Here is a 50,244-nt window from a genome sequence, read left to right as displayed (position 1 = left end):
GACTACCCCGCCTACACGATGGGCCGGGCCGCCGAAATGCTCGGCACCACCCAAGGCTTCCTCCGCGCCATCGGCGAACACCGCCTCATCACCCCACTGCGCTCCGCCGGCGGACACCGCCGCTACTCCCGCTACCAGCTGCGCATCGCCGCCCGCGCCCGGGAACTCGTCGACCAGGGCACCCCCGTCGAGGCCGCCTGCCGCATCATCATCCTGGAAGACCAGCTTGAGGAAGCCCAGCGCCTCAACGCCGAGTACCGCCGCACTGCCGAATCAGTCAATCCGACAGCCCCGGCTTGAGTCGGGGCGCGCTGCGGCAGTCGAGCTCAACATGCTGGCGGGGGAGGCCGGGGTCTGGCAGCGACCGCGCCGCAAGCCCGAATCGGTCTTCGCAGACCGCGACTACCACCACGATGTCCACCGGGACCAGTCCGGGCCCGCCGAATCCTCCCCGTCATCGCCCGACGCGGCACGCCCCACGGGAGCCCACATCCACGAAGCCTTTCTCAGGCACGCCTGCCGCCTGATCACCCACCGCCAGGCGCCGGCCTTGACCTGACCGGCACTCGCCCCCCATGCCGATCGACCAGCCCGGCCACCGCCTCCCCGGCGGCGGCCGGGGAGACTGACGCCGGCGGGGGGTCAGGCGTACGCGTACGAGCTCGACGAGTACTCGGAGTACGAGCCGTTCTTCCTCAGTCGGGGGACATCGTGGCCGCACTGGGCGCAGGCTACCGGGCGGCCGCCGTCGCGGCCGCGGATGGTGATCCATTCGCCGTTCTTGCCCGTCAGTACGTCGCGCAGGGCCTCCTTCGCGTGCATGCCCAGGTCCACCGCGGTCTTCGCGAAGTCGAGGAACGTGATGCGACGCCCGCAGGAGGAACACGTGGCGTCGAACACCTTGAAGGGGCCCTTGAGCGAGCTCGGCGAGGTGTCGAGGTAGTCGGCCAGTTCCTGGATCTCGGACGCGCCCAGGAGCCGCATGTGAGGGTGCTCGGTCAGAGGGAGGGCGGCGATCACCCCCTGCGGGACCTGGTAGGTGCGCGTCGTTTCCGGCCTGTTCTTGATGTATTCGAGGACCTCGTCGAGCGTCAGCTGTGCCTGTTCCACTTCGGGTACCTCTCTCCGCTGTCGTGGGATGGCGCGGCTCCCACGCTTCCAGCCGCGACCGGGGTCCACCACTCCGTTACGCCGACCGGCCCGGCCACCACCCGGTCCAGCTCCTCACGCAGACGGGCGCCGATGCCCGCCCTGCTCCAGTACCAGCGGCACAGCTCCGGCGCCGCGCCCGAACTCGCGTCGTACCAGGTGAACGACGCCCGGTGAGCCGCGTAGGCGTGCGCGCCGAGCGCGTTGAACTCGGAGAACCCGCGCGGCGGGCGGCCCGCCACGTACCGGTCGAGCGGGATCCCGTGGCGGTCCGCGCACAGGGCGCGCAGCTCCCCGTACAGCGCGCGCGGATAGGTGAAGGGAGGGTGCTGCATGAAGTCGAACAACACCTGGTGGCCGAGGAAGTCCTGCGTCGGTGCGAGCCAGGGCCGGTGCCGGCCGAGTTCGTTGACGGGGCGGCGGACGATCCACGGACGCCCGTCCACGAGCAGGTCGGCGGGGGAGACGCGGCGGAAGAAGACCATGTCGGAGTCGACGTGGCAGATGAGGTCGGCATCGGTCAGCTGATCCGCGTACAGCTTGCTGACCTGCTGGCCCAGGTAGTCGTCGCGGTGGTCCGGGCCCAACTCCAAGCGGACCCCGTCGCCGACGCACCGGCGCACCGCGGCCGCCCCGGTCCGCGGGGTGACGACTACCACCTCCGAGAAACCCCGGCACCACGTCCGAATGGCGGCCAGCGCGTAGCGCAACCAGGCGACGTCACCGTGGTAGGTACGGATGAACAGCGCGGTCCGCTCACTACAGTGGGAGCCGTGGTCGAGGCTGTGCCCGCCTTCTGGTGCCGGGCTCCCAGTCAGGGCAATGTCGGCGACAGGCTCACTCCCTGGCTGGTCCGGCGGATCTGCGGCGCCCCGGCCCGGTGGGTCTCGCCGCACGCGCCGGGGCGAAAGCACTTCGTCACCGGCAGCGTGATCTCCCTCGCGGGACCGGGCGCCGTCGTCTGGGGAGCCGGGGTGATGTGCGCCGGTGAGGACATCGACCCGCGGGCCGATCTGGTCGCCGTACGCGGTCCCCTCACCCGGGAGGCGGCCCTGCGCTCCGGCGCGGCCTGTCCGCCGGTCTACGGGGACCCCGCCCTGCTGGTCCCCCGTTTCCTGCCCCGTGGCGGCCGGGGTACGGGGCGGCGTCCCGCCGTCGTGCCGCACTTCGCCGACAAGGCTGGTGCGCGGCTCGGCACTCCGGCCGGCTGGCGGCTCGTCGACGTGCAGCGGCCGGTCGAGGAGGTCGTCGAGCAGCTCGTACGGGCGCCTCTGATCGCCTCGTCGAGCCTGCACGGGATCATCCTCGGCCACGCCTACGGGATCCCCGCCGTCTGGATCCGCTACCGGGACCTGCCCAGCGGTGACGGGAGCAAGTTCCACGACTACTTCCTTTCGGTCGGGGTGCCGGTCCCGCCGCCCGTGTCCGTCGGCCTGACGGGCGCGGGGCTGGATTCGGCGGAGCTCGCCGATTTCGCGACGCTTCCGGCGCGACTCCCGGACCTCGACCTGCTCCTGGAGAGGTGCCCGTTCCGTTGACAGCACACGAAGACGACGTGGACCAGGGCCTGCGCCAGATCCTCCACGGCATCCGGGACGCCAACTACCACCGCCCCGGCATCCGTTGCCTGCGGCTGCTGGAGGCCGGGCCCGACACCGCCGCGAGCCTGGCCGCCGAGGTGGCGCTGCTGCGATCGCGGCAGCGCCCTTCGCTGGCCGGCGCCCCCGGCCACGTGACGGCGTGGACCGGTCCCCGCGGCCGGGTCGAGCAGTTCAGCCTGCTCAACGCCTCCGGCCGCTGCGACGACTTCTCCCGCGACCACGACCTGTCCTGCTTCGGCAAGCGCTTCCACCACGGCGCGCGCCACCCCGCCCTGGCCGCGCTGATCGGGTCCCTGCCGCACCTGGTCAACTTCCGGGTCAACGTGCTGGGGCCGGGCGCTTCGCTGTCCCCCCACGAAGAGCACAGCGTCGTACGGTCGCGTTCGGGCACGGTGGGCATCCGGGCCCGCTTTCACCTGCCCCTGACCACCCATCCCGCGGCGACGCTGACGCTGGACGGGGACGTGCACCACTTGGAGGCCGGATCGGTGTACCTCGTCAACCACGGCTGCGTGCACGCCGCCGAGAACGGCGGGCCCGTCGAACGTGTCCACCTGGTCTGGGACATGCTGCTGACGGCGGACGCGGCGGCTGCCGTGTTCGGGCCAGGCCCGGCGCCGGCGGGCCTCACCCGGACCCGTCAGCGCACCCAGCCGCCCGTCGGACGCCGCGCGGTCGCCGGGTGGGAGCGCATCGCGCCGCAGGTCCGGGAAGCCGAGGCTCGGAGCATCGGCCTGCTCGCGGTGCAATAGCCGTAGCCGTAGCCGTAGCCGGAGCCGTTTCAGTACAGGGTCCTGCGGAACTCGGCGGGAACGTAGTGGAACAGCAGCGAGGTGTGCGTGCTCCCGTCGGGCAGCGGCGGCCGCCCGTGCGGCACCGTGGTCCCCCGGAAGAGGACGGCCTGACCGGGCCGCTGGACGAGGCTGACCTCGCCCTGCGGGGTTCCCAGCTGCAGCGGCCAACCGCCCTCGATGCCCGGGCCCGACTCCCCGAGCAGCAGGGACACGGTGTACTCGCACTGCTCCCGGTCCACGTGACGACCCAGGACCGCGCCGCCGCGGTACGCCGAGACGTAGGAGTACGAGGGGCGTACCGGCCGGCCCGCGATCCGCCCCACCAGGGCGCGGAACTGATGGTGGAAGAAACGGGACAGGGATTCGTTGTACCAGCCGTAGCGGCCGGAGACCTGGGCGTCCCCCAGCGGCCACGAGCCGGTGGCGATGAGCCGCTCGTAGTAGTCGAGCAGGGCCGAGCGGTGCCGGGGGTGGACCATGCGGTCGATCCGGCACACGTCGTTGCGCTCGAAGTCCGCGGCGGCCGCTGCCAGGGCGGTCTCGGCCCTGGTCGCGTCCCGGGCGCGCAGCCCGGCCGAGCCGAGCGCCCCGGCCCGGGCCAGGGCGGCGCGCAGCCGCGCGGGGAGCGCCGGTGAAAGGGGCCGTCCCGGGACCAGGCTGCGCAGCGCCCAGAAGTCTTCCAGGGACACCCAGAACGGGACGAGTGCGCCGGTTGACGGGTCGTCGGTCCACAGGATCGGCCGGTCGGGCAGGAACCGGTCCCGGAACCGAGCCCGGCGCGCGAGCCCCAAGGGGATGGTGACCCCCTCCTGGAGGACCACGGCCGGGTCGAGGAGCGGGTGTTCCGGCTCGGGGCCGGGCGTCGGGGCCGAGGCGTCGTCCACGGAGCCGGCGACGGGGGAGCCGTCCTCCGCGGCGCCGTCGTTGAGCCAGCACACGTAGGAAGGGCGCCGGGGCAGGCCGCGGACGGTTCGGGACATGGGCGGGGTACGTCCGTTCGCCAGGCGCCGGCAAGTGGACGCCACGGTGTCGAGGGCTGACGGGTCGAAGCCGGGAGTACTGCGCCACTTGCCGGGACGCGGAGGTGAGATCGTCGTCGCCGAGAGCGGGAGGTCCCGGCCGGGCGGACCGGCGGGCAGCCCGAGTTCCCGCTCCAGCCACCGGATCGTCCGGGCCGGAGCCGCGCTCAGCTCGGCGTAGTCGAGATCCACCCAGCGGATGTCGGGCGGCCCGGCCGCACGGCTGTCCAGAACCGCTTCCGTGGCAGCCGCCCACTGGCGGGCCGCGATCCGGGACAGGTCGTCGCCGAGCCCTCGCCGCCAGCCCGGCGGCAGCAGCAGGTGCCAGGCCCGGCGGGGCCAGCCCGGCAGGTCCGGGATGTTGACGAACCCCGGATGGGTCCAGGCCCGCACCATGCTGGCCACGGTGTCGCGCGGGTCGCGGTGCAGGTGTACGACGGTGGCGCCCGGGAACAGCCGCAGCAGGAACGGCAGCCGCAGGCAGTTCTCCGGGGTCTTCTCCAACAGCCTCGGCGGCGGATCCGGGGAGCCGCCGTGGTCCGGCCAGTGCCGGCCCCGCGCATCGCGCAGCCCGGCGAGGAAGCCCGCGCGTACGGCCCCGCCGTACCGGTCGGCCTGCGCGGCGTCCAGGGCATGGGACGCGTACCCGCCAGCCGCCGGGTGCAGCCCCGGTACGCCTTCGATGACGCTCTCGCTCTCCCCGCCGACCGTCCACAGGCCGGGGTGCCGGGCGAGGGCTTCGTACAGGGCCGTGCTGCCCGAGCGCGGCGGCGCGATGATGATCACGGGCGCGGTGCCAGTGGTCGGCGCCGCCGCCCCGGAGACCGGCCGTACGGCACCGGTGACGGGCGGGCCCAGACGGCCGAGTGCCGGGTCGTGCGCGGCCCGGAACGCCGCTGCCGCGGGCTCGGACGCGAAGAGGTACCGGACGCGTACGCCGCCTGCGTCGGGCCGCACTGCGCGCGCGAGGAGCCCCGCGACCCGGGGGAAGGGGGCGTGGTGCAGGGCGCGGGCTTCGGGGCGTGCCCGGCCGGCGGGGAGCGCCACGCGGGCGACCACGGCCCAGGCGATGGCGTCGGCACCGGCCCCGGCCCGCCCGGCCTGCTCTTGGGCCCGGGCCCGTGCCGCGGCCCGCGCCGCCCCCGCCCGGCTGGCTCCGGTCTCCCGGTCGCTCACTGCCGGTGGATCCAGCCCGTGACGCTGAAGCGGCCGTCCGCGAACGCCTTGCTCGGCACCCGGATCGGGAGTACCTCGTGGTCGTGCCTGCTCGGGAAGAACATCGCGAGGTTGGCGCGCGGCACGATCGTCTGGCTGCGGTCCGTGGCGACCAACCTCCCGTCCTCCGGCACCGTCTCGAACACCCGCAGCTCCCCGCCCGAGAACCTGCGGGGCTCTCCGGAGAAGAAGTACACGAAGGTCAGCTCGCGGGTGTCCCCGTCGTCGCTGTCGCGGTGCATTCCGAAGTAGTCCCGGTCGCCGTTGGCGGTCACCTGGAGTTCGATGCGGCCCAGCGGGAATGCAGGAAGGTTCAGCCGGCCGCTGATCTGCTGGAGGTGTTCCTTGATGCGCTCCGTGAACAGGGCTTCGTAGGGGCCCAGTTCGTCGAGGACCAGACTGCGGCGCACCCGTTCGTCCACCACCGCCGAACCGCCGGACCCGGACATCCGCACCGTGGCGGGCTTGAAGTCGGGTTCCCGGCCCAGCACGTACGCGCGGAACTCGTCGAGTTCGGATGCGCTGAGGAACTCCCGTACGCCCTGGGCGACCTCGGCGACCGGATCCCGTTCGTAGCGGCCGGTGCCCGTCGGCACCCCGGCGGGCTTGCTGTAGTGGCCGCCGCGGACCAGCCGGGCGATCTCGGACGGGACGGAGGGCCGGTCCACCACCCATTCCGCACGCGAGCCCAGGTAGACCGTGTTGTGGAAGGCGGCGTTCAGGGCGAACACCTCGTCGTCCAGGGCCCCCGCGAGCACGTCCACCGTGTCGGCCTCGGCCAGGCCCAGCCGTTTCAGCAGCTCACCGGCCGGGGCGCGGTACGTGAGGTAGCGCGCGGCCTCGGTGAGGAAGGCGTCCTCCGTCCGCTCGAAGCCGACGCGGCGCAGCGTCAGGTCCGCCAGCCGTGATTCCTCGGCGACGAGGTAGTGCACCTCGGCGTTCGGGTCGACGGCCAGTGTCTCCAGGGCTTCCTTGTACACGGCGGCGCACAGTCCTACGTTCGTCAGGTCCTCGTCGGCGACGTGCACGGGGCTCAGGCCCCAGCATCCGTCGCCTACCAGGTGGGTCTGCACGACGGCGACGATGTTGCGGGCGCCCAGCCCCCACGGTGGCCAAGGCCGGTCCCGGACGGCGGCGAAGACCTGCGAATCGCCTTCGCAGAACAGGGGCAGGACGACCTCGTCCATCAGGTGGGGTGCGCCGAGCCTCCGGAAGAACGTGTACAGGGCCGCCTTGGCGGTCTCGCTCAGTTCGTCGAAGATCTCGATCCGCGTGCCGCCGTTGCCATCCGTGTAGAAGTCGCGTCTGATGGTCGGGATCATGGCCTCTCCTGCCGATTCGAGTGGGGGGACGACGGTTGGACCTTGCTGCGGGTACGGGCCTCGACACTGGCGCGAGCACCGGCGTGGCCGCGGGACCGGGCGGGGGCACGCCCTTCCTGCGGGTGACCGGGCCGGGTGGCGGACACCTGCCGTGGGTCCTGGTCCGTGCGCCCGTCGTGACGCACGCACACCACCTGCGGCTGGCCGAACTGGCCCGCGCCGGCGTCCGGTTCGCCGGAGTCACCAGCTATCTGGGTTTCCCCGGATCGCCTTGGCGGGACGAGCGCGACTACGGGCTGCTGTGCGAGGCGTGGTTGCACTGCTTTCGCGATCCGGAGCACTTCCTGCCGCCGGCCGGCCCCCGGCTGCTGACGAGCGAGTCCGACTTCACGGACCCGCTCCGCGTGGATCCGGCCCGGGTGGCTGCCGGGGCTGGCGGCGCTGGGACGGAGGGAGCGGCAGGCCCCGACATCGTGCACGTGTCCGGCCGGGAGCCGTGGCGGCAGGAGGCCAAGAACTGGCCGCTCGCCGCGCGCTGCCTGCGCAGGCTGGCCCGGGAGACGGGGCTGCGGATCCTGGTGGTCGACGCGCCGCCCGGGGCGGAGCCGATCCGCGGCGTACGCATGGTCGGGCCGCTGCCGTGGCGGCGGCTGCTCGCGGTCATCGCGGGGGCGCGGGCCCTGTTCGTACCGGCCGTGCTCGACGCCTCGCCACGGGTGCTCGCCGAAGCCCTGTGCCTCGACGTGCCGGTCGTCGTCAACCGGGCGATCCTCGGCGGCTGGCAGTACGTCAACCCGTTCACCGGGGTGTTCTTCGACGGGGAGGACGACGCGGTGGCGGCGGTACGGGCCGTGCTCGACGCCGGGCAGCGGCCCCGGGCCTGGTTCGCGGCGCACCACGGGCCGGCCCGGGCCGGGACCCGCGTCCTGCGCCTGTTGAGCACCCTGGACGACTCCTTGCCGGGCTCCCTCACGCACGTGCTGCTCACCCCCGACCAGGGACCGGGGACACGTTGAGCACCAGCCGTGCGTTGCCGCGCATGGGAGAGCGGTGGATCCACACGTCGGTCACCGGATGCGCGGACCAGTGCCGTCGTACGTCCAGGTGCCGGAAGAAGACGGTCGCGTCGGCCGGCACCCGCCGGACGACGGCACCCGGCCGCAGGAACGAGGGGCTCCCGTCCATCGCGCACAGCTCGGCAAGGGCGGTCCCATCGGGTCTGTCGGCCCGTCGCTCGCGCTCCGCCTGCCGCGACAGCCGTTCGCGGCGTGCCAGGTAGGCGTAGAACTCGCCCATGCCGAGGACGTCTTCGCAGGCGACGTACTCGGTGGTCGGGCCGTTGTACACCCGTACGGCCCCGACCGTGGGACTCTGTGGCGGCACCGTGTCCACGTGGAAGCCGCACCGCCGCGTCGGGGCCTCAGTGAACACGCGCACCATCGCCTTGTCCGTCCCCGCCGTCTCCACGACCCGGGCCAGGATCCCAGCCATGGCATCGACCAGGGGAGCCGCAACGGAGGCGGGAGCACCGGCCAGTGCGGTGTGCGCCCAGCCGGTGAACTCGTCGGGCGTGACCGAGGGCAGGTTGGTGCGGGGGATGACCAGCCGTTCCCCGGCCACGAGATCGGCCAGCTCCTGCAGCCACGGCTCGCGGCGGCCGTCGGGGACGATGACCGCGCTCAGCGCGGGGTCAGCCGTGAGACGGGCGGCATCGGCTGCCGTCGCCCCGTGCAGGACACCGGCGACGGCCGTGTTCCGGGAGCTGGAGACCACGAACGGGAGGCTACTCGGTGCCACGGCGGGCGCCCGCCCGACAGGCTGGTCCGGCGGCGGCGGAACCCGTACGGTCGAAGCCACGACGAAGGGCGACGGGACCACGTACGACCACACCCGAGCACGGCCCCCTTCCCGTGAGTGGTGGGGACGCTGACACCTGACCCCGTCACTACGCGAGCAGGGCCTGCGCCATGTAGAGCTCGCTGATCGTGTGGCCTCCGGACGGCAGTTCCCGGGTACTGGCGGCGACGAGTTGCTCGATGAGGGGGACGTCCTCGGGGGCGCTGGCCCGTTCCGGGTAGGAGGCGTTCTCCCACAGCTCCCGTACGTACCGCCACAGGGCGTTCGCCTCGTCGGACTCCTGTTCGCCTTTGTGTACGGCGATATCGGCGATGGCCGAGGAGAGGATGCCCTCGCGGTGGGCGGCGGCGGCCCGCGCCGCCCAGGCCTGTCGCGTCTGCGAGCGGAAGCAAGCGATCGTGCGGTCGCGCATGGCGGTGTAGCGGTCATCGGCGGCGAGAGCGGCGTCGAGGTGTGCCCGCATCTCCTCGCGGCGCGGGCCGTCCTGCCACTGGAGGCTCCACCGGGCACCGCTGTCGTGGGCTATCTCGACCCGGACGGCGGTGAGCTGGGACAGGTGTCGGGCCAGATGGATTGCCTGCCTGCTGCGGTTCATGACGGGTCGTCCTCTTCGCGGTTCGGAGGCGGAGCATTCCCCCACCCTGGATACGGGAGGGTTTCATGCTGCGGTCGATCTGACGCCGACGACTCGGCGGTGCTGGGCGACGCTGGCCTGCACCGGCTGTCATGGTCACGTAAGATCGCTTCGGCTCCGGCATGCACCCGCCGGCATTCCATCCCGACCGGGCCGTAAGTGTGCCGGCCATCGATCGAATGTTCGAAGGCTTCTGATACATATTCAAGCCATGAACATGATCACTCGCCGACGGGCGCTGGGGCTCGGCTCCGCCGTTGCCGCGGCCGCCGGACTGGCCGCCTGCTCCTCCAAGTCGACCCCCGAGGCGCCAGAGGCTGGGGCCTCGGGGGCGGCCGGCCCGTCCGGAGCGCCCGTCTCCCTGCCCACCGGCACCATCGACGAGACCTACGAGGGCCACCGCATCCAGATCACCGTGGGCCCGGGCGGCCACCACGGCATGGTGATGCCCACGGTCAAGGTCGACGGCAACGACCTGCACATCATGCCCAACGCCAATGGCAGCTGGGTCACCGTCGTCAACCACTACGAGACCTTCCCGGACCCGCTCTCGGCCGCCCGGGCCGCCGTCCGCGAGCTCCAGGGCGCCGACCTCGTCCCCTTCGCTGCCAAAGAGGCCAAGCTGTGACCGTCCGCAAGAACCAGGCCACCCTCACGTCGGACGAGAAGAGCGCCTTCGTCAACGCGGTCCTCGAACTCAAGCGGACGGGCATCTACGACCGGTACGTCAACGCCCACAACTGGTACCTGCTGAACGACTCGGACTTCGGCGACCGGATAGGCCACCGCTCACCCTCGTTCCTGCCCTGGCACCGCCGGTTCCTGTTGGACTTCGAGGCGGCGCTCCAGCGCATCGACAAGAACGTCTCCCTTCCCTACTGGGACTGGACGGCCGACCGTACGGCCAACGCCTCACTATGGGCTTCCGACTTCATGGGCGGCACCCGCCGGGCGCGCGACGGCCAAGTACTCGACGGGCCGTTCGCCTTCCAAGGCGGCAAGTGGGCCCTGACGGTGGGCGTGGACCGGCGCACGTACCTGCGACGCGGCCTCGGCTCCGGGACCCCGCAGCTACCGACGCGCGCCGACGTGGACTCCGTGATCGCCCTGCCGGTGTACGACGCAGCCCCCTGGAACAGCGCCTCGGACGGGTTCCGCAACGCCCTGGAGGGCTGGCGGGGCGTCAACCTGCACAACCGGGTGCACGTGTGGGTTGGCGGCCAGATGACCTCCGCCGCCTCTCCCAACGACCCCGTGTTCTGGCTGCACCACGCCTTCATCGACAAGCTGTGGGCCGAGTGGCAGGCGAAGCACCCGAAGTCGGGCTACCTGCCCGCCGTCCGGACGGCGAACGTGGTCGACCTGCGGGCCGTCCTGAGCCCGTGGAACAACGTGACCCCGGCCGACCTGCTCGACCATCACCGCTTCTACACGTTCGACACGGAGAACGGCGGGCAGCGCCCGTAGCCAGTGGTTTCGTTCCTGAAGGCTCCTGTGACCGTTGATCCTGCTGTTTCGTCCGACGAGATCGTCCGGCAAGGGCCAGTGACGACCTCGTCCGGGCTGATGCTGCTGGACTGTGTGCGAGGTACTGCACGCTGGTGTCGGTACAGGACGACGGCGAGCTGATCCGAGTCAGTGTCAGGTGTCGGACGACAAGGGCTCGTTGCCGAGGCTGCGGAAGCTGGCCTGTGCACGGTCCCTACCTGCAGTTTCCTGCTGACTTCCCCGTGACAGGGCGGCGGGTGACGCTGCAGCCCCGTGTCCGGCGATTCACCTGCGGGTACGTTTTCCCGCGAGCGGCAGACGTTTGTCCAACCGGTCGCGGGCCTCACCCGTCGGCACACCCGACGGGATCGAGGTCGTCTGCCGAGACCGTGCTCCGTTCTTCGCCGAAGGCGCCGGCATCGGGGCGCCCCTGCCGTCCAGGCCGCCAACCGGTTCCACCTGGGCGCAACCTCGGCGAAGCGGCCGAGCGGCGCGTATCCCTCCACCGCCCTTGCCTTCGCGCAGACCACCGCCGAGCCGCCCCCAGAGGAGGTCCTGACACCGATGAAACGCCCGGGTGTACTGGGGATGAGGCCGCTCCGCCGCCTTGCTGGGGACCGTGCCTGATGCTGCGCACTGATCCACCGGGATTGCGGGCCGGCCCAGGCCGGAGCGGCTCAGGACCCGCTCCGGCCTGGGCCGCCCACTCGGTGGCGGGGAGGGTTCGCCGGCCGCCGGAGGGCAGGTGGGGTCGGTGTCAGCCTGCCTTGTGAAACGCCGGTGACTCCTACCCTCCCCTCGCGCTGCGACTCGGATGCGCCAGGGGAGTAGTTGAGCGGACCCGTCCCGTGCTGCTTGGCGCACCGTTCCTTCTTGGACCCTGTGACTCCGCCCGTGACGACGCCGGGAGGCAGAGGCCTGGCGGCGCGGGCGTGATCCTCCCGCGTCCCACGGGGCGGCGTACCCGGGTCAGCCGGTGAGGACCATCCGGAAGCGCGCGGCACCCGAGAGCATCTTCTGGTACGCCTCGTCGGTCCGGCTCAGCGGTACCGTCTCGACGATCGGGCGGATTCCGTGCAGCGCGCTGAAGGCCATGGTGTCCTCGACGTCCTGCGAGGTGCCGGACGGGTGGCCGCGCACGACGCGTCCGCTCATGAGCAGCTGCATCGGGCTGATTTCCAGCGGCTCGGGGGCCGCGCCGATCACCACCAACTCGCCGCGGTGCGCCAGGCCGTCCACGGTCGCGGTGATGGCACCGGAGTTGGCGGCGGTGGCCAGCACGACCTTGGCGCTCCCGAGGGACCGCAGTGCGTCCGCCACGCTCGTCCCCGCCGTGCTGTCGACGTAGTGGTGTGCGCCGAGCTGTTCGGCGAATTCCGCCTTGTCGGCGCCGCGGGCGATGGCCACGGTCTCGAAGCCCATCGCCACCGCGTACTGCACGGCGAGATGGCCGAGGCCGCCGATGCCGAGTACGGCGACCAGGTCACCCGGCCGCGCGGAACTGCGCCGCAGCCCGTTGTACGTGGTCACGCCCGCGCAGGCCATGGGTGCCGCATCGGTGGCGGCCAGCGCGTCGGGGATCCGGGCGAGGGCGTCGGACGGCGCGATCACCGCCTCCGCGAACCCCCCGTCGTATGCCCAGCCCGGGACCTTGAGGTTCTCGCAGACGATGAAGTCGCCCTGCCTGCAAGCAGTGCAGTGGCCGCAGCTCCCGCCGAACCAGCCGACGGCGACCCTGTCACCGACCTGCCAGCCCCGGTCCTGTGCCCCTTCGCCCAAGGCCTCGATCCGGCCGGCGACCTCATGGCCGGGGACCAGCGGGAACCGCACCCCCGGCACCTTGGCGCTCACGAAGACGGCATCGCTGTGGCAGATGCCGCAGGCATCGACGGCGATGCGCACGTGGCCGGGCCCCGGCTGCGGCACCTCGCGCTCGACGACCTCGAACCGTCCGTCGGGGGAGGTGACCTGTGCGACTCGATACGTACCCATCCGACCCTCTCTCAGACACCACTCGGCGACCCCGCATTCCAGCAGAACAGCTCCGTCCCGATCGCGCGCGCCGACGGTCACATGCGGGTGGATGCGGAGGCTGTCGTCCGTCACGTGCGGTCACTGTTGTGCGGTCGCTGTTCTGCTGTCGCGCGGCCGTGTCACCGCGCCAAGAGCGCCGACTACACCGAAGGCTGATTCACCCGCAGGTGTGGTGGCCGTGTGGCGCTTGACGGGGGCTTTGGGTCATGGCGGGGCGGGAGGGAGGGACGAGGCGAGTGCGGCGGGCCTGCGGCGTGGTGCGTGACCGTGTGGGCGGGAGCGGTTCGAAGGCGGATTCCGCCAACCCCGGCACACTGGATTGGCCGAGCCCCTGCCTTCGTCACTTACGTGTTCAGGCCCTGTGCGGTGCAGTGCGCCGACGGCCCCTTGACTCGATGTCTACCGCCGCACCTTCGGTCACGCGCCCGGATCCCGCCCCACCGCGTGACGCGAGACCAAGGCTCCTGTTCCTCGCTTGGACACCCCGAACAGCGGCGTCAGTTGGAGGGGGAGCCGGACAGGGAGTGGGGTCAACTCTCGACCAGCCGTGGACGAGGACCCTCGCCCGTGGATTTCGCGTCGGTGGCGTCGGCGGTGTCGATGCCGACCGGGCCTCGGGGAAGCAGCCGGTCCAGCCACGTGGGCAGCCACCAGTTGGCCCGGCCGAGGAGCGTCATGGTCGCCGGTACCAGCACCATACGTACGACCGTGGCGTCGATGAAGATCGCGGTGGCCAGGCCGAGCCCGAACATTTTGGCGGAGGGGTCGTCGGCGACGGCGAAGGACAGGAAGACCGCCACCATGATGAGGGCGGCCGACGTGATGATCCGGGCGGTGCCGGAGACGCCCTCCACGATCGCCGTGCCGTTGTCGCCGGTGCGCACGTACTCCTCACGGACACGCGCGAGGAGGAACACCTCGTAGTCCATCGACAAGCCGAACAGGATGGCGAAGAGGAACATCGGGATGAACGACACGACCGGAACCGTCGCCTCCAGTCCGATGAGCGCGCCTCCCCAGCCCCACTGGAAGACCGCGACCATGATCCCGTAGGCCGCGCCGATGCTCAGCAGGTTCAGCAGCACCGCCTTGAGCGGTACGACGACCGAGCGGAAGACCGGCGTCAAGAAGAGGAACGAGAGCGCCAGCACGGCGGCGATGAACACCGGCAGGCGCTGGCTGGTGCGTTGGCCCACGTCGGACAGGCTCGCGGCGGCGCCGCCGACGTGGGCCCTGGCCGGGCCCTCCCCGATCGCCGTGGGAAGCACCTCGGTGCGCAGCCGGGTGATGGTGTCGGCCGTGGCCTTGTCCTGAGGGCTGGTGGTCGGGAACACCACGAGGGTCGCGATGCCCGTGGCCCGATCGATGTGTGTCGGCGCGACGGATGCGATGCCCGGATCCGCGGCGACCGCCGTGACGAGACGGTCCACCACTCCCCGATCGCCGGAGGGGTCCGCGGCGATGACGAGGGGACCGTTGGTGCCCGGGCCGAACCCCTCGGCGACGAGGTCGTAGGCGCGGCGTTCCGTACGGCTCTGCGGCAGTGAGCCGTCGTCGGGCAGGCCGACGCGCAGGCCGAGCACGGGCAGCGCCGCCGTCAGCAGCAGCGCCGCCGCGCCGACCGCGTACAGCACCGGGTGCCGGCTGACATGGCCGATCCAGCGCCGCCACCCGACGGCGGAGGCGGCGCCCGCCGCCGTGTCCCGCCGTCGGTCGATTCGGCCCGACCGCCTGGCCCGCAGAGCCCGGACGATCCGGCCGGCCTGGCCCAGCCTCGGGCCGGCCGCGCCGAGGAAGGCCGGCAGTAGCGTCACCGACGCGAGCACCATGGTCAGGACGACGATCGAGACTGCCAGACCGCCCACCGTCATGAACGGCACGTTCGCGACCGCCATGCCGAGGATCGATACGACGACGGTGCCGCCGGCGAAGACCACGGGCCGCCCCGCCGTGGCCACCGCCCGTCCGGCTGCCTCGTGCGGGTCGAGCCCGCGCGCGAGGTACTCCCGGTGTCCGGCGAGCACGAACAGCGCGTAGTCGATGCCCACTCCGAGCCCGACCATGCTGCCCAGGACCGGTGCGAAGGCGGGGACGTCCGTCACCCCCGCCAGTACCGTCATCGTGGCAACGCCGACGGTCAGCCCGAAGACCGCCATGCCGATCGGCAGCGCGGCGGCGACGAGCGAACCGAACGCCAGGAACAGGATCGCGGCGGCGGCAAGGATCCCGATCAACTCGCTTGCGCCGCCGTCGGGGTCGGAGAAGGCGTAGAAGAGGCTCCCGCCCATCTCGATCCGCAGGGGCAGCTCGGCGCGCAGCCGGTCGCCGAGATCGACGAGGGCGTCGAGGTCCTCGGCCGACAGTCGGCTCTGGTCGGGGTACTGCACCCGGACGACCGCGATCCGTCCGTCGGCCGAGACGAGTCCGCCGCGCACGGCGGTGTCCCCGCCTGCGTCGAGTGCCCGCGCCGGGTCGCTCGTGCCGAGCACGTGCGGCAGCCGCTTCACCTCGGTCTGCAGCCGCGTGAGAGCGATGCGCGCGCTGTCGCTGTCGCTGCCGAAGAAGGTCGCACCGCCGTCGCGGGGGGTGACGACGACCTGGGCGGTCATCCCCTCCTGACCCGTGCCGGCCCGCTCTATCAGTTGCGCGGCCCGTTGGGAGTCCAGTCCCGGAGCGGTCATCGAGTCGGCGGTCCGCCCGCCGAAGGCGACGGCGGCGAGGACGGCGAGCATGGCGGCGAGCAGCCACGCCGCGATCACCCGCCAGGGATGGATGGCGGCGCTTGTGCCCAGGCGCAACAGGGCTTTCGAGAGCATCGGGTCCTCCAACCACCTCGTCGGCCGTCCTTGTACGGCCGCCGATGCCGAGGCTCCTCGCCACGGCGCTCTGCGGCATCGGCTCGCGGGCCGCGGATCCGTCGGCCTCAAGTCGGAGTGACGCCCCGTCCTTTCGGCCGATGCGCGGCACTGCGCGGCCCCTAGGCTGGGAACCGTGCTCCGAGACGACCTGCGAACCCTGTGGACCGAGCCCCGGCCGCCCGGCACACCCGCCCGGGTGCGGAGGGACTGGGTGCTGCTCGCCGCGGGCCTGGGCGCTGTGGTGCTGGAGGCCACCTTGCGCGAGGACGTCGTGTGGCGGCCGGTGGCGGTGGTGTTCGCCGTATGGCTGTGCCTGCTGCCCCTGTGGCGCCGGACCCGCCCGCTGGCGATGGTCACGCTGGGGTTCGGCTCGGTGATCCTGCTCCAGGTGGCTTCGCTCGTCGCCGCGCCGCGCGAGCCCGTCGGCCTGCACACCGGCGCCGTCGTGCTCGTGCTGGTGTACGCGCTGCCCCGGTGGGGATCGGGACGGGAGATCGTACTGGGCAGCGCGGTGATCTTCGCGGCCTTCGCGCTGTGTGCCGTCACGGACGAGACTCCGGCCGTCGAACAGTTCGCGGGCCTTGTCTTCCTGCTGCTGCCCGGATTGATCGGGGCTGCCGTGCGGTTCCGGGTGGCCGCTCGCGAGCGGGAGTGGGAGCAGGTACGCTCCCGCGAGCGTGAGCGGCTCGCCCGGGAACTGCACGACACGGTGGCCCACCACGTCTCGGCCATAGTGATCCGCGCCCAGGCGGGCCGGGTGCTCGCGGGCACCGACCCCTCCGCCGCCGTCGAGGCGCTGGAGGGAGTCGAGGAGGAAGGGGCGCGCACGCTGGAGGAGATGCGAGCCATGGTCGCCGCGCTGCGCGACCGCGGGGTCGGCGCCGAACTGGCGCCACCTGCCGGCGTGGCGGACCTGGAGCGCCTGGTGCGCGCGCCGGGTGGTCGTCTCAGGGTCGACCTGGGGCTCGACGGCGAGCTGGACGCGCTGCCCCCGGCCGTGGACGCGGCCGTCTACCGCATCGTGCAGGAGTCGGTGACCAACGCGATGCGCCATGCGGTCAGTGCGACCGAGGTCGTCGTCCGGGTGACCGCGGAACGGCGTACGGTACGGGTGAGTGTGCGCGACAACGGTCAACGCACCGGCCGGGGTCGCGACGGATACGGACTTGCCGGACTGCGCGAGCGCGCGGCTCTGCTCGGCGGCGTACTACAAGCCGGCCCAGGCACCGACGAGGGCTGGCATGTCGAAGCCGAGCTGCCGAGGGCGAGGAGGGAGAGCGATGGCCATTCGCGTCCGCGTCCTCGTCGCTGACGACCAGACCATCATCCGCACCGGGCTGCGCATCATGCTGAACGCCCAGCCCGGCATCGAGGTGGTCGGCGAGGCCGCCGACGGACAGCAGGCGGTACGCCTGGCACGCGAACTCCGTCCGGACGTCTGCCTGTTCGACATCCGCATGCCCGTACTCGACGGGCTTGAGGCCACCCGGCTGATCGCCGGCCCGGGCGTCGCCGACCCGCTGGCCGTGGTCGTCATCACCACGTTCGACCTCGACGAGTACGTGTACGGCTCACTGCGTGCCGGCGCCCGAGGATTCCTCCTCAAGGACACGGGACCGGACCTTCTGGCGCAGGCCGTACGGTCGGCGTCCGACGGTGAGGCGCTCATCGCGCCCAGCGTCACCGTCCGTCTGCTCCAGGCCTTCTCGGACCTGCCCGCCGGCCGGCCCGCGGCCCAGCCGGTCTCCCCGGTCACCGCCCGCGAGGAGCAGGTGCTCCTCGCCGTCGCTCGCGGGCTGACCAACACCGAGATCGCCGATGCGCTGCACATCAGCCTCAGCACGGTGAAGACGCATCTGGCCAGCCTGATGGCGAAACTCGGCGCCCGCAATCGGGTCGAGATCGCGATGTGGGCCTACGAGACCCGCCGCATCCTCCCCGGAACCTGAGCCGGGGCGCCGGGCGCCTGGCCATGAGCCCTCTCCCGGACTACGCAGCGCGGCGGTCACGCGGCCGTCACCGGCCGCGGCTGCCGAGAACGCGCGTCCAGCCGACCGGACACACGGAGGCTCACGGCAAGGCGAGGACCTCGGCCCCGGATCCGGCCGGCCTGGCTGAGGCGGTGGACGTCGGCGAGGTCGGCCAGTGGGCATGTTTTGCCGAGGTCGGGGGGTGAGCACGTCGGCGTCGACGAGTTCGGACGAGCGCCCGCAGGTCCGCGACGTCGCAGCTTTACCCGCGGACGCCGACTGATCACGTTCTGAACGCGGGCCAGAGTCCAGGGTTCGTCTTCGAAGCCGTGCGCCGACGGCCCCTTGCCGAGCTCTTCCTCCAGCACGGCGAACTGGGCATCGGTGACGGTCGGGGAGTTCGCCGGGCCCGTCGAGCGCAAGGCCTCCATGCCGCCCTCGCGCCGCCAGGCGCGGCGCCGGCGCTCCACCGACCGCACGCTCACCCGCTGCTCTTTCGCGGCCACTACGGTCTTCCCACCCGCCGCGCACCTCTCGCCAGCCAGAAGCCGGATCCCCTCACGAAACGCCCGACCGCTCAGCGGTCAGGCCCCCCTCCGGATACCTCACCCACCGGCATACCGCAGGGATCATCAACCGCCACTACCCGACGGCTACCCGAAAACCCTCGGTAGGTTGCCGCAGTCGTTCCGCCTCCTTGCCCATGCGTCTCCTCTGTGCAGCGCGGCGAACAGCGTCGGAGATGGTCAGCATCAGCCGGAAAGCCGCCGCAGAGAGCCGGGCGGCCTCACCCCCGACTCTGCGAGCGGATCAAGAGCGAGCACGGCAGCGGGATCGGGAGCGGGCGCGGATGGAACATCGGCGTGCACCGTCCGCAGGAAACCGTCACGCGTTCATACCCGCGGGCCGGCCCCGCCAGCTCTCCGAAGGAGCGCACCTGTTTGGGAAGCCGTCCAGCGGTCATACGGGCGTTGTAAGGCGTTCCGTCGAAGAGGGAGTGATCAGCTGTGTCTGGTGAGCAGAAGGCCGAGGCGAAGGGCGAGCAGGCCAAGGGCAAGCTCAAGGAGACCGCCGGCCGCCTGACGGGCAATGAGCGGCTGACCGCCGAGGGCCGTGCGGAGCAGGCCAAGGGCGATGCCCGGGAGGCCAAGGAGAAGGTCAAGGACACCTTCAAGCACTGAGACTCCCGCCTCACGCGACGGGGCCGGGACTGCAGAAGCGGTCCCGGCCCCTTTCCCGTGCCCCGTTCCCTCGGTGGCCTCCGCGCCCCCCACATCACCGGATGGACGGCGCTCGCCCGCCATCCGCTCCCGCTGTGGGCCTGGACACCGGCTGCCTGCCCCACCAGGCGGCCGTAGCCGGGAGTGGCCACGGTCGGATCATCTGCACCGTTCGTCAGCCGACCCGCGAGTCTCCGGTCGGTACCGGTGACGGCGGCGTGCGGAGAGCCGCTACCGGGGGGAAGGGGGTGCGGTCGGACCTCCCTCTTTGAACGCCTTCCAGACCGTAAGCAGCGCTACGATCTGAGCCAGGCAGAACGCCACGGAGGCGAAGCGCATCTGGTAGACGTACAGGACGAGGCCGGCGTTGGACGGCCAGTAGCGTCGTTCGCTCTGGAACGTCTGGAGGTCCATGACCAGGCCGGTGCAGGTCATCACCGAGGCGAAGGCGGCGATGGCTGCGATCGTGCCCTGCATGGCGTCGCCAGTGATCTGGGCGATGAGCTGGTGGAATCCGACCGGGACGGCGAGGGCGACGGACACGTAGACGGCCTTCGTCGGCCCGTGTCGGCCGGGAAGATCACGCCACAACCCGCCCAGGAAGAAGCCTCCGCCCACCCATGTCACGTGCCAGTAGATGACGTCAAGGACCGCCTGGAGGAACCCTGTGGGGTTCTCCGCCATCACGCGCCACGAATCGCCGCGGACGAAGTCGATCCAGTACATCAGCCCGGTGGCGGGGAGGCCGATGATGCAGGCGATGAGCGCGCACCGGCAGGCGTTGCCCCACCACGTGGCCATGGGGCCGATAGCGAACGGCAGGTCGATGGGCCTGACCCCTTCCGGCAGGCACTGGTCCAGCTGGTCGATCTCCCGTTCGACGGCTTGCTGTGAAGCGGACTGTTCGGCCGCTGATCCGGAACCGGGTTGCTGCAGCCGGGCCTGCAACTCCCGGTAGTGCCGTGCCAGGCGCATCCATTGCGACCGGTCGGTCCGTGAAATGACCTCGCCCAGCGGGGAATTGCCTTCGGTTGGCTGTTCCAGCACGGACTTCGACAGCCCCATGGCCAGCAGGGCCCACGCCGCGGCGATGGCTAGGATCAGCGTCGTAATGTAACCGGAGAATCCAAAATACCATGCGAAATTGGGCACCACGACGATGGCGAAGAAGATCACGAACACGGATTTCTCCGCCGCGTTGGGCGTGAAGGAATCGGCCTGGTGCTGTTCGGCCCTGCACACCCGCAGGGCTCCCACCAGAGCCAACGGCGTCAGGAAGAGGGCGATGTCCACCAGCGTCGACAGCGCGTTCGCCGAGAACCACCACCACCACGCGTCGTAGGCCGTGACCCACGGCGAGCCGAAGGAGGCTGGTGCGGCGTCGTTGAGCCAGGACCTGCGCTCCCAGCTGCGGTCCAGGGAGACGAACGCCCAGAGCATGGCCATGGCCGTCGTACCGGCCGCGACCCACACCTGCGCCCATTGCGACAGGCCTCTGCCGCCCAGGATCAGGAGTCGCTGACCGCTGGCGACCATGCCCAGGCACCACAGAAAGACCGGCAGGGAGTCGAGCAGCACCGCCAGCCCGAGACCGGTACCGCGGATCTCGACGTCACTGGTGAGAAGCAGCCCGGAACGGGACATCTCGGCGGCTACGCACAGGGAGGCCGTGCAGGCGGCGAGTGCGCACACGACGACGAGCAGCCATCTCTTCAGCCGCCCGAAGAAGCACAGGACGAGTCCGATGAACAGTGCCGAAAACAGGTCGACCGTCGGCTCGTAATCGCCCTTCCACCCGATCTGGCCGTGAAGGAGCCGGTAGAGGTCGTCGCCCATGTACGCAACCAGAGTGATCAGCGCCAGGATCAGGGACCATGCGTACAGCCCCCTCAGCGCCTCGTTCTCCGCCGGAAGGGGACGGCGCCCCATGCCCCGACGCAACCGCCTGCCGGCGACGAAGGCGAGCACGGCGGTCGCGACCCCCGAGAACGCCCCTGATGCGCCGAAGATGCCCAGGGCTTGCCAGGCATCCCCGTCTGTCTGGGTCAACGCCGCCCATTGTTGCGCCGCAGGTGGTCTGAAGGCGACGTCGGGGACGCCGGGGACGGCGATCTGGGTCCTGTTGTGCCAGGTCAGTTCCGTGCGGTCCCCACCGAACGTCGGCGGCGGCCACGCTGACATGGCGGCGGGCCCGCCCAGCCGTACGCGTACGTTCTCCCACGTCGCCTTGGCCAGACTCGGGGGAGCTCTCAGCCGGATCTCCCACTCGTCCTTGCCTGCCGTCAGGGTCCACAGGCCCACTTCGTAGGTGTCGAGTCCCTGGACCCAGTTGACAGCCTCGTAGTGGATGGCGACCCATGCGCCGGAGAGCTTCACCGAAAGCGGTTTCAACCGCCATTCGCTGTCCTCGTACGGCTTCCCGCGCAGGTACGCCTGGACGGTGGCCCCCTTTCCCAAAAGGCAGCGCAGCGCGTCGCGGTAGAGGGGGGCGTGTGTGTCGAGGAGCAGGTCAGGGGTCCGCTCCCAGCCTGCCGGAATCTTGATGTCCGCGACGCTGGTGAGCACGCTGTTGTCCTGGCCGCGGTGGACGAATTCCGCCGACGTGGTGACCTCCGCGCCGGCGAGCCGGTCAGGATCGCAGGAGTGGCCCCGAGGGGGATCAGCGGCGTACACGGGGCTCAGCGTGAGCAGGGACAGGAGCACCACGAGCGCGAAGAGCAGCATGTGAGGCCTGAGGTGGAGCACCGCTCCAGGATCGTCCCCGGTGAGCCCGCGTCGCTCCCGGCAGCGCGGCTACGCGCGCCCAGGTTCACCTTCTCGGGCGAGTGCGGGGCGGCCGCGGTGCGAAACCGGTTCAGGCAGTCGAGCTGCACTGTCAGCGGGCTCCCGACTGGTCGGTCACCACTGACCCTCCGGTTCCGCAACGGCCAACGATGGATGGCCGCAGCGCATCCGGCGCCGGCGGCAGCCCCTCGGCCGGATCCTGATCCGCCTTGCGCCGGTTCCAGCGGGCGGTGACCGCGACCGGGCAGCACCGCGGACCCTGGTCGTTGGCGTACGCCAGGCGGCGGTAGCCGATGAGGGCTGCCGCGATGCCGACGAAGGCGAGGAAGTGCTCGGCCGTGCGCTCGTATCGCCGCTTCAGACGCCGGCATCCGGCGAGCCAGGACACGTGCGTTCGACGACCCAGCGGTGGCGGCCAAGACGCTGCAAGGTCTCGACGCCCTTGCGGGCGATGCGGTGCCGGATCCTCCGACCGCTGAGCCACCGCCGCAGGTGGTCGTGGTCGTAGCCCTTGTCCGCGTGGAGCTTGTCCGGGTGTCGGCGTCGTGGACCTCGGCGGGAGCGTATCGGCGGGATGCCGCGGACAAGTGGCTGCAGGCCAAAGCGGGCGTATGACCTCAGTCGGCGGCTCCACCCGCCGAAACGGTTCCCACAACCCGTCCGGGACCAGCCGCTCCACCAGATCCGTCATGAACTGCTCAGCGACCCCCAAAGCCAAAGTAAGCGAGGTCTCAGGGGCGTCTGGCGATAAGCGTCCCGCGACGCCCGGACAAGCTGGCGGTGGGCAATTCATGTGCACCCGATGATCAAGTTGGGGGACACTGTGCCGATGAGCCCCTCAGCTTCTCAGACATCGCAGGAACGGGCCCTTCGACATGTCGCAGAATTGGCGTCGGGGCCTCCGTTGGACTCGGCGCTGCGGGTGACCTTGAACTTCCACCCGGACCGCCTCTTGCACGCCAAGCCGATCCTGGACGTCATGGCCGAAGACGGCACCTACCGCTCGCAGTTCGTCACGGGGACCAGCAACGGTGGACTGACCGCGCATCCAGGTGGCGATCGGTGGCGCTGGGAGAGCCGAATCTTCGGCGGGGCCTATGACGAAGGGACCGCGGATGAACGGCCTGTCTACGGCGCGTTGAACTTCCGTCGCAAACCGGTCGGCGCGGCGCCGCGGTTCGGCTCCGCCCACTTCCGGCTGACTGCCGAGACGCTCGCGCGGACCACGTTCTGCTATCCGGATAGTTTCCTCGAACCGTCAGATTTCGGTGTTGCGGCCCGCATGGGGCTCATTGAGCTTGCCCTGGCCGACAGTCAGGACGAGCTCGACGACTACATCGAGGCGCAGGTGCACGGGCCAGTCCGGCTGCGCGACCATGTGGAGGCGCTGGTCCTGGACCCCTGCTACCGAGATACGACCGTTGAGGCCGCGGCTGTGCGTACTGGCTGCCCAGTGGAGTGGCACCCGGGCTTCCGACTCATGATTGAGGAACTCCGCCGTCATCCCGACTACCGCGGTCAGGAGTACGTCGACTTGGCCACGCAGATCGCGGTCGACGGCGTGCTCGATCCTCGGATCGTCGGAAATGCTGCACGCGCCGGCCGCTACGACCCCCAGGCGGTCAAGAAGGTGTGGCACTACCTGGCGCGATTCGGGGCACCCCCGAAGGCCACTGGCAGGCAGGCGACTCCGGAAGCGACGGGGGGAGTTGTACTCGACAGCCTTCGTTGAGGCGGTCAACGGTACGGCCGACCGCTTGACCGTGGCCGCGGCCAAGGCGAGCAGCACCAGCCTGCTCCTCGTTCGGGGCGGTCCAGCGAGTCCTGCGGGTGGTGCGCCAGTCGTCGTGGCGGCCGCAGACGGCAAGGCCGAAGGCGAGTCCGGTGGGCACCCAGCCGGAGTGGATCAGTCGGGCGAAGTCCTGGCCGCCGAGGTGGGAGGTGAACGGCAGGCCGGGCCGGATCCGTGAGCGGGCGCGGACGGCGGTGCCCCGTACGGTGCACTCCAGGTCCCCGAGCCGCGCGTGGTCGAAGTCCAGGCTCACCCCGACGATCCCGTCCCCGCCGAGCGCGCGGCATTCGTCCACCGCACGGACCAGCGCCCGTTTGCGGGCGGTGTACAGCGCCTGGGGCAGGGGCTCGTAGGTGGAGGCCCAGCGGGAGGGCTTCGGGTGACCGTCGGCGGACGGGGCCGGCCACGCACCGGGGCAGCCCCAGGCGCCCGTGTAGCCGATGGTGAAGACGGTGGTGCCGAGGACGTGCCCGAGCGGGTCGAACCCGGCGGAGGTGACGGCGGCGAGCTCCGGGGCCGACAGGAAGGAGTTCCAGGTACCGGCATCGGTCTGTGCCGGACCGGCGTCGTGCGGGTGTGTCATCGGCCCCTGCGCCATCGCCCTTCCGGCTCTCGGCGCCCGGCTGTGCGGCGGACGCGTGTGCGTGCGTGTCGTCTTGCACGGCACGGCACGGCACGGCACGCGAACTGCGGCGCACCGACGGGCAGTTTATCGGCGCGACCATCCGAAAGAGTGAAGATCGCGAACTTCGACACGCGAGCGCGGCGGCCCCCCGTCCGGGGCGGGACGGGGGGCCGGGTCATGCGCGGGCGATGGCTCAGCGTTCCTGGACGAACGTGCCGCCCGTGCGGGACCCCTCGGAGCAGGAACGCTTCTCCGCGGCGGTCATCTTCCGGCTCTTCACCACGACCGCATTGCTCTTGCCATCGGTGCCGTTCTGGACCGGGCCGGTGATGGTGTCCTGGAAGTACCAGTAGTAGTGCCCCCACTTGGGGCTGTCGTAGTGGGTCTGCCAGGTGCCGGAGACCTTCTGCATCACCTGGGCGCGCGAGATCCAGCCCACCTCGCCGGGCTTGACCGTCATGTTGAGGGAGCTGCTCTCCGAGTGGGAGCTCGACCAACTGTGACTGTAACTGGCGGTTATGCTCAGGTCCACGATCCCCGCGATCTTGCCTCCGGCGGTGACGGAGACGCCCAGGGAGTCGGTGGATCCCACCGTGTCGTCCCACGTCATCGCCTGAGTGGCGTCGGACGTGCTGCAGTTGAAGAGGGAGTTCGACACCTGCCGGAACTCGCCCAGGTACGCCTCCTCGAACCGGGGCGAGTTGAACGTGCACTTGCCCTCGCCCGAGGCGCAGTCCGCCATGAGCAGCTGCCGTGTGGGCTGGTCGGCGGCAGACGCCGGAAGGGTGGCCGCCGCCGCGACGGCGCAGGCCGCGATCGTCGTGGTCAGCGTGCGGGCTGCGTAGCGCCGGACGCGGTTCGTTGTCATCGTGGAGCCTCTCGCCGTACTGGGGGGGCCGGTGAACCGCCGTACGGCGGCGGCGCATCCCACCACCACCGACCGCACGTTCCCTCACCGCCTGTTGCTCCTGAGATTCTCCGGGTCGGTACGAGGCCGACGGCGTAAATCAGTCACGCCGAAGACCGCGTGGTCGTCACCGGGGACGGCGCGGGCGGGGGAGCCCGCGGCGGGTCTGCGGCGTCCAAGTGGCCACGATCAACCACGGCGTCGTGAGGAGGCAGGCGGATCGGTGCGTGGAAGACGAGTGCGGCCGTGCCGGCCGGCATGGCGCTGGTGGCGGCCGCCGGCTGCGGCGGCTCGGGCTCCCGGGCCACCGGCGGGGGTCGTACGGGCACCGGAGATGCGGTCGCCGCGGCGGTGGTCGTCACTGACGCGGACAACGGGTGCCGGATGTGTCTGCCGCTGCACGGCAGCGTACGGGTCCCCCTGCCCGGGGCGGCCGCGGGCGGGCAGGCCGCCACCGAGCAGCACGCCGGCCACAAGCGAGAGATGACGCTCATTCGGCGCACCTCGTGAACGTTCGGCAGTACGCGGACTGAGCGCATCGCAGCCCCCCTTCGGCGCCATGCGCCGTACTCGGTCACAGCGACGGGGCGGGCCGGTACGGTGGTGCCGACGGAAGGAGCACGACGTGAGCGCCATAACGGAAGACCGCCACGAGCCCGGTGTCCCGCGCACCGCGAACGCCATCGCTGCCGCTCTTGCCCCGGGGCGCAAGGGGGTGTTCCTGGAGGAGCTGCTCGCGGCCCAGGCCGGCGACGGCCAGCTCGCGGTGATGGAGCGCTGGCACATGCGAGCCACGGCCGACTCCACCCGGACCGACGCGGACCGCAGCGAGGTTGCGGCCCTGCGCGCGGGCGGCCGCTCCGGCGTCCGCGACCTGGACCAGGTCCTGGCGGCCCTGGCGCACCACCGGTGAGCCACGGTCTGACCGATCAGGCCGCCGCCGTACTCGGGGCCATGGCCGACAAGGCGCCGGAGGTGTTCGCGGCGGTGGTGCGGTTCCTGCCGGTGATCACGGGGGCGCACGAGGCCGGACAGCTCCCCGAAGGCGCGAGCCCCGCAGACTCGTGGGGAGACCTTTACGACCTGCCGGTACCCGGGGCCCCGGTGCTCGTGGAGTTCTTCACGGGCGACCCCGAGGCGCTGACCATCACCCGCATCACGTGGATGGCCTAGCCGGGCACACTGCCGGCCCCCCAGCTGCTCACACAGCCACCGGCCGCTTCTTGCGGCAGGGACCGCGCGCTGGGCGCGACGAGACCCTGCGCGACCTACGTCGCCGGTCGTGATCGCCTGGGCTGCGATGCGGACGCGTCGGTGGAGGCCGGGGTGGCGCCTGTGGAGCCGGGGCCGGCTGGCTCGGGCACCGGTCGTTCCCGTGCGGGCTTACGCCGTCCGGGGCCCGGTACTGCGCCGTGCCTGCCGGATGGGGGACCTCAGATGGACGTTGTTGGTCACTCTGCCCTGGGAGCGTCCCAAGACCTCACATCCATCGTCATCCACACGAGCGCCTGGGCTGTCCCGCAGTTGGTCTTGCAGCCCGTTGGGTGTGCTGAATCGGCCAGTCGGCGGTCTGACTACGCAACCTGAAGAAGGTTGTGAAGGCGGGCGATTCCTAGAATGGCGTGGTGTACGTCGCCCTTGAGGCGGCAGTCCCGCAGGTTCTTCCTGGTCTTCATCCGGGCGAAGACGTGCGCGGCGCGGGGCCGGACCTGCTTGTGTGAGCGGTTGTGCTCCTGCTTCCACTCGTAGAGCTCGCCGCCGGCGGGGCGGCGGTTTGCGATGACGAGTCCGGTGCCCGGGCAACCGTCGTCGGCGATTGTCGTGGCCTTCCCACGGCTGCCTTCGCCCGGGATTCGGCCCATGCTTTGCAGTCGTTGCGTTTTCCTGGCACCGGCCGTCCGACCGCGACGACCCAGCGGGTGTCGGCATCGATGACGACTTGGTGGTTCGTCGAGCAGCGGTAGTTGACCGCTCGGCAACGGTGTGATCCCGGGTGGGGACGAGGGGGGTGCCGTCGACGATGAGCAGGGTGTCATGGCGGAAGCGCTGCCGCTGCTTGAGGGCAAGCTGCGGCCCGTTGGGGTCGATGATCCGGTCGGCGCTGGACTTGGAGAGTGTCGGGGTCACGGTCTGCCCCGGTGCGCACCCCGCCGGTCCGCCCCACCTCCGCGCGGCAATCGAACCCCGCGGGAGTCCCGGACCGGCCTCACAGCCGCTCTGCCGCGCCACCACCGGACGTACGGCAGTCCGGACCCGACCATTACGAGAGAGAAAACGATGATCCCTCAGGGACGCCCCACGATGACCGCGTGCGACGGTGCGACATCCCGTGAGTTCCCGTGGCTCTTGCTGGTGTCCTGATCCCTGGCGTGGGGTTCCCTCTCGTTCGCGTGCTCGGCCAGTTACTGACGTCACTTCGGAATCCCTGAAGCTTTCTCATCCGATCTGATCAATCTGCGGCCTGATCGAAGGTGAGGAGGCGCAGTTGTCTGCTCTGGCGGTGGTGAGGGAACTCAGCAGAGCTCCGGAGAACTTATGGAATGTCGCACTGAGGCGCTTGAGTCTCCAGCGGCTGGAAGATCCAGGATCTCACCCATGGACGACGAACGCCCCGACGTGCTCACCATTGGCCAGCTCGCGCATCGCACCGGACTTCCGGTGCGTACCCTGCGCTTCTGGTCGGACGAGGGAGCGGTGCCGCCCGTGGCCCGCTCCGCGAGCGGTTACCGGCTGTACGACGCAGAGTCCGTGGCCCGCGTCGAGCTGGTCCGCACCCTGCGGGAGCTGGGCCTCGGGCTCGACGACGTGTGCCGGGTGCTGAGCGGTCGGACCACGGTCGCCGAGGTCGCCAACGCGCACGTGGCCGCGCTCGACGCGCAGATCCGCTCGCTCAAGGTGAGCCGGGCCGTCCTGTCCACCGTGGCCACACGTGGTTCCACCGCTGAGGAGACAGCACTGATGAACCGGTTGGCGCGGCTTTCCGCCGCCGAACGCAAACAGATCATCGACGAGTTCAAGAAGGAGGTGTTCGGCGGTCTCGACCTCGAGCCGCGCCTGCGCGACCGCATACACGCCTTCAGCATCGAATTGCCCGACGATCCCACACCCGAGCAGGTCGACGCCTGGATCGAACTGGCCGAACTGGTGCGGGACCCCGGCTTTCGCGCCCGGTTGCGCACATGGATGGAGCTCAACACGCCCGTACCGGGGCAGGGTCGTCCCCCCGGGGCGCCCATCTGGTGGGCAAGGCAGGTGGTGCAAACCGTCGCGGAGGTCATAAAACGCGGGGTTTCCCCGGAAGGGCCGGAGGCGGCCGAGGTGCTGTCCGAGCTGTTCGGCGACGCCGATCGGACCGCCGTGATGCGCAGCCTGGAGGCCGGGATCGAGGCAGGGGCGGAGCGCTACCGCAGGCTCGTCGCCCGCGTGCGCGGACAGTATTCGGCGCCCGACGCGACTGCGGAGCTGGAGTGGCTGGCACGCGCCCTGCTGGCGCAGCCCGCCGAGGTCGACCCTGCGGGTTGAGCGCGAACCCACGGGTCCATCCCCCTAAATCGGGGCAAAACCCTGCTGCTGCAGCGCCGCCGGCCCGGGACGTCCTGGCCTCGCGCATGGGCAGCTCCGGCGAACCGCGGGACGCGTCCCGCGCCCGCTCCTGCCCCGGCTCAGGGCCCTGCACTCCCTCCCGCCTGCTGCTGCGCGGGTGCGGAGGCCGCCAGCCCGTGGGCGCCACCCGCCAGCGTGGACGCGAAGCGCTCCTGGGGCCCTCTGACCGTGGGGTTGAGCGTGCCCCGGGACCTCGACGGCGGCGACCGCCCGAAGGCGCTGGAGCAGCTCGGCGTGGGCCGGCCCGCGCACGCCGCGATCGTCGGCGTCGTCAAGGACGTCCTGACCGAGACTCAGGTGAATATCCTGGCCGGCTCCCGGCCAGTGGCCCCTGCGGGCCCATCGCGTGACCGGATCCGCGACCAGGGCGGCACCGGCCTCCTCGCCGCGCACCTGGCCCGTCTCCAGGCCGACACCTCCTGGAAGGGACGGCTCACCTCCACCATGGTCGGGCGGCTCGTGGATGCGACCCTGCCTCCCTCACCCCGGCCGAGCCCGCGTGAGGGTCCCCCTGGCGGCGGCCCGCTCCCGCGCCACCACCGCACCCGCCGCCGCGGCCCCAGACAGCCGGCCCACAGGATCTGCGGCAGAGCCGTTCAACGAGTACGCCGACAGGGGTGTCGTGGTGGCGTCGATGCCGGGTTGCCGAACGGGGTCAGGTCGTAGACGAGATTGAGTTCGGCACCTTTGGTGGTGGAGCCTTGGGCTCCGTTCGTGTGTGGTCGTGTCGTCATGCGCGGGAGCCGGTCGTGGGGCGATCGCGCCAGGCCGGGGCGAGGGCGGTGAGCATGAGCGCGGCGGTGAGGGTGAAGGCCAGTGCGTAGCCCGTCCGGCCGGCGAGCACCCCGAACCCGACGGCGCCGACGCCCATGCCCGCGTCGTAGGCGAAGTTCCACAGGGCGCTGACGGTGCCGTATCCGGATGCGGGGACACGCGCGTACATCAGCGTCAGCGTGGCGTTCTGGGTGAGTCCGAAGCCGACCCCGAACAGGGCCACGCCGACGACAACGGCGACCGGGCTGTGGGTCAGGGAGGTGAGCAGCGTTCCTGCGGCCGAGACGGCCAGGCCGGGCAGGACGAGTGAGGCCGGTCCGTGCCGGTCGCCGTATCGGCCCGCGCCCCAGCGGGCGACGGTTGACGCAGCGGACTGGACGAACAGGGCCCCGGCTACGACTCCGGGGGAAGCCGACGGTACGGCAAGGGGGAGGAAGGTGACGATGATTCCGGCAGCGAGCGTAGTGGCCGAGAAGATGACAGCGGGCCGCAGAAGAGCGGCTGTTCGCAACCCGGCCAGCACCCCGATAGAGCGTCCCGAGGTCGGCTCGCGGTCCGGCAGGCCCGGCACCGAGGCGATCGCGGCCAGCGCAGCCACGGCGCCGGCGATGCCGATCGGTCCGTACCCCACGTGCGCGACCAGCCACACACCCAGTGGCAGGGCCACCAGCGACGGTACCCCCGACACGATACCGACCAGTGCCAGCCCCTCACCGCGGCGCTCGGGCGGGATCAGCGAGGCCGTCATGGCGCCACCCGCGACGACCGTGAGCGCGAAGCCCAGACCGCGCAGGACACAGACCGCCGTGATCGACGCCGTGCTCCCGGAAGCGGTCAGCGCGAGCGCGGGCGCACCCAGGAGGACGAGCCCGGCGACCAGCGCCAGGCGGTAGCCGAAGCGGGCAGCGAACCAGGGAGTGGCCAGCTCACCTCCGACAGTGGCCAGCATCAGCGTGCCCGTGGCGAGTCCTGCGGCGTTGCCGTGGCCTCCACTGGACGCCTGGGCATAGAGGGGGACGACCGACAACAGCAGGTAGAAGCTCGTCGAGGCACCGATGATCGAGACGAAACGCAGCAGCAGGGGCCGCGTCACCAGGGGCGGTCGCGAACCGGCGCTCTGAGTCTGAGAGTTGATCATCCTTGTCATACGGCAAAGCTAGAGACCGAGTGGGTCACCAGTAAGATCCAATTTCATGCCTCTGGAGTGGTCCGGTCTGTCACCTGATCTGCTGCTGGTCATCGACCGGGACAGCGGCGAGCCGCTGCGATCCCAGCTGGAACTGCGGCTGCGGGAGGCGATCCGGACCGGTCGGCTGCAGGTCGGCGAGCGGCTGCCGTCCTCCCGTGAACTCGCCCGGATACTCGGGCTGTCGCGCGGGCTGGTGCAGGAGTGCTACGCCCAGCTCCAAGCCGAGGGGTACCTCGTGACACGCGTCGGCTCAGCCACCCGGGTCGCCGCCGGCGCAGGCATACCCTCAGCACCCACGCGCCCGCCCTCGGCACCTCCACACCTGGTGGCCGACTTCAAGTGGGGCGTCCCGGACCTCAGCAGCTTCCCGCTCACCGACTGGCTGTGGGCCACTCGCGAAGCGGCACGCACCATGCCGAGAGCGGCCCTCGACTACGGAGACCCGCGCGGCAGTGCGGTGCTGCGCCAGGTCATGGCCGGATATCTGCGGCGGGTGCGCGCCGCCGCAGCGGATCCGGAACGCATCGTGATCTGCTCCGGCTACGCGCAGGGCATGGCTCTGGCCCTGTCCGCCTTGGCCAGGACAGGTATCCGTACGGTGGCGTACGAGGACCCGGGCTCACCGGCCACGGTCTCCTCCGCCGCGTCCTGGGCCGGCGTGTCGGCGATCCCGGTGCCGGTCGACGAACGCGGGATCGACGTGCACGCACTCGCCGCGACCGACGCCCGCGCCGTCGTCCTGACCCCTGCTCACCAGTGGCCCACCGGTGTCGCTCTGGCACCCGAGCGGCGGCTCGCATTGATCGAGTGGGCCAGGAGCCGGGACGCCGTCGTCATCGAGGACGACTACGACGCCGAATTCCGATACGACCGGGAGCCGGTGGGTGCACTGCAGGGACTCGCCGCCGACCGCGTAATATCCATAGGCACCGTCAGCAAATCCCTCGCGCCCGCGCTGCGCATCGGGTGGGTGCTCTGCCCGCCCGCGCTCACCGAGCTGATCACCGAGCACAAGCAGCTGAGCGACCGCGGGTCGCCCACGCTCGATCAGCTCGCCCTCGCGAGAATGATCGAGTCCGGCCGCTTCGACCGGCACCTGCGCCGCATGCGCACGACCTACACGGCACGGCGCACGACCCTGCTGGCGGCGATCGCCGAACACGCCCCCAAGGTCAGGGTGACCGGCCTCGCGGCAGGCTTCCACGCGGTCGCGCACCTCGACGGACCGGCCGACGAGCAGGCCCTCATCGCCGCAGCATACGACCGGTCCGTCCGTCTCTACGGGATGAGCACGTGCCGCTCCTCGCATGCGACCCAGCCGGTACAGCTGGTCCTGGGGTTCGGCAATGTCGGTGAACGCGCCATCACTGCCGGCATCACGGCGGTCGGCGGCCTGCTCAGGGGCCGGTAGCCCGCGTCACAAGTCCCTCCGAAGCTCGGTGACACGTGGCCCGATGGCCTGGGCCGCGCATCGAGCTGCCCGTCGCCGGCCCCACCGGGGGCGACAGCCCGCGAACGGCTCCCGCGGCCGCCGGGCTGCTCCAGCCGTCCGTGTCTGCGCGGGTGTCGAAGCAGGGGGGCCGACGAAGGTCACCGTGCCGGTGTCGACTCGATCGGCGTGTGGCTCCATTGCGCGGCCGCCCGGCTCTCGCAGGGGTCGCGAGTTCTTCCGGCAGACCCGGCAGGCGGCAGGAGTATCGGCCCAGCATGTTGACGTGGTGGCGTCGCACGATGGTTTCTTGAAGATCGGCAGCCTTACCCGAACGGGTGGAAGATCACGGAGCCTGCGACAGAAATTGGATGTGTTCCTCGCCGTCGACGACATCGCCTGGCCCGACCGGGGAACCCCCGCCCGGGCCCGTCCGCTCACCCGCTGACCACACCTCACGGCAGGTGCACTCTTCGGCTGTCCGTCATTCCCGCGCGACCGGCGCCGCCACTTCTCGGGGGATGTCGGCGTAGCGGCGGAAGAGCACCGGGCGGTCCTCGCCGCCTGAATCGGGGTGAGCGGCTCGTCCGGCCGCCGGATGCGGACCGTCGGTGGCGGGGAGGCCGCCGGCCTCCTGGAGGTCGGCGAAGTCGGCGTGGGCGGCCGCGACGGCTTGGGGGTATGTCTCCGAACGCCGAGAAGCCGATTGCCTGCCCCTGCTGCCGTACCTGGCGCCGGATCATGGGCGACAGCGTCCTCGAGATCCGCGAGCACTGCAACTCAGACAAGGTCGCCGAGGGCGAGAAGCACCCCCTGTGCCCAGGCAGCGGTCAGCTCGTGGTCACCGATATCGATGTCTGCCGCTCGCAGGCCCGGCAGAACCGCTTGATGCGCGACGCGATGCCGTAGGAGAACCGGCGCTCCGCCCAGCGGTTCTACGAGCCGATTGCAGCCCTGGCCGCGCCGTTCCCCCGGATCAGGCCGAGAGCAGCTGGAGACGGCCCGCCAGTTCCACCTCGTCCACCACCGGGGGTGCATGCTCTGAGTCAAGGCCGGCACTGCACGGACGGCGGCCTCCTGGCCCTCCGATACGTCCTCGCGCCCAATCAGGGGCCCGCCACGAGGCCCGCGAGGAGCAGGAGCCCCGGGAGCGCCGCTGCCGCACCGTGCGGACGCAGACGGCCCCGGCTGCCCACAGGGCGCAGTGGGCCAAGCACGGTGGCGAGGAGGTCGGGACGGCAACGGCTGTGCGGAGCGCATCGCGGTCGCTCGCCGGGTTGCGCGCCCGCAGCTCCCGCCGGCACCAGAGGACCCCGAGGGGCACGACCGGCGCCAGACCGAGCCGGGCAAGCAGTACGCGCGGAAGACAGCCCCGGGGTGATCGGAGACCCTCCGGGACTCCAGGACCCACGTGGAGGACCTGACGCCCACCACCGTCATGCCAACCGGTGGTGATTCCGACCCGATCATGGACGAGACCCTGCGCTTCCGCGCTCCTACAGATCGAGGAGGCCGAGTCTGTCTGCCCTCTTCTCAGGGGGCGACCGTGTGGCTCGAGGCGATTGGAGCACTTTGTGCAGCTCAGCGTCAGTGTGAGCGACGCAACCGTGTGCATCACCTGTGGCGCTACTTGATGGCGCTCGTTCTGGGAACCTCTGCCTCCGGTCGCAGTAGGGTCTTCCCCACCCTGTTCCGGGGGCTTGTCGGAGTGCCTGGGTCCGGCGCCGCGTGATCGGCTGACCACACGATATTCGCGTGGCGGAAGGTGGACAGGTGAGAGTCCGGATCGGGTACTCGGCATGGATCGTGGGCGTGGTGCAGTTCTTCATCATCCATCGGATCGCCGAGTCGGCTTGGGCCACACCGTACAGCTGGGCGGGGAACAACATCAGCGACTTGGGCAACGCGCACTGTGCTCTGCAGCCAGACCCTGCGCCGCGGTACATCTGTTCCCCCGACCACGGTCTGATGAATGTTTCGTTCGTTGCTCTGGGGATGCTGTTGGTTGTCGGTGTCGCCCTGACCGGTGGTGCCCTTTTGCGCAGGGGACGGGTAGCCTCTGTGGCCCGTCTGCTGCTGGCCGGCGCCGGTGTGGGATTCGTCTTGGCTGGGCTGGCTCCAGCGGACGTCAACGAGAACCAGCATGTCTTGGGTGCCCTCTTCATCATGGCAGCGGGCAACATAGGTCTCATCGTGGCGGGGTTCGGCATGGCAGAACACGTACCGACCCCCCTGCGGTGGGGCACCATCCTGCTGGGAGCCGTAGCGATCACCGCCTTCGGGCTGTTTCTCTCCGACCACTACCTCGGCCTCGGCATGGGAGGTATGGAACGAGTCGCCGCTCTTCCACTTCTGTTCTGGGCGCTGACCGTCGGCGTTCGTGGCCTTCTTCTTCGGGCCGGTCGTACGCAAGAAGCGTTGCCGGCAGCGCGTCTCAGCCGCACTGACTGAGAGCTCTGATCAGAGCCCGGTGGCCGCTCGGGCGACTTCGAGATCAGCCCGGGCTACGTCAGGCGGGCCAGCCAGCTCGAGGTTCTGCCGCTCCAACCGGGTTATTCGGCGCCCGCCGCGGCTGGGGCCACCCGGGAGAAAGGGGCTGTCCATGAGGCGGAACCGGTCTGACGGGGGGCGTGCTGACGGCCATCTGCCTGCTGGGTGGGCCGGGAATCACCGACCAGGTCACCCACGGCCATGACCCGGACCGCCTCGTACAACTGGGCTCCCTCAGCCGCATCATGACGGGAACCGTCATGATGCGGCTGACGGACCAGGGGGTGACCGACTCGACGCCCCTCTGGAGGAGAGTCTCGCTGAGGCACCCCGAGGCTCTGTTAGGGCCTCTTACGCTGGTGCCAAGCTGGGATACGCAAAGACGCAATCGTGTGGCTGCGCGAGCAGGAGAGGTGTTCGCCAACCTCCGCGGCGGCCGGGACATCGGAGTGGGCGTGCAATACCGGCCCAACCACAGCCCGGACGTCGACGGTGCAGTCGCGCGATGCCACTGTGAGCCGCGCCCGGCCGGGGGATACCGAAGCTTTCGACCATGGCGTTTCTCCTTCCCGCTCGTAGGGCAGGCGCCGACAACGATGCCGTCGCTGCGCGGTTGTGTTGCGTTCGGGTCAGAGCATCTCGAAGTCGTCGTAGTCGAACCCGGGGGCGACGATGCATGTCACCAGGACGGGTTCGTGTCCGGCCGGGGCGGCGGTCTGCCAGACACCGGCCGGTACCAGGAACTGGGGCTGCTGCCCGTTCCTGACATCGGGACCCAGCACCGCGGTGTCTGCCTCCTCGGGTGCGGTGGCGTTGCCGCCAAGCCGGAGGGTGAGGGCCGCGCCGTGGTGCCACAGCCACATCTCGTCGGACCGTACGCGGTGCCAGCGGGAGACTTCTCCGGGGTGCAGGAGGTAGTAGATGCCGGTAGCGCACGGTCGGCTCCCGTCGCGGGTGCCGCGGGCGGCTTGCGGGCCGGTCTGCCAAGTACGCCGGAACCAACCGCCCTCGGGGTGCGGTTCGAGTGCCAGCGATGCCACCAGGGGAGAGATCGAGTCCATCCGTTCATGCTGCCCCACCCCCATGCGCCGTGCGCGCGGCGCCCCGGGATTTTGCATGGGACCCGTGCGGCGCCGATGCGCTGGCACCGCGGTCGGGTGAACGTGCGGGGGAGCGCGCTATGGGGGCGGCGCTCGGCGTCGGCTTGCTGGATTTCGGTTCTGCTGCGGCGCATTGCGGTCGGCGGGGCGGGGGGTCCCGTGGCGACCGGCCGATGGTGGCTGCTCAGCTGATGGTCGAAGTGCCCGCCACCCGGTCGGTGTTGGCCCCCACGGTGGGCCAGTGTGTGCGAATTGCGGTAGTGCGTAAGAAGAATTGCGCAGGCGACTGTGATGGATATGTCGGGTCGAGAGTGTGGTCCTCGGCTCCACCGGGCCGACACCGAGAAGCGCCTCTACCGGCCTGTTTCGGCTGGTGGGGCACTGTTCTTGAGGCGCCGGTTGGCGGGTAGGGCGGTCGGAGGGCTCGCGGTATAGGCGGTGCTGACCTTGGTCTCCGTGTAGGCGCCGGACCGGTCGGACACGGCGCAGGTCGCGATCGAGGCCGTGCGGGTTGTCGTACGGCTCCGCCGGGGCCGGGGCGGGCGTCCGCGCGGCTAGCCGTGCCTGCGTGCTCCCGGGCCGGCTGGACCGCCCGGGAGCCGGGGGCGTCGAGCGGTGACCTGCCGGCACTTCCACACGCCCCGCAAGACGGGCCCCACCGCGTCCTGGAGCAAGAAGTCGACCACCCCGCGACCCCGTCGCGGCGTTAAAGAGCAAGGCAGAGGCTGTCGCAGCCCTTGGGCCTGAACCCCCGCCCTGCCCTTCGGGGGTGCGCCCGGGCCCCGGTCCGGGCGCACCCGCTCATGCATGTCCTGGCCCGTGTCGCCCGACTATGCCGAGGCCTCGGCCCCTGCACTGGGCGCGAACCCGCTCCCCTGCTCGGCGAACACCCTGATCGCGGCGCCCATGAACTCCACCATCCCGGGGTGGTAGGAATCGTGGAACGCCCTCATGGCCTCGTCCTCGGCGTAGAAGAGCGACATGCCGACGTAAGCGTCCCTGGAGGGGGTGTAGAACCGGCAGACGATGTCGAAGTGCCTGCGGACGAGCTCCTGGATCTGCTGGTCTGCGGGCAGGGAGCCACCATTCAGGAAAGCCGTGATCTCCCGGTACAAGACGTCCCAGTCCTGGTGGACCCGCTCCCTGTCCACATGTGCCCAGTTGTTGGTCTCGGCAAGGCTCTTCGCCTGCTCCTCGGCCAACGACCGGCGACACTCGTCCTCGTAACTGTTCCCCACGGCACCGCTTCCCATCGTTTCGTCACCTCTCCGGTGGATCCCCAAGAGGCCGCCGACATGTCGACATCGACCGGCCGCCGATGATCAACTGTCGGTCTCGGCCGAACGGTGACACACAGCCACCGGGTCGGCAAACCATTTCTTGGACCCTCCGGCGCTCCGTCCCGGTCAGCCTGCGGCGGAAGGACGCAGCTCGAACGGCGAGCGAACAGTTCCGGCCCCACCCGCTGCCCTCCCAGGCCACCGCCCTCCCGTAAACGGTCGTCGGAACCGCCTGGGAGACCAGCGGACCGCGTGCCGACACCGCCCTCCTGGCCACCCTCGCCGTCGCCTGCCGCGACCACGAGGTCCTCACGTTCGACTACACCACTCGCGCGGGCACCACCGCTCCACGCCGGGTCGAACCGCAGCACCTCCCTGCCTCCGGCGATCTGTGGTACCTGCTGGCCCACGACACCGGCAGGGACGACTGGCGCGTCCGCAGCCATACCCAAGGGGTCCCCGGGCGGCGGTGAGGATGCCGCGGACGCTTAACCGATACGACCGCGCCCCCCTACTAGCCGAAGTGCTCGGGACCGGACATCCGGTTCCGCAACGTGCTCGCCGCGCGGGAACGGGCCGGGGAGGCGAAGGACTGATGGACAAGAAGAAGCGTGTGCGGCCGGACGTGGACCATGCGGCGTTGGAGTCCGGGCGGCGGAGGGAGCTGGCGGCGCCGCAGTTGGGTGACCTGCGGGTCGTGCAGGAGATGTTGCGGCGGCGTGAGCGGTTTACGGCGATGGGGTACGAGGCGCTGCTCCAGCTCCATGCGCGGGCAGTGGACGGCCGGGCGGATGCGGAGGCGGCGGGGGATGAGGCGTGGGTACAGCGGGTCGGCCCGCGTATCGCCGACATGGAGTTCGTCCTGGCCGTCAAGGGGCAAGCGGTGTGGCGCGGAGTCGGGGCGGGCGCAAGAGGAGGAGAGGCGGAGGCGGAGCGGCGGGCGCGTTGAGCGCGGCCGGTGCCCCGCTGCGCACCTTCGACCGTCCGTCGTGGTGCGACGGGGGAGGGCGGCGACCGCTGACCCACGACGCACTCGCCGCTGCCGGCGCGGCCGCACCACCCCCCCGGGGCGACGTTGGGGCCGAGGTCAGCAGTGGCCAAGCCGGTTTCTCCGTCAACGAGTTGGAGGGCGACCTCGGTGCGGGCGGCAAGGTGGCCTCTCTCCGCTCAAGGACCGTCACGCAAACGGGAAGGCAGAGAACCTCAACCAGGGCCGTGCCGTCCACAAGCGGTGCTGCCCCGCCGATGCCTCAGTGGGGTCGGCGGGGCAGCGGAAGGGCCGGGCCGGTCCGTCGCCGGCTTCGCTCCGGTGACATTCACTGATGCGATTGCGCGCAAAGCCGGATCTTGCCGCGGTCTTACTTCAGCTCGTCCGGTGCACGGTGGCGTGTTGCTTGTGGCTCGGTCTTCAGCTGCGGGCGGTCTCGGGGCCGGATGCGGCGGAGAGGGTGAAAGAGAGCAGTGCGGTGGCGGTGAAGTCGTCTGCGGATTCGACTGTCTGCCAGGCGCCTACGTGGTCCATAAAGCCGCCGCCGCGGCCGTCGAACACGGCGAAGGGGTTGCCGTCGTTGGTCGGGCACTTGCGCATGCCGGGGAAGGAGTTGAGGTCCTTGAGCTTGTCTGCCGCGTTGGGGCCGTTGACGACGCCGCCGCGGAGGATGTCGCCTTCGCCGTTGAGGTCACCAGCGAGGTTGGCGGGCTGGTGTTCGGGGCAGCGCGGGAAGGTGCTGCCGGCTCCGATGACGAAGGAGGAGCCCCAGGCGTTGGCGCCCAGCGTCCAGTTGCGCTGCTGGGTGGCGAACGCGTCGTAGTGGGAGTCGCCGGTCACACGCCGGTACAGCTGGGCGGTGGCGGCCAGGCCGAAGGCGTGAGGCACGGAGTCGAAGTCGGTGTAGACGGCGCCGGCCCGGAAGGGGTCCTTGGCCGCGCGGGAGCTGCCGTCGTCGAGCTGGCGCTTGAGGTCGGCGACGAGGCCGCCGCGGGTGGCCTCGGTGCTCTGGGCGCCGGAGTCGACGAGTTTGGCGAGGTCGGCGTGCGCGAGTGCGCTGACGTCGCCGAGTCCGAGGGTGCCGAGGGTGTCGGAGGCGAGGTACTGCTTGGCCCAGTGGCCGGCCTGCTTGGCCCAGTCGGCCGCCCGGCCGTCGTTGAGGGCCGTGGCGGCGAGGGCCATCTCGGTGGCACCGAATTCCATGTCGTCCTGCCAGGACGCCTCGGGGTAGAAGCCGTGCGGGAAGGCGGTGACGAGCTGGTCGCCGGGAGTGGTGTCGGCGAGTGCGTAGATGTGCGCGGCCTTCTCCAGCTCTGCGCGTGCCCGGGCGGGGTTGTCGGCGGCGTCCAGCTGTGCGGCCAGGGCGAAGGTCGCGGCCACGCGTCCGGCGAGGTTGGGGCTGATGGGCTTGCCGGGGGGTGCCGCGCGGAAGACCGGGCGGTGCTTGATCATGTAGTTCGGGTCGCCGGGCGTGACCTGCAGGGCGTCGTCGGCCTCGGGCAGGCGCCAGTCGTCGTGGTCGGAGCGGATCTTGCCGGAGCCGTCGTCCGTGTCGCCCTTGCCCAGGCCGACCTGGACGTAGAGGGTGCGGGACTTGTCGTCCCACATCTTGTCGAGCCAGTCGAGCCCGTGGCGGGCCTCGGCGGCCAGCTCGTTCCCGCCGACGGGCGTGGTCCGCTGCGCGAGCAGGAGACTGGCGGTGGAGTAAGAGGCGGTATGAGTGAACTTGAGGAAGTCGCCGGCGTCGTGCCAGCCGCCGGAGGCGTCGACGGGGCCGCCGACCGGCTTGAGGGGCGCGGTCAGCACGTTCCCGCCGTCGTCGTAGGCGGGGGTGTCGTAGACGGTGGCCTGGCGGTCCGCGAGGTGGGAGGGCTGGCGCCGCAGCCTGGTGGGCACGATGTCGGCTCCGTCGCGCTGGGCCTGGAAGAAGCCGACGTTGTCCTGGACGAGCTTGCCGAACAGGTCGCCGGCGGGTGCGACGTGGAACTGCGGGGAGACCGCGTTGACGGGCCCGGACACCTCCACCCGGTAGTCACCGGGCTCGGTCAGGCCGGACAGGTCCAACGTGTGAACCGCCCGGTAGGTGTTGTTCCACCGGCCCGTGGAGGCCCCGACCCTGCCGCTCAGCACCTCGTTCCCGTCCACGTCACGCACCCGGAAGGACGCCGTGGACGCCGGGACGGAGGTCATGAGATAGGCCTGCTTGGTCTCACCGGGCGTGTAGCCGACCTGGTCCACGCGGACTTCGGCACGCGGCGTTCCCGCCAGGGCGCCCGTTCCCTGGGCGGACTGGACGCAGAACACCGCGGCGACCGTAGCGGCCAGGCCGGCGGCGGTAACGCCGATTACACGAGTACGAATCTTTGCCATGCCCGCACACTCTCAGCCGGCTCATGAGGCCAACATGAGGAAGCCCGGCCCGGCCGCAGAGTCCCAGTTTCCCCGGCCCTCGACGACACAGGCACCCCGCCCCCGGCACGCGGAACTCCGTCCGGCGGCGGTTCAACGGCATCGCGCCCTCGGACACCGGCCGGACATGACGGTTAAGCACCGCTACAGCGTCGTTCATGCCCTTCTCGGCCCAGTAGGCTCGCCCGTCATGCGCGTACTTGTCCTCGAGGACGACCCCGAACTCGGCCCCGTGATCATCAGAGGCCTGCGCGAAGCCGGCTTCGCCGTCGACTTCGCCGGCGATCTCGCCGATGCCGACTTCAAGCTCGCGGTCAACACCTACGACTGCCTCATCGCGGACCGCACCCTGCCCGACGGCGACGCGCTCACCCTCCTCGCCGCCCAGCGCAGGCGGGGCTCCACCCTGCCCGTCCTCTTGCTCACCGCCCTCGATGCGGTCACCGACCGCGTCGCCGGCTTCGAGCACGGCGCCGACGACTACCTCGTCAAGCCCTTCGCCTTCGCCGAACTCAGCGCCCGCGTCCGCACCCTGTGCCGCCGCGGCCAGCCCGCACGGCTGCCCGAGCTGCGCGTCGGCGACCTGGAACTCGACCTGCCGCGCCTCCGGGTACGGCGAGCGGGCGTGCTCCTGACCCTCACCCCGAAGGAGTTCTCGGTCCTGGAGGTCCTGATGCTGCGGGCCGGCGAGGTCGTCACCCGCACCGACCTCATCGAACGCTGCTGGGACGAGCAGACCGAACCGCTCTCCAACGTCGTCGACGTCCTCATAGGCCAACTGCGCCGCAAACTGGGCCCGCCCGAGCTCATACGGACGGTGCGCGGTGTCGGCTACCGCATCGATGATTCGGCTACGGGCCTGTGACGCCGCGCACCCCCGCCGTCACGCGCGTGCACCGCGCCCGCTGGGCGATGACCGTGCTGTTCGCCGCGACCACCGCCGCCTGCCTGCTGGTGCTCGCCGTCCTTGCTGCGCGCACCGACGGCCGGTCCCGGACGGAAGAGCTCGACAACGGCGTCAGCCACCGGGCGGACGGGCTCGCCCGCACGACGTACTTCGACCGCGGCGTCCTGCACCTCGACGCCCTGTCGGACGACGACCTGGCCCGCAGCGCCGAGATGCTCGGCGTCCTCCAGGCGCCCGAACACGCCCGGCCGCAGATCCGCTACGCGCGCGATTCCCGGGCCGCGCTGCCGGACCAGGCTGCGCTGGACGAGATCTGGCAGCAGGTCCAGCACGACCAGGAGACCGTCCTGGTCAGCGCCGACGTCGACGGCCGGGAATACCGGTGGGCCGCGGCCCCCGTCTGGGACGACGACAGGATCGGCGCCGCTGTCCTGGTCGGAGCCGACCCCGCCGGCAGCCTGGCCGCCCACACCCACCTGCTGCACTGGCTGGCAGCGGGCTGCGCGGCCCTGGTGCTGGCCGCCGCCGCGGTCGGCCACCTCCTGTCCGGGCGGGCCATGCGACCTGCCCTGCGCGGACTCGAACAGCAGGAACAGTTCCTCGCCGAGGCAGCCCACGAACTGCGCACCCCGCTGGCCACCCTGCGGCTGGTGGTCGAAGGCGGCAGTACCTCGCCGGCCCGGGCTCCGGAGGCCCTGGACGAGGCCGTGAAACTGATCGACCGCCTGGGCCGCCTGGTCACCGGCTTGCTGGCCCGCGCCCGCGTCGAAGCCGGCACCCATGACATCGAGCTGACCCCGCTACGGCTCGACCAGCTTGTCGAACAGACCGTCGAGGAAATGCCCGACTACACCGGTGTCACGCTCATCACCGAGGCCGCCATCGTCGACGGCGACCCCGAACTGCTCGCCCAGGCCGTCCGCAACCTCGTGGAGAACGCCCTTCGACACGGCGGCGGAACCCCGGTCGACGTGAGTGTCACCCCGGGCCGCGTCGCTATACGGGACCACGGCCCCGGCGTCCCGGCCAAGGACCGCACCCGGGTCTTCGAGCGCCGCGCCACCGGGCCGGCGAGCACCGGCACCGGCACCGGCCTTGCCATCGTCCGCTGGGTGGCCGAACTCCACGGCGGCACCGCCCAGCTCTCCTTGGCGCCCGGCGGTGGGACGCTGGCCGAGCTGCTGCTGCCCCAGCCGACCGGCACCTGAGCCCGGGGCCGACCGTGGCCTACGCCCAGGAGCTCGGCTACGACATGGCGCCGATCGCGGCGTGGGTGCGGAACGAGAACGGCCGCTACCTGGACAACAGATACGGCCGGCTGCGCGACGCCTACCTGGCGACGACGGCCGGCCTGGGTGTCGCCGCCGACCTATCTCCGCCGGAGTTCGTCGAGGCGATGGGCGGCTACCGCCAGCGCGAACCGCAGATGGCGATCGTGGTGTCCGCGGTCAAGGCCACCGTCAAGGACGGCATCGGCAAGCTGTGCGAGCGGCCCCGCGGGGCGACGGCTGGCGCCCCGGCGAGCCGTGGCGGGCCCTGTCCCGTCCCACCTGGCGCCCGGACATCCGTTCCGCCGTGATTTCCCGGGCCCGGATCAACCTGCGCCGCAAGCTCGTCAAGCACGCCGCCGTCACCGGCCAGTACCCGGTCGCGATCCTCTCCGACTGCGCCGTCTACGCCGCCGACAGCCCGTCCCCGCTGGACTTCCTGCCCTACCGTGACGGCAAGACGCTGCCCGGCGGCTGGAAGCTCGGCGTGAATCCTGGGTTCGTTGAGTGGGAGGGGACGCAGACCGTGCTGTGGGGCGAGGGCGTACGCGAGGAGCAGGGCGACGACCTCAACCTCGCCCGGTACATCAAGGACGGCAACAGCACCCACACCGACGACGGGGAGCCGGGGCGAACGCAGCAGCTGCGTGACATCGCCGCCGAGGGCCTCCAGGAGGTCTACTTCAAGGAACGCAGGCGCCGAGCCGACGGCCTCCTAGCGGAGTTCACCAACGTGGAACACATCGCGTTCGACCTGTAGGTACCCGGACAGCAGAGCGAGGCTGAGCCCACTGTGACTGAGCGCTCCGGTCGGCGGGTGAGCGCTTCAGGTGGCGAGTCGGTTCGCGGAGACCAGCCACCGCCAGCGGCGGCGCTCCGTGACGAGGGTTGCGGCGGCCAGCAGGGTCACGGGGGTGGCCGCCCAAGCGGGCCAGGCCAGCCAAGAGGAGACCACGGCCGCGGCGAGCTGGAGCAGCACCAGCAGGATCGTGGCCCATCCGGGCACCGCGACGATCACGTTGGCCTTGTCCCCCGGGGTGGAGAACAACGTCGGAAGGCCGATCAGGGCCACCACGGACAGGGCGGCAAGCAGCCACGAGTGGCTGGCCAGGGCCCAGGGGGTGGCCACCCACGCGACGAGTTCCGTCGCGAAGCGCAGGGCGGACGCCGCGCGGTCGTCCGGCCGTCTCAAGGTCATAGCCCCATCGGCAGCGTCGGTCACCTGCGGACGATCTCACGGCGCGCGGCTGAGTGCTAGGGGTGTCCGCAATGCCATGTGGGGAGCCATAGCCGCGGCAGGCGAGGGTGACCAGGGCTTGGTGGTGGCGGGCTGCGGGCTCGTTTGTGGTAGCGGGTGGCGAGGGCCTTGTTCTGCTTGAGTTTGCTGAAGCAGCGTTCGACGACGTTGCGTCGCCGGTAGGCGGGGCGGTGGGGGAGGCGCGGGCGTTTCGGGACGAGTAGCCCTTGTCGCCGGCCACCCGGGCCGGACGGGTCCGTGGCCGGGCCGGCCCGGCCCGGCCCGCCCTGCTTGACGCGGATGCGGGCCATACCAGCTCGAACTGCGTGCAGTCGTTGACGTTCCCGCCCGTGATCGTGAACGTGAGGGGCAGGCCGCGGCATCGCGGGCGAGGTGGATTTCGGTGGTCAGTCCGCTGCGGGACCGGCCGGTCGCCTCGCCAGTCCACGGCCCATACCGCTCGGGCAGGTCCCTCCAGGCCGCCCCCGTGGACAGCTTCCACACAATCCCGTTGAGGACCTGCCGCCGGTCCCGCACCGGACGCCCCATCCGGGGCGGAGCCAGTAAAGGCCCGATGACTTCCCAAGCCTGATCAGTCAGTTCATGACGACGCCCCAAGAGCGGAGCAACGACCAACCGACTTTGCGGACACGCCCTGTCCCTGTGAAGCGAGTGCGCGGACCTGGGCGTCGAGGTCGGCCGTGCATTCCACCAGTCCACGACCGCGACGTCGAGTCGGTCAGGCCGGTGACGAAGTCGCCCCTCGGCGCCGGGGGAGTCCTCGGTTCACCGAGTGGTCGCGCGGGTCCCGCCGCAGCGAATCCGTATTTGGTATGGACCTGACAAACAGGGGAGGCTAGCGTAGCGCCCGACACTCTGTGAGAGCGCTCTCAAGCGTTCGATCCCCCACGCCAGGAGGTCTCGTGAAACACGCCCGCCCCTTACGCGCCACCGTCGCCGCCCTGCTCCTGACCGTCGGCCTGGGCGCCGCCCGCGCCGGTGTGGCGAGCGCCGTCCCGCTTCCGGAGCCCGCCGCGGCATCGTCCGCCACAGCGCCGTCCGCCTCGGCCGGACTGCTCGACGCGATGCGCCGGGACCTCGGGCTCACCGCTACCCAGGCCGCGGAGCGGCTGAGCGCGGAAAAGGCCGCCGCGGCCGTCGAGAAGACCGCACGGCAGGCCGCGGGTGATGCGTACGGCGGTTCGTGGTACGAGCCGTCCACGGGCCGGCTCGTCGTCGCGGTGACCGACCGCGCGGAGGAGTCCGAAGTGCGGGCCCTGGGTGCCGACACCCGCCTCGTCCGGCACAGCGCCGCCGCGCTGGACCGCGCTAAAGCGCGCCTGGATGCGCTGCGCGCCCCCACCGGGGTGGCCGGCTGGCACGTCGACCCGCGGACCAACAGCGTCGTCGTCACGGTCGTACGTACCGAGCGGGACGCCCCCGCCGTACGGGCGTTCGTCGACCGGGCCCGGGCCGGCGGTCCCGTCACCGTCGCCGAGACGGCGCAGGCGCCCCGCACGTACGCCGCGGGCACCGTCGGCGGCGACCCGTACTACACCGGCAACGTCCGCTGTTCGATCGGCTTCTCCGTGTACGGCGGCTTCGTGACGGCTGGGCACTGTGGGCAGGCGGGGGCCGCCGTGCGGGGCTGGGACGGGTCCGCGATGGGCACCTTCCAGGGATCCTCGTTCCCCGGCAACGACTACGCGTACATCGGCATCCACAGCGGCTGGTGGACCGTACCGGTGGTGCTCGGCTGGGGCACCATCCCGGACCAGCTGGTACGCGGCTCCGCCGAGGCACCCGTGGGCGCCTCGATCTGCCGGTCGGGGTCCACGACGCACTGGCACTGCGGCACCGTCCTCGCCAAGAACGAGACCGTCAACTACAGCCAGGGTGCCGTCTACCAGATGACGAAGACCAGCGTCTGCGCCGAAGGAGGCGACTCCGGCGGCTCGTTCCTCAGCGGGGACCAAGCCCAGGGCGTCACCTCCGGCGGCTGGGGCAACTGCTCGTCCGGCGGCCAGACGTGGTTCCAGCCGATCAACGAGATCCTCGGCCGCTACGGCCTGACTCTGCACACCGCCTGACGCTGGACACCGCCTGACCCTGCACACGCCTGAGGCCGGCGCGGCACCAGGTCCTTCCGGGCACGAGCACCCGGAAGGACCTGTCGCCCGGCTTCCCGTACGGAGCCGGCGGCGCTGCTCGTCGAGGTGTCTGGCGCCGGACCAACCCCGGTACACCGATCGACGGGCTGCGCGAGCCGGACACCTGCCCATGAACGAGGAACCGTCGGCTGGGGCTGGGTTCGTGGCCGGGAGCAGGCGGTCCGTACGCCCGCGCGCGGATTACCCGCAGCGGCGGTCCGGCCGACGATCACGTGAGGCTCCGATTCACATCTCCCTGCATCAAGCCAGCCTTAAGAGAGCGTTAAGTCGAAGGCCACAAGAGAAAACCGCAGCTCAGAGGCGTGCGAGGAGTGACGTCTGACGTTGCCATGACGGTTACCCCTCCGTAATACTCACTGCCTCGGGTGAGATTGCGTCGCGATTGAGAGCGCTCTCGTACCCCTTCTGTCACCCTTCACGGCTCGCCCGGCCTGGCCCCCTCCTCCCCCCACCCAGACAAGGAACCGTGCCCATGGCTGCTGCTCATCGCGCACGTCGCCGCTCTCTCGGCGGAGTGGTGCTCCTCGTGACCACCGCCCTGGTCGCGGCCGTGCTCATGTCCTTAACCCGTTCGGTCGCCCCGCACGCCGGTGCCGCCGTCGCATCGCAGACCTGGTCCGACGAGTTCGACGGCGCGGCCGGTCGCGCTCCTGACGCCACCAAGTGGACGCTGGAGACCGGCGGTTCGGGCTTCGGCAACCACGAGCTGCAGTACTACACCAGCAGCACCTCGAACGCCGCGCTCGACGGCCGGGGCAACCTCGTCATCACCGCGCGGAAGAACACCGACGCCCGCCTCGCCTGCTGGTACGGGCAGTGCCAGTACACTTCGGCCCGGCTGAACACCGCCAAAACCTTCACCCAGGCGTACGGCCGCTTCGAGGCCCGCATCAAAATCCCGCGCGGCCAGGGCGTCTGGCCCGCCTTCTGGATGCTCGGCAACGACCTCGGCAGCGTGGGCTGGCCCAACAGCGGCGAGATCGACATCATGGAGAACGTCGGCCGCGAACCCAACACCGTGCACGGTACGGTGCACGGCCCCGGGTACTCCGGAGCGGGCGGCCTCGGCGCCGCGTACAACCTGCCGGGCGGCCGCGCCTTCGCCGACGACTTCCACGTGTTCGCCGTCGACTGGAGCCCGAACTCCCTGGTCTGGTCGGTGGACGGCACCACGTACAAGACCCTCACGCCGGCCGACACCGGCGGCAACAAGTGGGTCTTCGACCACCCGTTCTTCGTCATCCTCAACCTGGCGGTCGGTGGGGACTGGCCCGGCAGCCCGGACGCCTCCACGTCCTTCCCGCAGACGATGACCGTCGACTATGTCCGCGCCTCCTCCTCCGGCGCCCCCGCCGCACGCCCGGTCCGCGGCATCGGCGGCATGTGCGTCGACGTCGCCGGCGGCTCCGACGCCGACCGCACCCCCGTCCAGCTGCACGACTGCACCGGCAGCGCGGCCCAGCAGTGGACCATCGGGGGCGACGGCACCGTCCGCGCCCTCGGCAAGTGCCTGGACGTCGCGGGCGGCTCCACCGCCGACGGCGCCGCCGTCCAGCTCTACACCTGCAACGGCACCAACGCCCAGAAGTGGACGTACACCGCCGCCCGTGACCTCATCAACGCCGGTGCGGGCAAGTGCCTGGATGCCAAGGGCAACTCGTCTGCCGACGGCACCCGGTTGCAGACCTGGTCCTGCACCGGTGCCACCAACCAGAAGTGGACGGTCGGCTGACCCGCCAGCCCCGCCGCCCACCCTTCCCCCCGTCCCTGCGTCCGACCGCTCCCCGCCCGACCTCATGAAGAACGGACCCCCCCCGTGACGGCTCGCCACCAGCGAACGATGCCCCGTAGAAAACTCCTCGCCGTGACAGCGGGCCTGGCCCTGGCCGTGCCCGCCGCGGCTGCCTGGCTTGAGGTGAGCGCCGACGCGTCCACCACCCCCACGCTCCCCCTGGACCTGGTGAACACCACCGGCAACAGCACGGTGTACGCCTATGTGCTCGGCCGTGACCCCGCGGCCGGCGGCACCTGGGCCTTCATCCAGGCCAACGGCTCCGGCCTGTACCACCCGCCGGCCCCGGCCAACGATCAGACCCCGCTCGGGGTCGACTGTGCCATCCCGCTCAACGCGCCCGGCGCCGGGGCGCGGAGGGTGACGCTGCCGCGCCTGGACAGCGGCCGTATCTACTTCTCCGTCGGCATGAAGCTCACCTTCCTGGTGAACCGCGGCGGCGGCCTGGCCCTGCCGTCGGTGAGCAATCCGACCGACCCCAACGCGAACGTCCCTCACGACTTCTGCGAATTCACCTTCAACAGCGACCAGTTGTACGCCAACATCACGTTCGTCGACATGGTCTCGCTGCCGATCGCCTTCCAACTGGAGACCGGGCAGGGCACCCAGACCGTGCGCGGGCTACCCGCCGACGGACTGTCCCGGGTCGCCGCCGCGCTGCGGGCCCAGTCCGCCGCCGACGGCAGCGACTGGAGCCGGCTGATCGTCACCGCGGGCGGCCGCGACTTGCGCGTACTCAGCCCCAATCTGGCGATCCGCGGCAACAGCGCCTTGTTCCGCGGCTACTTCGACGGCTACGTCGACGAGGTATGGAACAAGTACCGCTCCACCGACCTGCGCATCGACACGCAGTTCACCTGGGGAACCGTCACCGGCCGGGTGAACGGCGACGTCCTCGCCTTCCCCGGAGTCGGCACCTTCGCCAAGCCGTCCACCCTTTCGATCTTTTCCTGCAGCGACGCGCCCTTCACCACGGGCAACGACCTGATGGGCAATCTCAGCGCACGGCTCGCCGCCGCCTTCAACCGCACCACCCTGCTGGACAACCCCCACCAGCCGACCGCCGAGAACCCCGCCGCCTTCTACACCCGGCCGCGCACCAACCACTACGCCCGCATCCTGCACAACGCCACCCCCGACCATCTCGGGTACGCCTTCCCGTACGACGACGTGCACCCGGCCGGAGTCGACTTCGAGGGCAAGGTGCAGTCCGGCAGCCCCGGCCGCTGGACGATCACGGTCGGTGGTGTGGCCGGCGGCGGCACACCGACTCCGACGCCGACCGCCACTGCCCCGGGCGGCGGGGTCAGCGCCTTCACCACCATCCAGGCCGAGACATTCAACGCCCAGTCCGGAGCACAGGTCGAGGCCTGCTCCGACGGCGGCGGCGGATCCGACGTCGGCCATCTGTCCAACGGCGACTGGCTCAAGTTCTCGGCCGTCGCCTTCGGCGCCACCGGCGCCACCCGCTTCGACGCCCGCGTCGCTTCGGGGGCCGCCGGGGGAGTGAGCGGCCTGGTGCAGGTCCGCCTCGACAGCCCCACGGCCACCCCGGTCGGCGGCTTCGCCGTCGCCAACACCGGCGGCTGGCAGGCATGGCGCACCATCCCCGCCGACATCGGCCGCACCACCGGAACCCATGACGTCTATCTGACCTTCGACAGCGGCCAGGCCGCCGATTTCGTCAACGTCAACTGGTTCTCCTTCGCCCCGTAGTGCTTTGCTAGCTGGTCTTGTCACGTCGGGTGTGCGGTAGTTCGCTGGTTGTATGAGGGCTGGCGAACGTGCCGCGGTGCGGGGCCGGTTGGAGGAGTTCGCCTCGGAGGTGTTCGCGCCGCTTGTAGATACTCGAACTGGCCGGGGTCGGGCTGCGGCCCGCGGTGCTGGTCGCGGACACCGGCTACGGCGCGAACGCGGACTTCCGCCACGGTCGCGAAGACCGGCGCCGGGCCTGCGTCCGCAGGCCGTCGACCCGCTCCAGCCCGCCTACGGCGGACTCGGCCCCCCGGCTGCCCTGTTACCGCACCCGGCCCGTGTCATTACGCGAGCATGTGCTGGCTGCCGGACGGCAGAAGGGGGGCCTGACCTGGTGCAAGGTTCGAAAGCGGCGATGAGCTCGCACTTCGTTCTCCTGCGCGTCCGCCAGGCAGGTCGGCGTCCGAAGCCTGCCGCCGACGGCACGATCCCGATCGCCTGGCTGATCGCGCAGTGGCGCGTACTGCCACCGTTTCTGACTCAGGTCACTAGTGATCTGAGTCAGAGATTCGTCGGCAGTAGGCGGCGACCTTGTCGAGGATCTCGTCGGCCGTCTTTGTCCAGACGAAGGGTCTGGGGTGTT

41 protein-coding genes and 4 pseudogenes are annotated in these 50,244 nt (G+C 71.0%); 25 read left to right on the top strand and 20 right to left on the bottom strand.

The features are described 5' to 3' along the window. Positions 1-300 (top strand): MerR family transcriptional regulator (locus tag ACIBAD_RS35385; RefSeq protein ID WP_398911002.1); only part of this gene is annotated, 300 nt, incomplete at its 5' end. 342 nt (positions 301-642) lie between these two features. Here ACIBAD_RS35385 and ACIBAD_RS35380 read toward each other — a convergent pair. Beyond that, positions 643-1,110, bottom strand: coding sequence for a hypothetical protein (locus ACIBAD_RS35380; RefSeq protein ID WP_398911001.1), 468 nt, complete (start codon positions 1,108-1,110; stop codon positions 643-645). Then, positions 1,092-1,808, bottom strand: a complete 717-nt coding sequence (locus ACIBAD_RS35375; RefSeq protein ID WP_398910999.1) for a hypothetical protein — start codon at positions 1,806-1,808, stop codon at positions 1,092-1,094. The genes ACIBAD_RS35380 and ACIBAD_RS35375 overlap by 19 nt, the downstream gene beginning before the upstream one ends. Positions 1,809-1,922: 114 nt before the next feature. On the opposite strand from ACIBAD_RS35375, the gene ACIBAD_RS35370 reads away from it, so the two are divergent. Together ACIBAD_RS35370 and ACIBAD_RS35365 are read left to right on the top strand one after the other, a co-directional pair. After that, complete coding sequence (locus ACIBAD_RS35370) at positions 1,923-2,687, top strand: polysaccharide pyruvyl transferase family protein (protein WP_398910997.1); 765 nt, start codon at positions 1,923-1,925, stop codon at positions 2,685-2,687. Beyond that, the gene (locus ACIBAD_RS35365; RefSeq protein WP_166681971.1) at positions 2,684-3,502 is read left to right on the top strand and encodes an aspartyl/asparaginyl beta-hydroxylase domain-containing protein; all 819 of its coding nucleotides are present in this window, start codon (positions 2,684-2,686) and stop codon (positions 3,500-3,502) included. Before ACIBAD_RS35370 ends, ACIBAD_RS35365 begins: the two co-directional genes overlap by 4 nt. Before the next feature lie 29 nt (positions 3,503-3,531). On the opposite strand, the gene ACIBAD_RS35360 is transcribed toward ACIBAD_RS35365, so the two are convergent. Both ACIBAD_RS35360 and ACIBAD_RS35355 read right to left on the bottom strand, forming a co-directional pair. Then, positions 3,532-5,739: a sulfotransferase gene (locus tag ACIBAD_RS35360; RefSeq protein ID WP_398910994.1), complete on the bottom strand. Its 2,208-nt coding sequence runs from the start codon at positions 5,737-5,739 to the stop codon at positions 3,532-3,534. After that, complete coding sequence (locus ACIBAD_RS35355; RefSeq protein ID WP_134068621.1) at positions 5,736-7,100, bottom strand: 2OG-Fe(II) oxygenase; 1,365 nt, start codon at positions 7,098-7,100, stop codon at positions 5,736-5,738. The genes ACIBAD_RS35360 and ACIBAD_RS35355 overlap by 4 nt, the downstream gene beginning before the upstream one ends. A gap of 35 nt (positions 7,101-7,135) precedes the next feature. On the opposite strand from ACIBAD_RS35355, the gene ACIBAD_RS35350 reads away from it, so the two are divergent. Further along, the gene (locus tag ACIBAD_RS35350; RefSeq protein WP_398910992.1) at positions 7,136-8,116 is read left to right on the top strand and encodes a hypothetical protein; all 981 of its coding nucleotides are present in this window, start codon (positions 7,136-7,138) and stop codon (positions 8,114-8,116) included. Here the strand turns inward: ACIBAD_RS35350 and ACIBAD_RS35345 are convergent. Both ACIBAD_RS35345 and ACIBAD_RS35340 read right to left on the bottom strand, forming a co-directional pair. Continuing rightward, positions 8,085-8,873 carry a hypothetical protein gene (locus ACIBAD_RS35345; protein WP_398910990.1) on the bottom strand — a complete coding sequence of 263 codons (789 nt, stop codon included), beginning with the start codon at positions 8,871-8,873 and terminating at the stop codon, positions 8,085-8,087. The two genes, ACIBAD_RS35350 and ACIBAD_RS35345, sit on opposite strands and share 32 nt — an antisense overlap. A gap of 172 nt (positions 8,874-9,045) precedes the next feature. Next, positions 9,046-9,552 carry a hypothetical protein gene (locus ACIBAD_RS35340; RefSeq protein ID WP_398910988.1) on the bottom strand — a complete coding sequence of 169 codons (507 nt, stop codon included), beginning with the start codon at positions 9,550-9,552 and terminating at the stop codon, positions 9,046-9,048. Positions 9,553-9,802: 250 nt separating this feature from the next. Here ACIBAD_RS35340 and ACIBAD_RS35335 point away from each other — a divergent pair, with 250 nt between their 5' ends. Together ACIBAD_RS35335 and ACIBAD_RS35330 are read left to right on the top strand one after the other, a co-directional pair. Continuing rightward, the gene (locus ACIBAD_RS35335; RefSeq protein WP_398910986.1) at positions 9,803-10,219 is read left to right on the top strand and encodes a tyrosinase family oxidase copper chaperone; all 417 of its coding nucleotides are present in this window, start codon (positions 9,803-9,805) and stop codon (positions 10,217-10,219) included. After that, the gene (locus ACIBAD_RS35330; RefSeq protein WP_134068617.1) at positions 10,216-11,058 is read left to right on the top strand and encodes a tyrosinase family protein; all 843 of its coding nucleotides are present in this window, start codon (positions 10,216-10,218) and stop codon (positions 11,056-11,058) included. Before ACIBAD_RS35335 ends, ACIBAD_RS35330 begins: the two co-directional genes overlap by 4 nt. Before the next feature lie 990 nt (positions 11,059-12,048). On the opposite strand, the gene ACIBAD_RS35325 is transcribed toward ACIBAD_RS35330, so the two are convergent. Both ACIBAD_RS35325 and ACIBAD_RS35320 read right to left on the bottom strand, forming a co-directional pair. Further along, positions 12,049-13,071 (bottom strand): alcohol dehydrogenase, encoded by a 1,023-nt coding sequence (locus tag ACIBAD_RS35325; protein ID WP_134068616.1) that lies wholly within the window; start codon positions 13,069-13,071, stop codon positions 12,049-12,051. Positions 13,072-13,643: 572 nt separating this feature from the next. Beyond that, positions 13,644-15,929, bottom strand: a complete 2,286-nt coding sequence (locus ACIBAD_RS35320) for an MMPL family transporter (RefSeq protein WP_398910983.1) — start codon at positions 15,927-15,929, stop codon at positions 13,644-13,646. Positions 15,930-16,104: 175 nt separating this feature from the next. Here ACIBAD_RS35320 and ACIBAD_RS35315 point away from each other — a divergent pair, with 175 nt between their 5' ends. Beyond that, positions 16,105-17,283: a sensor histidine kinase gene (locus ACIBAD_RS35315; RefSeq protein WP_398910981.1), complete on the top strand. Its 1,179-nt coding sequence runs from the start codon at positions 16,105-16,107 to the stop codon at positions 17,281-17,283. Continuing rightward, entirely contained in the window at positions 17,258-17,920 is a 663-nt protein-coding gene (locus ACIBAD_RS35310) for a response regulator (RefSeq protein WP_398911006.1), read from the top strand. The genes ACIBAD_RS35315 and ACIBAD_RS35310 overlap by 26 nt, the downstream gene beginning before the upstream one ends. A 56-nt stretch (positions 17,921-17,976) precedes the next feature. On the opposite strand, the gene ACIBAD_RS35305 is transcribed toward ACIBAD_RS35310, so the two are convergent. Continuing rightward, on the bottom strand, positions 17,977-18,447 hold the full coding sequence (locus ACIBAD_RS35305) for a hypothetical protein (protein WP_398910979.1): 471 nt from the start codon (positions 18,445-18,447) through the stop codon (positions 17,977-17,979). Positions 18,448-18,948: 501 nt separating this feature from the next. Between ACIBAD_RS35305 and ACIBAD_RS35300 the strand changes: the two genes are divergently transcribed. Continuing rightward, a complete protein-coding gene (locus tag ACIBAD_RS35300; RefSeq protein ID WP_078626466.1) occupies positions 18,949-19,122 on the top strand; it encodes a CsbD family protein in 174 nt (57 codons plus the stop codon). A gap of 270 nt (positions 19,123-19,392) precedes the next feature. On the opposite strand, the gene ACIBAD_RS35295 is transcribed toward ACIBAD_RS35300, so the two are convergent. Both ACIBAD_RS35295 and ACIBAD_RS35290 read right to left on the bottom strand, forming a co-directional pair. Beyond that, positions 19,393-21,885 carry a DUF6185 family protein gene (locus ACIBAD_RS35295; protein ID WP_398910976.1) on the bottom strand — a complete coding sequence of 831 codons (2,493 nt, stop codon included), beginning with the start codon at positions 21,883-21,885 and terminating at the stop codon, positions 19,393-19,395. A gap of 337 nt (positions 21,886-22,222) precedes the next feature. Then, a pseudogene (locus ACIBAD_RS35290) lies at positions 22,223-22,542 on the bottom strand (transposase); the annotation flags it as partial. 232 nt (positions 22,543-22,774) lie between these two features. On the opposite strand from ACIBAD_RS35290, the gene ACIBAD_RS35285 reads away from it, so the two are divergent. Further along, positions 22,775-23,677 carry a DUF3626 domain-containing protein gene (locus ACIBAD_RS35285; RefSeq protein WP_134068611.1) on the top strand — a complete coding sequence of 301 codons (903 nt, stop codon included), beginning with the start codon at positions 22,775-22,777 and terminating at the stop codon, positions 23,675-23,677. On the opposite strand, the gene ACIBAD_RS35280 is transcribed toward ACIBAD_RS35285, so the two are convergent. Then, positions 23,568-24,320: a heavy metal-binding domain-containing protein gene (locus tag ACIBAD_RS35280; protein WP_398910975.1), complete on the bottom strand. Its 753-nt coding sequence runs from the start codon at positions 24,318-24,320 to the stop codon at positions 23,568-23,570. The genes ACIBAD_RS35285 and ACIBAD_RS35280 overlap by 110 nt on opposite strands. Positions 24,321-24,555: 235 nt before the next feature. After that, entirely contained in the window at positions 24,556-25,230 is a 675-nt protein-coding gene (locus ACIBAD_RS35275) for a hypothetical protein (RefSeq protein ID WP_398910973.1), read from the bottom strand. Between the two features lie 285 nt (positions 25,231-25,515). Here ACIBAD_RS35275 and ACIBAD_RS35270 point away from each other — a divergent pair, with 285 nt between their 5' ends. The 3 genes from ACIBAD_RS35270 to ACIBAD_RS35260 all read left to right on the top strand — a co-directional run bounded on the left by ACIBAD_RS35270 (position 25,516) and on the right by ACIBAD_RS35260 (position 26,442). Beyond that, complete coding sequence (locus tag ACIBAD_RS35270; protein ID WP_398910971.1) at positions 25,516-25,779, top strand: hypothetical protein; 264 nt, start codon at positions 25,516-25,518, stop codon at positions 25,777-25,779. A 115-nt stretch (positions 25,780-25,894) separates the two neighbouring features. Beyond that, positions 25,895-26,182: a hypothetical protein gene (locus ACIBAD_RS35265; protein WP_134068607.1), complete on the top strand. Its 288-nt coding sequence runs from the start codon at positions 25,895-25,897 to the stop codon at positions 26,180-26,182. Then, the gene (locus ACIBAD_RS35260; protein WP_398910969.1) at positions 26,179-26,442 is read left to right on the top strand and encodes a hypothetical protein; all 264 of its coding nucleotides are present in this window, start codon (positions 26,179-26,181) and stop codon (positions 26,440-26,442) included. The genes ACIBAD_RS35265 and ACIBAD_RS35260 overlap by 4 nt, the downstream gene beginning before the upstream one ends. 401 nt (positions 26,443-26,843) lie before the next feature. On the opposite strand, the pseudogene ACIBAD_RS35255 reads toward ACIBAD_RS35260, so the two are convergent. Further along, positions 26,844-27,384, bottom strand: a pseudogene (locus ACIBAD_RS35255) (transposase family protein); the annotation flags it as partial. A 480-nt stretch (positions 27,385-27,864) separates the two neighbouring features. Between ACIBAD_RS35255 and ACIBAD_RS35250 the strand changes: the two are divergent. Beyond that, the gene (locus ACIBAD_RS35250) at positions 27,865-28,791 is read left to right on the top strand and encodes a MerR family transcriptional regulator (RefSeq protein WP_398910967.1); all 927 of its coding nucleotides are present in this window, start codon (positions 27,865-27,867) and stop codon (positions 28,789-28,791) included. A gap of 811 nt (positions 28,792-29,602) precedes the next feature. Here ACIBAD_RS35250 and ACIBAD_RS35245 read toward each other — a convergent pair. Further along, a complete protein-coding gene (locus ACIBAD_RS35245; protein ID WP_398910966.1) occupies positions 29,603-30,793 on the bottom strand; it encodes an MFS transporter in 1,191 nt (396 codons plus the stop codon). Between the two features lie 46 nt (positions 30,794-30,839). Here ACIBAD_RS35245 and ACIBAD_RS35240 point away from each other — a divergent pair, with 46 nt between their 5' ends. The 3 genes from ACIBAD_RS35240 (at position 30,840) to ACIBAD_RS35230 (ending at position 34,715) form a co-directional block, all read left to right on the top strand. Beyond that, positions 30,840-32,246 (top strand): PLP-dependent aminotransferase family protein, encoded by a 1,407-nt coding sequence (locus ACIBAD_RS35240; protein ID WP_398910963.1) that lies wholly within the window; start codon positions 30,840-30,842, stop codon positions 32,244-32,246. A 699-nt stretch (positions 32,247-32,945) separates the two neighbouring features. Next, entirely contained in the window at positions 32,946-33,173 is a 228-nt protein-coding gene (locus tag ACIBAD_RS35235; protein ID WP_398910961.1) for a hypothetical protein, read from the top strand. A 903-nt stretch (positions 33,174-34,076) separates the two neighbouring features. Next, entirely contained in the window at positions 34,077-34,715 is a 639-nt protein-coding gene (locus ACIBAD_RS35230; RefSeq protein WP_398910959.1) for a DUF998 domain-containing protein, read from the top strand. Between the two features lie 668 nt (positions 34,716-35,383). Here ACIBAD_RS35230 and ACIBAD_RS35225 read toward each other — a convergent pair. Together ACIBAD_RS35225 and ACIBAD_RS35220 are read right to left on the bottom strand one after the other, a co-directional pair. Then, positions 35,384-35,815: a cupin domain-containing protein gene (locus tag ACIBAD_RS35225; RefSeq protein ID WP_134068601.1), complete on the bottom strand. Its 432-nt coding sequence runs from the start codon at positions 35,813-35,815 to the stop codon at positions 35,384-35,386. Positions 35,816-36,684: 869 nt separating this feature from the next. Then, the gene (locus tag ACIBAD_RS35220; RefSeq protein WP_208328915.1) at positions 36,685-37,092 is read right to left on the bottom strand and encodes a TipAS antibiotic-recognition domain-containing protein; all 408 of its coding nucleotides are present in this window, start codon (positions 37,090-37,092) and stop codon (positions 36,685-36,687) included. A gap of 311 nt (positions 37,093-37,403) precedes the next feature. On the opposite strand from ACIBAD_RS35220, the gene ACIBAD_RS35215 reads away from it, so the two are divergent. Beyond that, a complete protein-coding gene (locus tag ACIBAD_RS35215) occupies positions 37,404-37,607 on the top strand; it encodes a WYL domain-containing protein (protein ID WP_398911004.1) in 204 nt (67 codons plus the stop codon). Positions 37,608-37,729: 122 nt separating this feature from the next. Continuing rightward, on the top strand, positions 37,730-38,083 hold the full coding sequence (locus ACIBAD_RS35210; protein ID WP_398910956.1) for a hypothetical protein: 354 nt from the start codon (positions 37,730-37,732) through the stop codon (positions 38,081-38,083). A gap of 459 nt (positions 38,084-38,542) precedes the next feature. Here ACIBAD_RS35210 and ACIBAD_RS35205 read toward each other — a convergent pair whose 3' ends face one another. After that, a complete protein-coding gene (locus tag ACIBAD_RS35205) occupies positions 38,543-40,492 on the bottom strand; it encodes a glycoside hydrolase family 9 protein (protein WP_398910954.1) in 1,950 nt (649 codons plus the stop codon). Positions 40,493-40,721: 229 nt separating this feature from the next. Here ACIBAD_RS35205 and ACIBAD_RS35200 point away from each other — a divergent pair, with 229 nt between their 5' ends. The 3 genes and pseudogenes from ACIBAD_RS35200 to ACIBAD_RS35190 all read left to right on the top strand — a co-directional run. Next, the gene (locus tag ACIBAD_RS35200; protein WP_398910953.1) at positions 40,722-41,396 is read left to right on the top strand and encodes a winged helix-turn-helix domain-containing protein; all 675 of its coding nucleotides are present in this window, start codon (positions 40,722-40,724) and stop codon (positions 41,394-41,396) included. Then, positions 41,393-42,646 carry a sensor histidine kinase gene (locus ACIBAD_RS35195; protein ID WP_398910951.1) on the top strand — a complete coding sequence of 418 codons (1,254 nt, stop codon included), beginning with the start codon at positions 41,393-41,395 and terminating at the stop codon, positions 42,644-42,646. The genes ACIBAD_RS35200 and ACIBAD_RS35195 overlap by 4 nt, the downstream gene beginning before the upstream one ends. 8 nt (positions 42,647-42,654) lie before the next feature. Next, positions 42,655-43,331: pseudogene (locus tag ACIBAD_RS35190) on the top strand (transcriptional regulator); the annotation flags it as partial. A 201-nt stretch (positions 43,332-43,532) separates the two neighbouring features. On the opposite strand, the gene ACIBAD_RS35185 reads toward ACIBAD_RS35190, so the two are convergent. Beyond that, entirely contained in the window at positions 43,533-43,904 is a 372-nt protein-coding gene (locus tag ACIBAD_RS35185) for a hypothetical protein (protein ID WP_398910949.1), read from the bottom strand. 56 nt (positions 43,905-43,960) lie between these two features. Continuing rightward, positions 43,961-44,579 (bottom strand): annotated as a pseudogene (locus tag ACIBAD_RS35180) (transposase). A gap of 287 nt (positions 44,580-44,866) precedes the next feature. Here ACIBAD_RS35180 and ACIBAD_RS35175 point away from each other — a divergent pair. From ACIBAD_RS35175 to ACIBAD_RS35165, 3 genes are all read left to right on the top strand, one after another. Next, entirely contained in the window at positions 44,867-46,033 is a 1,167-nt protein-coding gene (locus tag ACIBAD_RS35175) for a S1 family peptidase (protein ID WP_398910947.1), read from the top strand. 553 nt (positions 46,034-46,586) lie between these two features. Continuing rightward, positions 46,587-47,846 carry a family 16 glycosylhydrolase gene (locus tag ACIBAD_RS35170; protein WP_398910945.1) on the top strand — a complete coding sequence of 420 codons (1,260 nt, stop codon included), beginning with the start codon at positions 46,587-46,589 and terminating at the stop codon, positions 47,844-47,846. 132 nt (positions 47,847-47,978) lie between these two features. Next, a complete protein-coding gene (locus ACIBAD_RS35165; protein WP_398910943.1) occupies positions 47,979-49,622 on the top strand; it encodes a beta-1,3-glucanase family protein in 1,644 nt (547 codons plus the stop codon). Positions 49,623-50,244 lie beyond the last annotated feature (622 nt).

The sequence above is a fragment of the Streptomyces sp. NPDC051109 genome (assembly GCF_044455885.1).
Lineage (GTDB): Bacteria > Actinomycetota > Actinomycetes > Streptomycetales > Streptomycetaceae > Streptomyces.
The sequence above is the reverse complement of the archived record's forward strand: the minus strand, read 5'-3'. Positions and strand labels throughout refer to the sequence as shown.

Excerpts from the sequence above, each read along its gene's own strand:
- ACIBAD_RS35320 (WP_398910983.1), bottom strand. The coding sequence starts at position 15,929 with ATGCTCTCGAAAGCCCTGTTGCGCCTGGGCACAAGCGCCGCCATCCAT.
- ACIBAD_RS35325 (WP_134068616.1), bottom strand. The coding sequence starts at position 13,071 with ATGGGTACGTATCGAGTCGCACAGGTCACCTCCCCCGACGGACGGTTC.
- ACIBAD_RS35185 (WP_398910949.1), bottom strand. The coding sequence starts at position 43,904 with ATGACCTTGAGACGGCCGGACGACCGCGCGGCGTCCGCCCTGCGCTTC.
- ACIBAD_RS35170 (WP_398910945.1), top strand. The coding sequence starts at position 46,587 with ATGGCTGCTGCTCATCGCGCACGTCGCCGCTCTCTCGGCGGAGTGGTG.
- ACIBAD_RS35205 (WP_398910954.1), bottom strand. The coding sequence starts at position 40,492 with ATGGCAAAGATTCGTACTCGTGTAATCGGCGTTACCGCCGCCGGCCTG.
- ACIBAD_RS35235 (WP_398910961.1), top strand. The coding sequence starts at position 32,946 with ATGTCTCCGAACGCCGAGAAGCCGATTGCCTGCCCCTGCTGCCGTACC.
- ACIBAD_RS35285 (WP_134068611.1), top strand. The coding sequence starts at position 22,775 with ATGAGCCCCTCAGCTTCTCAGACATCGCAGGAACGGGCCCTTCGACAT.
- ACIBAD_RS35245 (WP_398910966.1), bottom strand. The coding sequence starts at position 30,793 with ATGACAAGGATGATCAACTCTCAGACTCAGAGCGCCGGTTCGCGACCG.
- ACIBAD_RS35355 (WP_134068621.1), bottom strand. The coding sequence starts at position 7,100 with ATGATCCCGACCATCAGACGCGACTTCTACACGGATGGCAACGGCGGC.
- ACIBAD_RS35210 (WP_398910956.1), top strand. The coding sequence starts at position 37,730 with ATGGACAAGAAGAAGCGTGTGCGGCCGGACGTGGACCATGCGGCGTTG.
- ACIBAD_RS35280 (WP_398910975.1), bottom strand. The coding sequence starts at position 24,320 with ATGACACACCCGCACGACGCCGGTCCGGCACAGACCGATGCCGGTACC.
- ACIBAD_RS35295 (WP_398910976.1), bottom strand. The coding sequence starts at position 21,885 with ATGCTGCTCTTCGCGCTCGTGGTGCTCCTGTCCCTGCTCACGCTGAGC.
- ACIBAD_RS35335 (WP_398910986.1), top strand. The coding sequence starts at position 9,803 with ATGAACATGATCACTCGCCGACGGGCGCTGGGGCTCGGCTCCGCCGTT.
- ACIBAD_RS35250 (WP_398910967.1), top strand. The coding sequence starts at position 27,865 with ATGGACGACGAACGCCCCGACGTGCTCACCATTGGCCAGCTCGCGCAT.
- ACIBAD_RS35340 (WP_398910988.1), bottom strand. The coding sequence starts at position 9,552 with ATGAACCGCAGCAGGCAGGCAATCCATCTGGCCCGACACCTGTCCCAG.
- ACIBAD_RS35240 (WP_398910963.1), top strand. The coding sequence starts at position 30,840 with ATGCCTCTGGAGTGGTCCGGTCTGTCACCTGATCTGCTGCTGGTCATC.
- ACIBAD_RS35200 (WP_398910953.1), top strand. The coding sequence starts at position 40,722 with ATGCGCGTACTTGTCCTCGAGGACGACCCCGAACTCGGCCCCGTGATC.
- ACIBAD_RS35225 (WP_134068601.1), bottom strand. The coding sequence starts at position 35,815 with ATGGACTCGATCTCTCCCCTGGTGGCATCGCTGGCACTCGAACCGCAC.
- ACIBAD_RS35275 (WP_398910973.1), bottom strand. The coding sequence starts at position 25,230 with ATGACAACGAACCGCGTCCGGCGCTACGCAGCCCGCACGCTGACCACG.